This window comes from Mesorhizobium sp. M5C.F.Cr.IN.023.01.1.1 (assembly GCF_003997585.1).
GTDB lineage: Bacteria > Pseudomonadota > Alphaproteobacteria > Rhizobiales > Rhizobiaceae > Mesorhizobium > Mesorhizobium wenxiniae.
In genome coordinates, this window is record NZ_RZSU01000002.1 from 1 (window position 1) to 55,736 (window position 55,736).

Annotated in this window: 55 protein-coding genes and 3 pseudogenes (1 of these 58 running past the window's edge); 31 read left to right on the top strand and 27 right to left on the bottom strand. The window is 63.4% G+C overall.

Going from position 1 to position 55,736, the window contains the following annotated elements; all coding sequences use genetic code 11:
• From EOA78_RS01065 to rsmA, 3 genes and pseudogenes are all read left to right on the top strand, one after another.
• A pseudogene (locus EOA78_RS01065) lies at positions 1-374 on the top strand (peptidylprolyl isomerase); the annotation flags it as partial.
• The gene (pdxA, locus tag EOA78_RS01070; protein WP_164783598.1) at positions 371-1,405 is read left to right on the top strand and encodes a 4-hydroxythreonine-4-phosphate dehydrogenase PdxA; all 1,035 of its coding nucleotides are present in this window, start codon (positions 371-373) and stop codon (positions 1,403-1,405) included. The pseudogene EOA78_RS01065 and the gene pdxA, both read left to right, overlap by 4 nt.
• 22 nt (positions 1,406-1,427) lie before the next feature.
• The gene (rsmA, locus tag EOA78_RS01075) at positions 1,428-2,267 is read left to right on the top strand and encodes a 16S rRNA (adenine(1518)-N(6)/adenine(1519)-N(6))-dimethyltransferase RsmA (RefSeq protein ID WP_127313492.1); all 840 of its coding nucleotides are present in this window, start codon (positions 1,428-1,430) and stop codon (positions 2,265-2,267) included.
• 16 nt (positions 2,268-2,283) lie between these two features.
• Here the strand turns inward: rsmA and gmk are convergent, their stop codons facing one another.
• From gmk to fabD, 7 genes are all read right to left on the bottom strand, one after another.
• Positions 2,284-2,958, bottom strand: a complete 675-nt coding sequence (gene gmk, locus EOA78_RS01080) for a guanylate kinase (RefSeq protein WP_027152668.1) — start codon at positions 2,956-2,958, stop codon at positions 2,284-2,286.
• 5 nt (positions 2,959-2,963) lie between these two features.
• Positions 2,964-3,854, bottom strand: a complete 891-nt coding sequence (locus tag EOA78_RS01085) for a YicC/YloC family endoribonuclease (protein WP_127313493.1) — start codon at positions 3,852-3,854, stop codon at positions 2,964-2,966.
• A 176-nt stretch (positions 3,855-4,030) separates the two neighbouring features.
• Positions 4,031-5,269 carry an endolytic transglycosylase MltG gene (gene mltG, locus EOA78_RS01090; RefSeq protein ID WP_127313494.1) on the bottom strand — a complete coding sequence of 413 codons (1,239 nt, stop codon included), beginning with the start codon at positions 5,267-5,269 and terminating at the stop codon, positions 4,031-4,033.
• A gap of 102 nt (positions 5,270-5,371) precedes the next feature.
• On the bottom strand, positions 5,372-6,634 hold the full coding sequence (gene fabF, locus EOA78_RS01095; RefSeq protein WP_127313495.1) for a beta-ketoacyl-ACP synthase II: 1,263 nt from the start codon (positions 6,632-6,634) through the stop codon (positions 5,372-5,374).
• 34 nt (positions 6,635-6,668) lie between these two features.
• On the bottom strand, positions 6,669-6,905 hold the full coding sequence (locus EOA78_RS01100) for an acyl carrier protein (protein WP_006203723.1): 237 nt from the start codon (positions 6,903-6,905) through the stop codon (positions 6,669-6,671).
• Between the two features lie 189 nt (positions 6,906-7,094).
• Positions 7,095-7,832 carry a 3-oxoacyl-[acyl-carrier-protein] reductase gene (fabG, locus tag EOA78_RS01105; RefSeq protein ID WP_029354396.1) on the bottom strand — a complete coding sequence of 246 codons (738 nt, stop codon included), beginning with the start codon at positions 7,830-7,832 and terminating at the stop codon, positions 7,095-7,097.
• Between the two features lie 58 nt (positions 7,833-7,890).
• A complete protein-coding gene (gene fabD / locus EOA78_RS01110) occupies positions 7,891-8,832 on the bottom strand; it encodes an ACP S-malonyltransferase (protein WP_127313496.1) in 942 nt (313 codons plus the stop codon).
• Between the two features lie 247 nt (positions 8,833-9,079).
• Between fabD and EOA78_RS01115 the strand changes: the two genes are divergently transcribed.
• From EOA78_RS01115 to EOA78_RS01185, 15 genes and pseudogenes are all read left to right on the top strand, one after another.
• Complete coding sequence (locus EOA78_RS01115; RefSeq protein WP_127313632.1) at positions 9,080-11,023, top strand: LTA synthase family protein; 1,944 nt, start codon at positions 9,080-9,082, stop codon at positions 11,021-11,023.
• A 301-nt stretch (positions 11,024-11,324) separates the two neighbouring features.
• On the top strand, positions 11,325-11,819 hold the full coding sequence (gene rpsF / locus EOA78_RS01120) for a 30S ribosomal protein S6 (protein WP_127313497.1): 495 nt from the start codon (positions 11,325-11,327) through the stop codon (positions 11,817-11,819).
• Positions 11,819-12,067, top strand: coding sequence for a 30S ribosomal protein S18 (gene rpsR, locus EOA78_RS01125; protein ID WP_006203718.1), 249 nt, complete (start codon positions 11,819-11,821; stop codon positions 12,065-12,067). The genes rpsF and rpsR overlap by 1 nt, the downstream gene beginning before the upstream one ends.
• Before the next feature lie 265 nt (positions 12,068-12,332).
• Complete coding sequence (gene rplI, locus EOA78_RS01130) at positions 12,333-12,917, top strand: 50S ribosomal protein L9 (protein WP_127313498.1); 585 nt, start codon at positions 12,333-12,335, stop codon at positions 12,915-12,917.
• A 278-nt stretch (positions 12,918-13,195) separates the two neighbouring features.
• Positions 13,196-14,485: a cyclopropane-fatty-acyl-phospholipid synthase family protein gene (locus EOA78_RS01135; protein WP_127313499.1), complete on the top strand. Its 1,290-nt coding sequence runs from the start codon at positions 13,196-13,198 to the stop codon at positions 14,483-14,485.
• Between the two features lie 84 nt (positions 14,486-14,569).
• A complete protein-coding gene (locus tag EOA78_RS01140) occupies positions 14,570-14,893 on the top strand; it encodes a YnfA family protein (RefSeq protein WP_127313500.1) in 324 nt (107 codons plus the stop codon).
• 3 nt (positions 14,894-14,896) lie between these two features.
• Positions 14,897-15,860 (top strand): annotated as a pseudogene (locus EOA78_RS01145) (small ribosomal subunit Rsm22 family protein).
• Between the two features lie 242 nt (positions 15,861-16,102).
• On the top strand, positions 16,103-17,593 hold the full coding sequence (locus EOA78_RS01150) for a replicative DNA helicase (RefSeq protein ID WP_065009846.1): 1,491 nt from the start codon (positions 16,103-16,105) through the stop codon (positions 17,591-17,593).
• Between the two features lie 22 nt (positions 17,594-17,615).
• Positions 17,616-18,221 carry a hypothetical protein gene (locus EOA78_RS01155; protein ID WP_127313501.1) on the top strand — a complete coding sequence of 202 codons (606 nt, stop codon included), beginning with the start codon at positions 17,616-17,618 and terminating at the stop codon, positions 18,219-18,221.
• Complete coding sequence (gene radA, locus EOA78_RS01160) at positions 18,221-19,624, top strand: DNA repair protein RadA (RefSeq protein ID WP_127313502.1); 1,404 nt, start codon at positions 18,221-18,223, stop codon at positions 19,622-19,624. Before EOA78_RS01155 ends, radA begins: the two co-directional genes overlap by 1 nt.
• An 85-nt stretch (positions 19,625-19,709) precedes the next feature.
• Positions 19,710-20,363 carry a CvpA family protein gene (locus EOA78_RS01165; RefSeq protein WP_127313503.1) on the top strand — a complete coding sequence of 218 codons (654 nt, stop codon included), beginning with the start codon at positions 19,710-19,712 and terminating at the stop codon, positions 20,361-20,363.
• A 78-nt stretch (positions 20,364-20,441) separates the two neighbouring features.
• On the top strand, positions 20,442-21,911 hold the full coding sequence (gene purF, locus EOA78_RS01170; RefSeq protein ID WP_127313504.1) for an amidophosphoribosyltransferase: 1,470 nt from the start codon (positions 20,442-20,444) through the stop codon (positions 21,909-21,911).
• A gap of 111 nt (positions 21,912-22,022) precedes the next feature.
• Entirely contained in the window at positions 22,023-22,769 is a 747-nt protein-coding gene (locus tag EOA78_RS01175; protein WP_127313505.1) for an SDR family NAD(P)-dependent oxidoreductase, read from the top strand.
• An 81-nt stretch (positions 22,770-22,850) separates the two neighbouring features.
• Positions 22,851-23,480: a hypothetical protein gene (locus tag EOA78_RS01180; RefSeq protein WP_127313506.1), complete on the top strand. Its 630-nt coding sequence runs from the start codon at positions 22,851-22,853 to the stop codon at positions 23,478-23,480.
• Between the two features lie 129 nt (positions 23,481-23,609).
• Positions 23,610-23,816 carry a hypothetical protein gene (locus EOA78_RS01185; RefSeq protein ID WP_065009862.1) on the top strand — a complete coding sequence of 69 codons (207 nt, stop codon included), beginning with the start codon at positions 23,610-23,612 and terminating at the stop codon, positions 23,814-23,816.
• Positions 23,817-23,830: 14 nt separating this feature from the next.
• On the opposite strand, the gene EOA78_RS01190 is transcribed toward EOA78_RS01185, so the two are convergent.
• Entirely contained in the window at positions 23,831-24,337 is a 507-nt protein-coding gene (locus EOA78_RS01190; RefSeq protein ID WP_127313507.1) for an OsmC family protein, read from the bottom strand.
• A 747-nt stretch (positions 24,338-25,084) separates the two neighbouring features.
• Here EOA78_RS01190 and EOA78_RS01200 point away from each other — a divergent pair.
• Positions 25,085-25,987 carry a DMT family transporter gene (locus EOA78_RS01200; RefSeq protein ID WP_127313508.1) on the top strand — a complete coding sequence of 301 codons (903 nt, stop codon included), beginning with the start codon at positions 25,085-25,087 and terminating at the stop codon, positions 25,985-25,987.
• Positions 25,988-26,040: 53 nt separating this feature from the next.
• On the opposite strand, the pseudogene EOA78_RS01205 reads toward EOA78_RS01200, so the two are convergent.
• Positions 26,041-26,975, bottom strand: a pseudogene (locus tag EOA78_RS01205) (LysR substrate-binding domain-containing protein).
• A 113-nt stretch (positions 26,976-27,088) separates the two neighbouring features.
• Between EOA78_RS01205 and EOA78_RS01210 the strand changes: the two are divergent.
• A complete protein-coding gene (locus tag EOA78_RS01210; RefSeq protein ID WP_127313509.1) occupies positions 27,089-27,496 on the top strand; it encodes a 4-oxalocrotonate tautomerase family protein in 408 nt (135 codons plus the stop codon).
• A 180-nt stretch (positions 27,497-27,676) separates the two neighbouring features.
• The gene (locus EOA78_RS01215) at positions 27,677-29,899 is read left to right on the top strand and encodes an AMP-binding protein (protein WP_127313510.1); all 2,223 of its coding nucleotides are present in this window, start codon (positions 27,677-27,679) and stop codon (positions 29,897-29,899) included.
• Between the two features lie 99 nt (positions 29,900-29,998).
• On the opposite strand, the gene EOA78_RS01220 is transcribed toward EOA78_RS01215, so the two are convergent.
• The 3 genes from EOA78_RS01220 to EOA78_RS01230 all read right to left on the bottom strand — a co-directional run bounded on the left by EOA78_RS01220 (position 29,999) and on the right by EOA78_RS01230 (position 31,942).
• Complete coding sequence (locus EOA78_RS01220; protein WP_127313511.1) at positions 29,999-30,262, bottom strand: hypothetical protein; 264 nt, start codon at positions 30,260-30,262, stop codon at positions 29,999-30,001.
• Between the two features lie 162 nt (positions 30,263-30,424).
• A complete protein-coding gene (gene pssA, locus EOA78_RS01225; protein WP_127313512.1) occupies positions 30,425-31,240 on the bottom strand; it encodes a CDP-diacylglycerol--serine O-phosphatidyltransferase in 816 nt (271 codons plus the stop codon).
• A gap of 3 nt (positions 31,241-31,243) precedes the next feature.
• Positions 31,244-31,942: a phosphatidylserine decarboxylase gene (locus EOA78_RS01230; RefSeq protein ID WP_127313513.1), complete on the bottom strand. Its 699-nt coding sequence runs from the start codon at positions 31,940-31,942 to the stop codon at positions 31,244-31,246.
• A gap of 203 nt (positions 31,943-32,145) precedes the next feature.
• Here EOA78_RS01230 and EOA78_RS01235 point away from each other — a divergent pair, with 203 nt between their 5' ends.
• On the top strand, positions 32,146-33,060 hold the full coding sequence (locus EOA78_RS01235; RefSeq protein ID WP_164783591.1) for an SMP-30/gluconolactonase/LRE family protein: 915 nt from the start codon (positions 32,146-32,148) through the stop codon (positions 33,058-33,060).
• A gap of 2 nt (positions 33,061-33,062) precedes the next feature.
• Here EOA78_RS01235 and EOA78_RS01240 read toward each other — a convergent pair whose 3' ends face one another.
• The 3 genes from EOA78_RS01240 to EOA78_RS01250 all read right to left on the bottom strand — a co-directional run bounded on the left by EOA78_RS01240 (position 33,063) and on the right by EOA78_RS01250 (position 36,842).
• Positions 33,063-34,949 (bottom strand): ABC transporter ATP-binding protein/permease, encoded by a 1,887-nt coding sequence (locus EOA78_RS01240; protein WP_127313514.1) that lies wholly within the window; start codon positions 34,947-34,949, stop codon positions 33,063-33,065.
• A gap of 93 nt (positions 34,950-35,042) precedes the next feature.
• Positions 35,043-35,369 (bottom strand): metalloregulator ArsR/SmtB family transcription factor, encoded by a 327-nt coding sequence (locus tag EOA78_RS01245; RefSeq protein WP_127313515.1) that lies wholly within the window; start codon positions 35,367-35,369, stop codon positions 35,043-35,045.
• Between the two features lie 63 nt (positions 35,370-35,432).
• Positions 35,433-36,842: a LysM peptidoglycan-binding domain-containing protein gene (locus EOA78_RS01250; protein WP_127313516.1), complete on the bottom strand. Its 1,410-nt coding sequence runs from the start codon at positions 36,840-36,842 to the stop codon at positions 35,433-35,435.
• A 147-nt stretch (positions 36,843-36,989) separates the two neighbouring features.
• On the opposite strand from EOA78_RS01250, the gene EOA78_RS01255 reads away from it, so the two are divergent.
• Complete coding sequence (locus tag EOA78_RS01255; protein ID WP_029354434.1) at positions 36,990-37,601, top strand: TIGR00730 family Rossman fold protein; 612 nt, start codon at positions 36,990-36,992, stop codon at positions 37,599-37,601.
• Positions 37,602-37,664: 63 nt separating this feature from the next.
• Here the strand turns inward: EOA78_RS01255 and EOA78_RS01260 are convergent, their stop codons facing one another.
• A complete protein-coding gene (locus EOA78_RS01260; protein WP_127313517.1) occupies positions 37,665-39,017 on the bottom strand; it encodes a sorbosone dehydrogenase family protein in 1,353 nt (450 codons plus the stop codon).
• Positions 39,018-39,226: 209 nt separating this feature from the next.
• On the opposite strand from EOA78_RS01260, the gene EOA78_RS01265 reads away from it, so the two are divergent.
• Positions 39,227-40,228: a transporter gene (locus tag EOA78_RS01265; protein WP_127313518.1), complete on the top strand. Its 1,002-nt coding sequence runs from the start codon at positions 39,227-39,229 to the stop codon at positions 40,226-40,228.
• On the opposite strand, the gene rarD is transcribed toward EOA78_RS01265, so the two are convergent.
• From rarD to EOA78_RS36785, 9 genes are all read right to left on the bottom strand, one after another.
• Positions 40,203-41,138, bottom strand: coding sequence for an EamA family transporter RarD (gene rarD / locus EOA78_RS01270; protein ID WP_127313519.1), 936 nt, complete (start codon positions 41,136-41,138; stop codon positions 40,203-40,205). The genes EOA78_RS01265 and rarD overlap by 26 nt on opposite strands.
• Positions 41,139-41,274: 136 nt before the next feature.
• Complete coding sequence (locus EOA78_RS01275) at positions 41,275-41,643, bottom strand: hypothetical protein (protein ID WP_127313520.1); 369 nt, start codon at positions 41,641-41,643, stop codon at positions 41,275-41,277.
• A 173-nt stretch (positions 41,644-41,816) separates the two neighbouring features.
• Positions 41,817-43,433, bottom strand: coding sequence for a citramalate synthase (cimA, locus tag EOA78_RS01280; RefSeq protein WP_127313521.1), 1,617 nt, complete (start codon positions 43,431-43,433; stop codon positions 41,817-41,819).
• A 2-nt stretch (positions 43,434-43,435) separates the two neighbouring features.
• Positions 43,436-44,392 (bottom strand): prolyl aminopeptidase, encoded by a 957-nt coding sequence (gene pip / locus EOA78_RS01285; RefSeq protein WP_127313522.1) that lies wholly within the window; start codon positions 44,390-44,392, stop codon positions 43,436-43,438.
• A complete protein-coding gene (locus EOA78_RS01290) occupies positions 44,389-44,865 on the bottom strand; it encodes a GFA family protein (protein ID WP_127313523.1) in 477 nt (158 codons plus the stop codon). The genes pip and EOA78_RS01290 overlap by 4 nt, the downstream gene beginning before the upstream one ends.
• On the bottom strand, positions 44,862-45,353 hold the full coding sequence (locus EOA78_RS01295; RefSeq protein ID WP_127313524.1) for a GFA family protein: 492 nt from the start codon (positions 45,351-45,353) through the stop codon (positions 44,862-44,864). Before EOA78_RS01295 ends, EOA78_RS01290 begins: the two co-directional genes overlap by 4 nt.
• 4 nt (positions 45,354-45,357) lie before the next feature.
• Complete coding sequence (locus EOA78_RS01300; protein ID WP_127313525.1) at positions 45,358-45,744, bottom strand: VOC family protein; 387 nt, start codon at positions 45,742-45,744, stop codon at positions 45,358-45,360.
• The gene (cysS, locus tag EOA78_RS01305; protein WP_127313526.1) at positions 45,741-47,213 is read right to left on the bottom strand and encodes a cysteine--tRNA ligase; all 1,473 of its coding nucleotides are present in this window, start codon (positions 47,211-47,213) and stop codon (positions 45,741-45,743) included. Before cysS ends, EOA78_RS01300 begins: the two co-directional genes overlap by 4 nt.
• Positions 47,214-47,529: 316 nt before the next feature.
• Positions 47,530-48,180, bottom strand: a complete 651-nt coding sequence (locus tag EOA78_RS36785; protein ID WP_245477084.1) for an SOS response-associated peptidase — start codon at positions 48,178-48,180, stop codon at positions 47,530-47,532.
• Between the two features lie 122 nt (positions 48,181-48,302).
• On the opposite strand from EOA78_RS36785, the gene EOA78_RS01320 reads away from it, so the two are divergent.
• The 4 genes from EOA78_RS01320 to EOA78_RS01335 all read left to right on the top strand — a co-directional run bounded on the left by EOA78_RS01320 (position 48,303) and on the right by EOA78_RS01335 (position 50,626).
• A complete protein-coding gene (locus EOA78_RS01320; protein ID WP_127313527.1) occupies positions 48,303-48,722 on the top strand; it encodes an NUDIX hydrolase in 420 nt (139 codons plus the stop codon).
• 48 nt (positions 48,723-48,770) lie between these two features.
• Positions 48,771-49,148: a TIGR02301 family protein gene (locus EOA78_RS01325; protein ID WP_127313528.1), complete on the top strand. Its 378-nt coding sequence runs from the start codon at positions 48,771-48,773 to the stop codon at positions 49,146-49,148.
• A 314-nt stretch (positions 49,149-49,462) separates the two neighbouring features.
• Positions 49,463-49,720, top strand: coding sequence for a hypothetical protein (locus EOA78_RS01330; protein ID WP_077381793.1), 258 nt, complete (start codon positions 49,463-49,465; stop codon positions 49,718-49,720).
• Between the two features lie 102 nt (positions 49,721-49,822).
• The gene (locus EOA78_RS01335) at positions 49,823-50,626 is read left to right on the top strand and encodes a hypothetical protein (protein ID WP_164783593.1); all 804 of its coding nucleotides are present in this window, start codon (positions 49,823-49,825) and stop codon (positions 50,624-50,626) included.
• A 124-nt stretch (positions 50,627-50,750) separates the two neighbouring features.
• Here the strand turns inward: EOA78_RS01335 and EOA78_RS01340 are convergent, their stop codons facing one another.
• Positions 50,751-52,082: a dihydroorotase gene (locus tag EOA78_RS01340; RefSeq protein WP_127313530.1), complete on the bottom strand. Its 1,332-nt coding sequence runs from the start codon at positions 52,080-52,082 to the stop codon at positions 50,751-50,753.
• Positions 52,083-52,165: 83 nt separating this feature from the next.
• Between EOA78_RS01340 and EOA78_RS01345 the strand changes: the two genes are divergently transcribed.
• Complete coding sequence (locus tag EOA78_RS01345) at positions 52,166-53,044, top strand: folate-binding protein YgfZ (RefSeq protein ID WP_127313531.1); 879 nt, start codon at positions 52,166-52,168, stop codon at positions 53,042-53,044.
• Positions 53,044-53,682 carry an HD family hydrolase gene (locus tag EOA78_RS01350; RefSeq protein WP_127313532.1) on the top strand — a complete coding sequence of 213 codons (639 nt, stop codon included), beginning with the start codon at positions 53,044-53,046 and terminating at the stop codon, positions 53,680-53,682. The genes EOA78_RS01345 and EOA78_RS01350 overlap by 1 nt, the downstream gene beginning before the upstream one ends.
• Positions 53,683-53,811: 129 nt before the next feature.
• On the opposite strand, the gene EOA78_RS01355 is transcribed toward EOA78_RS01350, so the two are convergent.
• Positions 53,812-54,702 (bottom strand): fatty acid desaturase family protein, encoded by an 891-nt coding sequence (locus EOA78_RS01355; protein ID WP_127313533.1) that lies wholly within the window; start codon positions 54,700-54,702, stop codon positions 53,812-53,814.
• Between the two features lie 111 nt (positions 54,703-54,813).
• Here EOA78_RS01355 and EOA78_RS01360 point away from each other — a divergent pair, with 111 nt between their 5' ends.
• Positions 54,814-55,736: the 5' portion of a LysR substrate-binding domain-containing protein gene (locus EOA78_RS01360; protein ID WP_127313534.1), read on the top strand. Its footprint extends 7 nt past the window's final position; the window shows 923 of its 930 coding nt (coding positions 1-923); its start codon is at positions 54,814-54,816; its stop codon lies off the right edge, out of view.

A 55,736-nucleotide genomic window follows, 5' to 3' on the forward strand; every position in this document is an offset into this window, starting at 1 on the left:
GCGCTACGCTGTCCAAGCGCAAGCGCGAAGCCGATGCCATGCGCGCCCGCTTCAACAGCTGCAACACCTCGCGCGAATTTGCCAAGGGCCTGATCGACGTCACCGTTCGCGATCTCGGCCGGATACTGGCGCCGCAATTGCCGCCGGACTGGGCCGACCAGATCAAGGCCACCAAGGTCGGCGGCGCCACCCCCACGCGCGAGACAGACCGCGGCGTCGAGTTCATCGGCATCTGCTCGTCGCGCGAAGTGTCCGACGACAAGGCCGCCCAGATGGTGTTCCAGAGCGAAGGCTCGAGCGGCAAGGACGCCGACGAGCTCTCCAACAAGTATGTCGAGGAGTTGCGGAAGAAAGCCCGCATCGTCGAGCGCTGAAGTCGCCAGAGGTAGAGCTTCCGCTGGCGCTGAGCGTCGGCGATCCATCCGGCGTCGGGCCGGAAATCGCCATTGCCGCCTGGCGAGCGCGCGACAGCGCCGGTGTGCCGCCCTTCTATCTTATCGCCGATCCGGCGTTGATTGCCGCACGGGCGCGCTTGCTCGGCGCCGATGTGCCAATCACGGAGACGATACCAGCCAAAGCGGCGCGCGTCTTTGCACGCGCCCTGCCCGTCGTGCCCCTAGTCGCCCGCTTCGTCGACAGCACTGGCCGGCCGGACCCAGCCAACGCCGCCGGCATCATCGAGGCCATCGACCGCGCTGTTGACGACTGCCTTGGCGGCCGCGCGGCGGCAGTCGTCACCTGCCCGATCGCCAAGAAGCCGCTCTACGATGCCGGCTTCCGTTTCCCCGGCCATACCGAATATCTGGCGCATCAGGCGACACTCCACACCGGCGCAGAAGCGATGCCGGTGATGATGCTTGCCGGCCCCGAGTTGCGCACGGTTCCGGTCACCATCCACATTGCGCTGCGCGAGGTGCCGAAAGCGCTGACCACGGAGTTGGTCGTCGCGACCGCCCGCACCACCGCCGCCGACCTCGAACATCGCTTCGGCATTGCCAAGCCGCGGCTTGCCGTTGCCGGCCTCAATCCGCATGCCGGCGAAGGCGGCGCGATGGGCGCCGAGGACGAGCGCATCATCCGCCCGGCGATCGACAGGCTGAGGGCGGAGGGCATCGACGCTTTCGGGCCGCTGCCGGCCGACACGCTGTTCCATGCCCGCGCCCGAGCCGGCTACGATGTGGCGCTGTGCATGTATCACGACCAGGCGCTGATCCCGGCCAAGGCGCTGGCGTTCGACGAGGCGGTCAACGTTACGCTCGGCCTACCCTTCATCCGCACCTCACCGGATCACGGCACCGCTTTCGATATCGCCGGCAAGGGCATAGCCCGTGCCGACAGTCTGATCGCGGCGCTCAGACTCGCCCGCAGGCTTGCCGACATCGGGACGAAGGCTGCCGCCGCATGAGGCTTTGCATGAGAGCGGTCGCATGAGCATCGACGGGCTGCCGCCGTTGCGCGCGGTGATCGAACGCCATGGGTTGCAGGCGAAAAAGGCGCTCGGTCAGAATTTTCTGCTCGACCTCAATCTGACCGGCAAGATCGCGCGCGCCGCCGGCGACCTGACGGGCGCCACGGTGATCGAGGTCGGTCCGGGTCCCGGTGGCCTGACCCGGGCGCTGCTGTCCCACGGCGCGGCTCGGGTCATCGCCATCGAGCGCGACGAGCGTTGCCTGGCAGCGCTTGCGGAGGTGTCGGACCACTATCCGGGCCGGCTCGAGATCATTGCCGGCGATGCGCTGAAGACGGACTTTGCGGCGCTTGCCAAAGGCGCACATGGGGACAATGGATCTGTGAGGATCGTCGCCAACCTGCCCTACAATATCGGCACCGAACTTTTGATACGCTGGCTGACCGTCGCCGAGTGGCCACCCTTCTACGCATCGATGACGCTGATGTTCCAGCGCGAGGTGGCCGAGCGCATCGTCGCCCACCCCGGCAGCGATGCCTATGGCCGGCTGGGTGTGCTGGCAGGTTGGCGGACGGAGGCAAAAATCGCTTTCGACGTGCCGCCGCAAGCGTTCACGCCGCCGCCCAAGGTGGTGTCGTCGGTGGTGCATCTGGTGCCGCGGGCAAGTCCCCTGCCCACCGAGGTCAAGAGGCTCGGCCGCGTCACCGAAGCGGCCTTCGGCCAGCGCCGCAAAATGCTGCGGCAGAGCGTCAAGAGCCTCGGCGGCGAAGCCCTGCTCACTCGCGCCGGCATCGATCCGACCCGGCGCGCCGAAACGCTTGACGTCGAGGAGTTCGTGCGACTGGCCAACGCAGTGTAACTGCGCGGACGCGCCGCTAATCCGTCTTCTCGTCGAGCAGCCCCGAGACGAAATCGAATAGACCGGGCCGGCGGTCGCGTCTGAGCCGTTCGGCGATGACGATGCCACGAACTTCGGCGAAGGCGCGGTCGAGATCGTCGTTGATGATGACGAAATCATATTCCTTCCAGTGCTCGATCTCGTTGCGAGCGTTTTTCAGACGCGTCTCGATCACCGATTCCTGGTCCTCGGCGCGGCGCTTCAGCCGCGCCTTCAATTCTTTCATCGACGGCGGCAGGATGAAGATCGAGACGATGTCGGCGCGCATCTTCTCCTTGAGCTGCTGGGCGCCCTGCCAGTCGATGTCGAACAGCATGTCGCGGCCCTGTGCCAGCGCCAGTTCGGCCGGTTCACGCGGCGTCGCATAGCAATTGCCATGCACTTCGGCCCATTCGAGCAGTTCGTCTGAATCGCGCAGCCGCTCGAACTCGCGCATGGTGCGGAAATGATAGTGGACGCCTTCGATCTCGCTGCCGCGGCGCGGCCGCGTGGTGACGGAGACCGACAGTTCGAGACTGGAATCACTTTCCAGAAGATTGCGCGCGATCGTCGACTTGCCGGCCCCGGACGGCGACGACAGCACGAGCATCAGACCCCGGCGGCGAATGCGGGAACCCAAATCCCTGGCAACCATAGGCTCCTTGGCGACCATCAGGGTTACTCCAGATTCTGGACCTGTTCGCGAAACTGGTCGACGACCGCCTTCAGCTCCAGCCCTATGGCAGTGACCGCAGCGGCGTTCGACTTCGAACACAGCGTATTCGATTCGCGGTTGAATTCCTGCGCCAGAAAATCGAGCTTGCGGCCGATGGCGCCGCCGCCTGCCAGCAGCACCCGACCGGACGCCACATGCGTCTTCAGCCGGTCGATCTCCTCGCGGATGTCGGCCTTGGCGGCTAGGAACGCCGCCTCCATATGCAACCGGCTGGCGTCGAGATTGGCGGAGGCATCCATCAGCAGCCGAACCTGCTCGGCAATCCGTTCCCGAATCACCGTCGGCTCGCGCGACGGATCGGCCTCGGCGCGCACCGTCAGCGCCTCGATAGCGTCGATATGGCCGGACAGCAGCGAGAGTAGGGCGGCGCCCTCGCCCTGGCGTGCCTGCTCCAGGCCGCCCAGCGCCACTTCGAGCGCCGAGAGAATCGCGCTGTCGAGCGCCGCCCGCGCCTCTTCGGTTTCGGTGGTTTCGGGGATGTCGAGCACGCCGCGTAGCGAAAGCAGCCCGTCGGCTGTCGCAGGCGCTACGCCGAACTGCTCCTGCAGCCGCTTCGCCAGCCCCGCCAGATCCCTCAGGAAGGCCTCGTTGACCACGGGCTGCGCCTGCTGGCCGGCGGCACGGCTGATTGTCAGCGTTGCCTGGAAATTGCCGCGCGCAAAGCGCTTTTGCACCGTCTGCCTGACGGCCGGCTCGAGCCGCTCGAGGCCCTGCGGCAGCCGCAGCCTTACCTCGACGCTCTTGCCGTTGACCGACTTGACCTCCCAGGCGACCGACGTGCCGTCATGTTCGGCGACGGCCCGTGCAAAACCGGTCATGCTCTGCAAATTCATGATGCCCTTGCTTCCCCCTGGCGCATGATCCCGGAAGCGGTTCCGGCCAGACATGCGCGGCTTCAAAATGCCGGAGCGCCTTCGCGCCGAATCGGACGCAAGGCGCTCCTGATCACAAAATCAGCACGTCCCTGCCGTCAAACGAATCAGAGGGACCACCCCAGAACCGTCCGGCGCTACTGCGCCGCTCCCGCGTCGCCATCATCGCCGCCGTCCACCGGCGCATCGGTCTGACCTTCCACCTTGGCGGCGTCGGCCTTGGCAGGTCCGGCATTGGCAGCGTCATCGGCCAGCTTCTTCTGCAGCGCCCGGTAGCGGGCGACGTTCTCATTGTGCTCGGCGAGCGTCGCGGCAAAGACGTGACCGCCGGTGCCGTCGGCGACGAAATAGAGGTCGTCGGTCTTCGACGGGTTGGCTACCGCTTCCAGCGCCGCGCGGCCAGGATTGGCGATCGGCGTCGGCGGCAGGCCATTGATCAGATAAGTGTTGTAGGGCGTCGGCTTCTTGATGTCAGACTGGTAGATTGGGCGGTCCGCGGGTTTGCCCTTGCCGCCGAACAGGCCGTAGATAATGGTCGGATCGGACTGCAGCCGCATACCCTTGGCCAGCCGGTTGAGAAAGACGGCGGCGACCCGTGAGCGTTCGTCGCCCTTGCCCGTCTCCTTCTCGACGATCGAAGCCAGGATGACGAAGTCGTCGACATTGGCCAGAGGCAAATCGGGGGCGCGCCGCTGCCAGACGTCCTCAACCAGCTTCTTCTGATCCGCCAAAAGCTTGTCGACCATCTGCTGGCGTGTCGCGCCGCGGGTGAAACGCAGCGTGTCGGTAGCAAGGCTGCCCTCGGGTGGAATGGTCGCCGGCATATCGCCGTCGAGCGCTGCCTGCTCGGCGATGCGCTGCAGCGCCTGCTCGACCGTCAGTCCCTCGGGGACAGTCAGCGAATACATCACCGACTTGCCGCTCTTCAGCAACTCCATGATGTCGCGCATGGAGGCCTGCGGCTTGATCTCGTATTCGCCGGCCTTCAGGGCAGAATCATTGCCAAAGGCACGCACGCCAAGGCGGAAGATGCGCGCGTCGCTGATCAGTCCGCGCCGCTCGAGTTGCTCTGCAATTTCCTGGACGCCGGTGTTCGGCTTGACCAGAAAGGTGTCTGCATTGGCAGACGGGCCGGGCTCGTTGAATTCCTGCTTGCCGAAATACAATGCAAAACCGGCCGCCAGAATCAACAGCATCACCAAGGAGATGATGAAGTTCATGAACACAACGAACTGGCTGCGCGAGGCGCGCGAGCGCTTGGGCGGCGGCGTGCCGGCTTCGGGCCGCAATGCCTCGCTGGCCGTCTTCGGCACGATCGGACTCGACGGTGTGGACCGTTGCCCGAATTCCCCGTTGTCCGCCGCATTCGTGTTCATGGCGCCCTACCGTTTGGTCTTGCAACGAATCCCCTTGGGCAGAGTAGGGGCGAATATGGCAAAATTGACGGCACGCATACGCCGTGCCGGCCGGCTGACCGGTCAGCCATTGTAGCGCTGGAAGATCAGCGAGGCGTTGGTGCCGCCGAAGCCGAAGGAATTGGACAGCGCCACGTCGATCTGGCGGGAGCGCGGCTTGTGCGGCACCAGGTCGATCGCCGTCTCTCGCTCCGGGTTGTCGAGATTGATGGTGGCCGGCGCGATGTTGTCGCGAATGGCGAGGATCGAAAAGATCGCCTCGGCGGCGCCCGCCGCACCTAGAAGATGGCCAATCGACGACTTGGTCGACGACATCGATATTTTCGACGCGGCGTTGCCGACCAGCCGCTCGACGGCGCCGAGCTCGATCGTGTCGGCCATGGTGGAGGTGCCGTGCGCATTGATGTAGTCGACGTCTGCGGGCGTCAGCTTGGCCCGGTTCAGCGCCGCAACCATGCAGCGGAAGGCGCCGTCGCCATCTTCGGCCGGCGCGGTGATGTGATAGGCATCGCCGGTCAAGCCGTAACCGGTGACCTCGGCATAGATCTTGGCGCCGCGCGCCTTGGCGTGTTCCAGCTCCTCCAGAATGACGACGCCGGCACCCTCGCCCATGACGAAGCCGTCGCGGTCACGGTCATAGGGACGCGAGGCCGTTTCCGGAGCTTCGTTGCGGTCGGTCGACAGCGCCCGGCAAGCGGCGAAACCGGCGATCGACAGCCGGGTCACCGGCGCTTCCGCGCCGCCTGCGACCATCACGTCGGCATCGCCCCACATGATCAGCCGAGCTGCATCGCCGATAGCATGCGCGCCGGTGGAGCAAGCGGTGACGACGGCGTGGTTGGGGCCTTTCAGCCCATGCCTGATCGAAACCTGGCCGGAGACGAGATTGATGATCTGGCCGGGGATAAAGAACGGGCTGATGCGGCGCGGACCGCGCTCCTTCAGGATCATCGCGTTCTCGGCGATGCCTTCGATGCCGCCGATGCCGGAGCCGATCAGCACGCCGGTGGCGCACTGCTCCTCATGGGACTTCGGCGCCCACCCCGAATCCTTCAGCGCCTCGTCGGCGGCCGCGATCCCGTAGAGGATGAAGTCGCCGATCTTGCGCAGTTCCTTCGGCTCGAGAACGGCCTCGGGATTGAAGGTGGCGTTCTCACCATTGCCGCGGGGAACGACGTGGGCGACCTTGCAGGCAAGATCCTCCACCTCGAACTCGGTGATGCGCTTGGCTGCGCTGCGGCCGGTCAGAAGCTCCTTCCAGCCATGCTCGAAACCCACGCCGAACGGCGAAAGCAGCCCAAGGCCCGTGACGACGACACGCCTCATCGCAGGTCCTCCTCGATGGTGACTGCAAATAGCGTCAGGCCGAAGCCTTATCGATGTACTTCACCGCATCGCCAACAGTCAGGATGGTTTCGGCCGCATCGTCCGGGATCTCGACGCCGAATTCTTCTTCGAACGCCATGACGAGTTCGACCGTGTCGAGACTGTCCGCGCCCAGATCATCGATGAAGCTCGCCTGCTCCGTCACCTTGTCGGCATCGACGCCAAGGTGCTCGATAACGATCTTCTTGACGCGCTCTGCGGTGTCACTCATTTGGGCATCCTCGTCTTTTGTTTGTCTGTCTTCGTTAGCGGGCGGAATGCCGCTAATCAAGCTGAAAGATGGTCCTGTCGGAAACGCAACGGCACCGGACCGGTTTTTGCCCGAACCGCCGGGTTGCGGGCCGCATTACACGAAAATCGGGCTAGGTCCAAGGCGAAAAGGGGTGTTTTCCCGCAACTGTCAAATCATCGCCATGCCGCCATTCACGTGAATGGTCTGGCCGGTGACATAGGCAGCTTCGTTGGAAGCGAGATAGGCGACGGCCGAAGCGACTTCGGCGCTGGTGCCCATGCGCCGTGTCGGGATCGCCGCCATGATCGCCTCTTTCTGCTTGTCGTTGAGCTTGTCGGTCATCGCCGATTCGATGAAGCCGGGGGCGACGCAGTTGACCGTGATATTGCGGGTGGCAATCTCCTGCGCCAGCGACTTGGAAAAGCCGATCATGCCGGCCTTGGAGGCGCAGTAATTGGTCTGGCCGGGATTGCCGGTGACGCCAACCACGGAGGTGATGTTGATGATGCGGCCATGCCGGCGCCGCATCATCGGATGGGTGAGTTCGCGGGTCAGCCGGAACACGGCGGTCAGATTGACCTCGAGCACCGTATCCCAGTCGGCGTCCGCCATGCGTACGAACAGACCGTCCTTGGTGATGCCGGCATTGTTGACGAGAATGTCGACGCCTTCGAGATCGGCCTCGACCTTCTGGCCGAGCGCCTTGACCTCGTCGCGATTGGAAAGGTTCGCCGGGAACAGCTTGACCCGGTCGCCGAGTTCGGCCGCCAGCGTCTCCAGCTTTTCGACGCGGGTGCCGTGCAGGCCGACGACGGCGCCCTGCGCATGCAGCACCCTGGCGATCGCCTCGCCGATGCCTCCCGATGCGCCTGTGACGAGGGCCTTGCGGCCGGTCAATTCGAACATGTCTTGATCTCCTGATCGAAGAGAGAACACCCTACGGGCGGGGTCAAATCTCGGTTGGTTATGCGAGCGCCGCCAGCGCCGCGTCGACATCCGCCGGCGTGCCGACGGCGCCGGTGGCCATATCGCGGTTGATGCGCCGCACCAGTCCCGACAGCACCTTGCCGGCGCCCACCTCGTAAAGCGTCGCAATGCCATTCGCGTCGAACCATTCCACCGTTTCGCGCCAGCGCACGCGGCCGGTCACCTGTTCGACTAGGCGGCGGGCGATTGCGTCCGGATCGCTGGACGGAGTGACCGACACGTTGGAGACCACGGGCACGAACGGCGCGCTCTTCGTGACTTCGGCCAATGCCTCGCGCATGACCTCGGCCGCCGGTGCCATCAGCGCCGAATGGAAGGGCGCCGAGACCTGCAGCATCAGCGCCCGCTTGGCGCCCTTTTCCATGCACAGTCTCGCCGCCAGTTCGACCGCCGCGCCGGCGCCGGAGATCACCAGTTGGCCACCGCCATTGTCGTTGGCGATCTGGCAAACTGAATCTTTGGCCGCTTCAGCGCAGGCGTCTTCGACATCGGCCTGTTCCAGCCCGATGATCGCCGCCATGGCGCCTTCACCGGCCGGCACAGCCGCTTGCATGGCATTGCCGCGGATACGCAAGAGCCGGGCCGCATCGGCCACCGAAACGAAACCGGCGGCAGCAAGTGCCGAATATTCGCCGAGCGAGTGGCCGGCGACATAGGCGACCTTGTCCCTCAGCGAGAGGCCGCGCGATTCCAGCGCCCGGATCGCGGCGAGCGATACAGCCATCAGCGCCGGCTGGGCATTGGCGGTCAGCGTCAGCCTCTCTTCCGGCCCTTCCCAGATCAGCTTCGACAGGTTTTCGCCAAGCGCGTCATCGACCTCTTCGAAGATATGTCGCGATTCCGGAAAGGCGTCCGCGAGGTCCTTGCCCATGCCGACAGCCTGGCTGCCCTGTCCCGGAAAGGTGAATGCAACGGCCATGTGTGGCTCCCAAGCGGCTGATTTTTCCTGCCTGTGACGCAAGGCGGGCAGGCAAGTCAAGTCCGCTGGCAGCCCGACCCGGGTCGCTCCGGCTCGGTATCGCTGGCCGAGTACCTGTTCCAACAGGCTTTTTTTCGATCACTCATGATGAAAATCGCTCACGATTCGTTTGCTGGCTCTTCATATTTCAGCCACAGGCGCTAGCTTTTCGTGACATATCGATGACAGCTCAATGACACTTTTGTGTATGGTCGGGGGAACTAAGGTGGCAAGGACTAGGAAGGGCGTTGGCAAAGCCGCGCCACAGTTTCTGGAAGGCGATCCGGCCACTGGCTATCTGCCGGGCCGGAAATGGCCTGTTATTCGTTATGGCCTCGTCAGCCTGCTCGCCGCCACCATCCTGGTTTTTGCGATCGAACTGATCGTGCGCGGCGACTTTGCCGGTACCGTGGCTTTCTTCCTGCAGCCCTTCAAGCCGGGCTGGACCACCATCATCATCTTCGCGCTGATCCTGGTCGGCCTCGACGCCGTGCTCGGCCGCAGCCACCAGAGCCTGATGATCGTCGCGCCGCTGACGCTGGCGCTGGCCTTTGTCGGCCATCAGAAATCGCTCTATCTCGGCGATCCGCTCTATCCGACCGATTTCCTCTATTCACGCCAGATCGTGGCGCTGATGCCGCTGCTGGTGCGCGAACGTCCGGGAACCGCCATCGCTCTGGCGATCGGCATCGTTGGCAGCCTGTCGCTGCTCGTTTATGGCTGGCGGCTCTGGCGTCGCCGGGTACCGGTGCTCAGCCGCAAGGGGCGCCTGGCCCGGCTGACGCTGACCGTGCCGCTGCTCGCCTTCTTCGTCTCGATCATGGACTATGCAACCTTCTCGTGGACGCGTGACCGGCTGCAGATCATCCCGATCATGTGGGACCAGAAGGAAAACTACGCCTCCAACGGTTTCGCGCTCGCCTTCGCGCTCAATGTGCCGATGGCCCATGTCTCGGCGCCTGCCGGTTATTCCGGCAAGTCGATCGCAGCGATCGACAGGCCTGATGTGACGGCCTCGGTACCGGCCGAGAAGCCCGACATCATCATCGTCATGAGCGAATCCTTCTGGGATCCGACTGAGCTGCCCGGCGTCACCATCACGCCCGATCCGATTCCCAATGTGCGGGCGCTGCGCTCGGGCTACATGTTCTCACCCGAATTCGGCGGCATGACCGCCAATGTCGAATTCGAGGCGCTGACCGGCTTTTCCAACGCCTTCCTGCCGGCCGGCAGCATCCCCTACCAGCAATATGTCCGCGCGCCGGTGCCGTCGATGGCGACGTTCCTGAAGAGCCAGGGCTATGAGACGCGCGCAATCCATCCGGGGACGAGCTGGTTCTGGAACCGCACGCCGGTCTATGCGGATTTCGGCTTCGACGACTTCAAGTCGGAACAAAATATGCCATATCTCGAAAAGCGCGGTCCTCTGGCCTCGGACGCGGCGATGACCGACGAGATCATCCGCGAGGCCGATGCCACCGACGATCCGCTCTTCTTCTTCGCCGTCAGCCTGCAGAATCACGGACCCTACGAGCCGAATCGCTACTACAATCCGACCCACAAGGTGCAGGCGCCGACCAGCCAGTGGGCAAAGGATTCACTGCTGAGCTTCACCGAAGGTGCATCCGACGCCGATAAGGGCCTCGAGCGCCTTGTCGAATGGGCGAAGAACCGCCAACGGCCGACAGTCATCGCCTTCTTCGGCGACCATCTGCCGCCGCTCGGCCCGGTCTATGTCGAGACTGGCTTCCTCAAGGATAATGTCGCGCCGCGCAAAGAGCCGCCTGACCAGATGCTGCTGCATCACCAGACGCCGCTGGTCGTATGGTCGAACCGCACCGGGCCGGCCGCGGACATGGGCGCGGTAAGTCCGGCTTTCCTGCCCTACCATATCCTGACCACGGCCGGGATCAGCCATCCCTATTACACCGGCTTCCTCGGCCAGATGCGCGAGCGCTACAGCGTCGTCGATCGTAATTTGTTGATGACGCCGACGGGCGAGGACACGCCCGACTGGGCGCGACAGAAGAAGATCGATCCGGCCATTCGCGATTTCCGTCTGCTGCAATACGACATGATGTTCGGCAAGCGCCATGCGGCGCCCGATTTCTTCCCGGAAACGGTGAACAAGCGCGTCCCGCATACAAGCTGAAGATGCCGCGACGTATCGTCCTTGGAGCGGCGGGTTTTCTGCTCGCCCTTGCCTTGCGGTCAAATTCCTGTATAGACGCCCGCAATCTGCCGGTCCTTGCTGGGGGCTGAACGGAGGGCCGGAGGTTTTTCGAAACCTTCGTGTGGAGCCAGAAGCGCTTCCGCCTCCCGTGTCTCCGCTCTCGACCGTCTCGTCATGCTCCTTTCTTCCCCGCCCCCTTCTAGGGATCGGCGGGTCAGAGAAGTTGCAGAGGCTTTTGCCGCGGGAACCGGGAGAGAAACGAAGAAAGGCAAAGAACAATATGGCTCTTTACGAACATGTGTTTCTTGCCCGGCAGGACCTTTCGCAGCAGCAGGTCGATGCGCTTGTCGAACAGTACAAGGGCGTCATCTCCGCGAATGGCGGATCCGTCGGCCGGGTCGAGAACTGGGGACTGAAGTCCCTCACCTACCGGGTCAACAAGAACCGGAAGGCATACTATACGCTGATGGACATCACCTGCCCGCCGGCCGCGCTCAACGAGATGGAGCGCCAGATGGGCCTGTCCGAGGATGTGCTGCGTTTCCTCACCATCAAGGTCGATGCACATGAGGAAGGCCCGTCGGCGATGATGCAGAAGCGCGAAGAGCGCTCGGAACGCGGCGGCTTCGGCGACCGTGATCGCGGCGCACGCTCGTTCGGCGACCGCGATCGCGGCGACCGTGGCGATCGCCCGCCGCGCAGCTTCGGTGGCGATGCCGGTGCAGATCGTGGTCCGCGCCGTCCGCGCGAAGGTGTTGAAGGGGGTGCAGAATAATGGTCGACATCAACCAGATCCCGACCCGGCGCCCGTTCCATCGCCGCCGCAAGACCTGCCCGTTCTCCGGAGCCAACGCGCCTAAGATCGACTACAAGGACGTACGTCTTCTGCAGCGCTACATTTCTGAGCGCGGCAAGATCGTGCCGTCGCGCATCACCGCCGTCAGCCAGAAGAAGCAGCGCGAGCTCGCCAAGGCGATCAAGCGCGCCCGCTTCCTCGGACTGCTGCCCTACGTGGTTCGCTAACACTCTTTCAGCGGGCGGTTCGCCGCCCGCTCTACCAACGGCGACGGGCGCCGCAGGGTTGAACTTGATTGATGCATGTCGTTGTCCCAAAACCGGGACCACTTTTGGGCGACATGCATTGAAAATCCCGGGTTGAGGTGAAGACCTCTAACTGCCGCGACAGGCAGGACAGCGACATAGGCGGCAACGCCCTCAGCTTCCTGACCTGTTCCAGACAATTCGGCGTCGATGCCAGTGATTGGCGCCCAAACGAAGGAACAAAACTATGGACGTCATTCTTCTCGAGCGCGTTTCCCGCCTCGGTCAGATGGGCGATACCGTCAAGGTCAAGGATGGTTTCGCCCGCAACTTCCTGCTGCCGCAGGGCAAGGCGCTGCGCGCCAACGAAGCGAACAAGAAGAAATTCGAAGGCCAGCGCGCCCAGCTCGAAGCCCGCAACCTCGAGCGCAAGTCCGAGGCCATGCAGATTTCGGAAAAGCTCGACGGCAAGAGCTTCATCGCCGTGCGTTCGGCCGGCGAAACCGGCCAACTCTACGGCTCGGTGTCGACCCGCGACATCGCAGAGCTTTTGACGGCGGAAGGCTTTTCGGTCAACCGCAACCAGATCCTGCTCAACCAGCCGATCAAGACCATCGGCCTTACCAATGTGGCGATCGCGCTGCATCCGGAAGTCGAGGTCACCATTACGCTCAACATCGCCCGCACCGCCGACGAAGCCGAGCGCCAGGCTAAGGGCGAGACGCTGACCACAGCCGAAGCTATCTATGGAGACGATATCAACGACAATGCGCGCCCGGACAACTTCTTCGATCCCAATGCCGAGTTCGAAGGCGGCGAAGACAACGGCTGATTGCACGTCACAAGCCGTCAGAGCGGCGCTTTAAAACGTTTCGTCGGCTTCCAGTCACTTTTGGACCAATGCCCAGGCCCCTCGCCTGGGCATTTTTGTGCCAAAAGGAACTTTTCGAACCCCTATATGTTGAGGCAGACTACAGCGCCGCGCGTCCTTTTGACGCGCAAAGGAAGCTGTAGAACTTTGGTTTGGCGCATGATCCTTTCCGAAAATCGAATCCGATTTTCGGGGTCATGCGCCGAGCCAGCGTGTCTGGCCGAGAGGGGATATTGGTCATGAATATTCTGCTGAGACGCATTCTCGACCGCCTGGTGCGCACCGGCAACCTCAAAGTCACCGGACCGAAAGGCCGCTCGGTGATTTTCGGCGACGGCACTGGCGATCCGGTGCACATGCACATCAAGACCGCGCATGCTGAGCGCGCCATCGCCTTCGATCCGATGCTGGCGGTGCCGGAGGCCTACATGGACGGCGAACTCGACATACTCGAGGGCGGCGTGCTGGGGGTGATGCGTATCGCTTTCCAGAACATGGGTAGCGGCGGCATCGATGCCACCTGGTCGAAGGCAATCGAGGGCCTGCGCCACGCCTTCCGCCGCCTGCAGCAGATCAACACGGCGGCGCGCGCGCGCCGCAACGTGCAGCGCCACTACGATCTATCGGGCGAACTCTACCGGCTCTTCCTGGACGAGGACATGCAGTATTCCTGCGCCTATTTCGAGCGGCCGGACATGACGCTCGACGAAGCGCAGGCCGCCAAGAAGCGCCACATCGCCGCCAAGCTCAGGCTGAAGGCCGGTCAGACGGTGCTCGACATCGGCTCCGGCTGGGGCGGGCTCGGCCTCTATCTCGCCAAGTCCTTCGACGTAGACGTGCAAGGTGTGACGTTGTCGACCGAGCAGCATGGCGTCGCCACCGACCGCGCCCATGCGCAAGGCCTGGAAAACCGCGTGCATTTCGAATTGAGGGATTATCGCGAGCTCAACGAGCGCTTCGACCGCATCGTCTCGGTCGGCATGTTCGAGCATGTCGGCGTCAACCACTACCGCACCTTCTTCGACAAATCGGCGACGCTCTTGAAGCCGGACGGCGTCATGCTGCTGCACACGATCGGCCGCTCCGGCGTGCCGTGGGCAACCAGCGCCTTCGTCCGCAAATACATCTTCCCGGGCGGCTATATCCCCTCGCTCTCGGAAGTGATGCCGGCGATCGAAAAGTCGGGCCTCATCGTCACCGACATCGAAATCCTGCGGCTGCATTATGCCGACACGCTGAAGCACTGGGGCGAGCGCTTCGCCGCAAACCGCGACAAGGCCAAGGCGATTTACGACGAGCGTTTCTGCCGTATGTGGGAGTTCTACCTAGCAGCCTCGGAAGCCGCCTTCCGCTGGCAGGATCTGGTGATCTTCCAAATCCAGATCGCCAAGAAGAACGACACGCTGCCGATGTCTCGCGACTATATGGCCAAATGCGAGAAGGCGCTGGAGATGCGCGACATGGGACATCGCCCAAAAGCCCCTACCGCCAAGCCCGCGCGGCGGCGCAAGGTGGCGGATACGGAATAGACTGCCGGCGATCGCCCCATTGCGGCTTGCCTTTGCCGGCCCGCACGCTGAAAAAGGTCTCGTCGTCGCCGCGAGACCTTTTTCATGACCTATCTCATCTTCATCGTTGCTGCCCTCGCCGAGATCGCCGGCTGCTTTTCGATCTGGGCGTGGTGGCGGCTGGAAAAGTCGCTGCTGTGGCTGGCGCCAGGCCTGGCCTCGCTCGCATTGTTCGGCTTCCTGCTGGCGCTGGTAGACGTCAGCGCGGCGGGCCGTGCCTATGCAGCCTATGGCGGCATTTACATCGCCGCCTCGCTCGGATGGCTGTGGCTGGTGGAAGGCGTGCGTCCCGACCGTTGGGATCTTGCCGGGTCCGCGCTCTGCATCGTCGGCACCTCGGTCATCCTGCTCGCACCTCGGGGTGCCTGAGCTATGGAACTGCCTATCCCGCTTCGACAGGGCGTCGAGCGCCTCCTCGAAAAAGTGCCGCTGCCGACGCTGAAGCAAGCGGCAAAAACGCTGTCGGACCGTTACCGCGCCGAACTGCGCGACGGCCGCCTGCACATGGCCGAGGAGATGGCGGTCAAGGCCTATCTGGCGACGCGGCTGCCGGCGACCTATGCCGCCGTCCGTGCCAGCCTCGATGTGCTCAGCGAGGCAAGACCCGATTATGCTCCGAAAACCCTGCTCGATATAGGCGCCGGCCCTGGTACGGTGCTCTGGGCCGCGCTCGATGTCTGGCCCGACCTCGAGCAGGCGGTGCTCATCGAGGCGAGCGCCGCGGTGCGCCGGGTCGGCGAGGCGCTTGCCACTGAGGCGATGACGGCCATGGTCGCCTGGCAGGCCGGCGATGTCACCCTCGATCTCGCCGATCTCAAGCCGGCCGAGCTGGTCACCTGCGCCTATGTGCTGGACGAGATCGGACCAGCGTCGCTGCCAAAACTCATCGACCGGCTCTGGCACCTGACCGACAACACGCTGCTGGTCGTCGAGCCGGGCACGCCGGCCGGATGGCAGCGCATCCTTGCCGTGCGCCGGCAGCTGGTCGAGGCGGGCGCGCATGTGCTTGCGCCTTGCCCGCATGAGGCTCCCTGCCCGCTCGTGCCGCCCGACTGGTGCCATTTTTCGCGCCGTGTCGCGCGTTCGCGCCTGCACCGGCTGGCCAAAGACGCCGACGTGCCATGGGAGGACGAGAAATTCATCTACATCGCCGCCTCCCGCCAAGCTGTTGCCCCACCGCAGGCACGTGTGATCGCACCGCCGAAATCGGGCTCCGGCAAGGTCCTGCTGAAACTTTGCGAAAAGGACGGCAGTGCCGACGAGAAACTGTTCACCAAGCGCCACGGTGAACTGGTTCAAGGCGGCGCGGCGGCTGGACTGGGGTGATTCCGTCTAGCGGCTTCGGCCCGCGTCCACTACACACTTGATTTTGTTCTTCGTTTGTTCTAGCTATCGCGCAGAATCACGACCTTACCGAGTCAACCGGAATCGGAGCACGGGAATTCCGTGCTGTGGACGGTTTATCATTCCTGTGAACAGTGGGCATCAAAGCCGGTTGGACACGTACTGTTGCAGATAAGTCAGCACTGATTTTTCCCATTCTGATATCGAGGAGCCGGGATCGAAATCGGGGACATCATGGCAGAGGCAGCACGAAAATTCGGCGTGGCGGAAACACCGCTCTATCGCGAGGCACCGAACAACATTGAAGCTGAGCAGGCGCTGCTCGGCGCCATCCTCGTCAACAACGATGCTTTCTACCGCGTCTCGGATTTCCTGAAATCCGGCCATTTTTACGAGCCGCTGCATAGAAAAATCTTCGAAGTCGCCGCCGAACTCATCCGTATGGGCAAGATTGCGACACCGATCACGCTGAAGACCTTCCTGCCTGCCGACGAGAAGGTCGGCGACATGACGGTTGCTCAATATGTCGTACGGCTGGCCGTCGAAGCGGTGACCGTCGTCAACGCCGCCGACTACGGCCGTGCCATCTATGATCTCGCCACGCGACGCGCACTGATCACCGTCGGCGAAGACATGGTCAACATCGCCTACGACGCGCCAGTCGACATGTCGCCGTCCGAGCAGATCGAGGATGCCGAGCGGCGCCTATTCGAACTGGCCGAGACCGGCCGCTACGATGGCGGCTTCGAGAGCTTCACCGACGCGGTCAAAACCGCCGTCGACATGGCCAACGCCGCCTATATGCGCGACGGGCACCTGTCGGGCGTCGCCACGGGCCTGCGCGATCTCGACCGCCGCATGGGCGGCCTGCAGCCATCCGATCTGATCATCATCGCCGGCCGCCCCGGCATGGGCAAGACCTCGCTTGCCACCAACATGGCCTTCAACATCGCCGAAGCCTATGTGCCGGCACAACAGGCCGACGGCTCGTTCAAGGCGGCCAATGGCGGCGTCGTCGGCTTCTTCTCGCTCGAAATGTCGTCGGAACAGCTCGCTACCCGCATCATTTCCGAGCAGACCGAAATCCCGTCGTCGAAAATTCGCCGCGGCGAGATCAGCGAGATGGACTTCGAAAAGCTGGTCGCCTGTTCGCAGACCATGCAGAAGATCCCGCTGTTCATCGACCAGACCGGCGGCATCTCGATCGCCCAGCTATCAGCGCGCGCGCGGCGGCTGAAGCGCCAGCGCGGCCTCGACGTCATCGTCATCGACTATATCCAGTTGATGCAGGGGTCGAGCGCCAAATCCTCGCAGAACCGTGTGCAGGAGATCACCGAGATCACCACCGGCCTGAAGGCGCTGGCCAAGGAGCTTGCCGTGCCGATCATCGCGCTGTCGCAGTTGTCGCGTCAGGTCGAAAGCCGTGACGACAAGCGCCCGCAGCTCTCAGATCTGCGCGAATCCGGTTCGATCGAGCAGGACGCCGACGTGGTGATGTTCGTCTACCGCGAGGAATACTATCTGAAGAACCGCGAGCCGAAGCCCGGCACCGACGAATACATCAAATGGGAAAACGAGATGAACGAGATGCGCGGCAAGGCCGAGGTCATCGTCGCCAAGCAGCGCCACGGCCCGACCGGCTCCGTCAGCCTCGCCTTCCAGGGCGAATTCACCCGCTTCTCCGACCTCGCTGAGGAGCATCATATTGCGGAGAGGTTTGAGTAGCCCTTGATTTCGGAGCAGCCGGTTGGATTTTAGCGATATCTATCAGAAGATGAAATTTGAAGGGTACGAAATCTCTGCGGACGAACGCATCCAACTTACCGACTATTTGAAATCGAGGGGTTCAGTTTCTCTCCCGGAATCACACGCCGCGATACTAGTGTTTTGTTACTCTAGCGATTCGACGCCCGAGAACGTTAGATTGGTGAGGAAATTCCTTACCGAACATGCTGATGACTACGCCCGCAGTGCCGCAGTGAGCGGCCTCTATCGCATTTGGCGCTTGGGAACAGCTTCCGATATCAACGATCTGCTGAGTTTTTTGGCTCTCTGGTTGGTGGAATCTCGGCATGACACCTCCGTGGCTGCGATCGGGTGCGCTTTCCATTTGATGCATCAGCGCCACGATCGCCGCCTTTCGACAGGACTTATGAGCTTGCTAGAGACGCTGCACGAAGAAGTCAGGCGAGAGAATGAATTTGCGGTCAGTTTATTCATTTATGCGTGTTGGTCGGCACAGGACAGTTGGGCTCAGAGCAACGGACAACGTCGCGTCCATTTCGATGCGATCGAAGAGGCTTTGCCGGTTTATTGGGATCGCTCCAAATACCTCTTGGAATCAATAAACTGATGGCCAAATCGCGCATCCAGTTCATCTGCCAGAATTGCGGTTCGGTGCATCAGCGCTGGGCCGGCAAATGCGATGCCTGCGGCGAGTGGAACACGCTGGTCGAGGAAGGCACCGCCGGCGGCATCGGCTCGGGTCCGGCCAACTCTCGCAATGCCCGCAAGGGCCGCGCCGTGGTGCTGACGACTTTATCCGGCGATATCGAGGATACGCCGCGTATCGTCTCCGGCATCGGCGAACTCGACCGCGCCACCGGCGGCGGCTTCGTGCGCGGCTCGGCCTTACTGGTCGGCGGCGATCCCGGTATCGGCAAGTCGACGCTGCTCACTCAGGCTGCCGCAGCCCTGGCGTCCAGGGGCCACCGCATCGTCTATGTCTCGGGCGAAGAGGCGGTTGCCCAGATCAGGCTGCGTGCGCAGCGGCTCGGCGTCGCCTCGACCCCGGTGGAGCTTGCCGCCGAAACCAATGTCGAGGACATCCTCGCCACCATCGCCGACGGCAGGCGGCCGGACTTGGTGATCCTCGATTCGATCCAGACCTTGTGGACCGACCTGGCCGATTCGGCGCCCGGCACGGTCACCCAGGTGCGCGCCGCCGCCCAGGCGATGATCCGCTATGCGAAATCCACAGGAGCGGCGATCGTGCTGGTCGGCCACGTCACCAAGGAAGGCCAGATCGCCGGGCCGCGCGTTGTCGAGCACATGGTCGACGCGGTGCTTTATTTCGAGGGCGAAGGCGGCCACCACTACCGCATCCTGCGCACGGTCAAGAACCGCTTCGGACCGACTGACGAGATCGGCGTCTTCGAAATGTCTGATATGGGCCTGCGCGAGGTCGCCAATCCGTCCGAGCTTTTTCTCGGCGAACGCCACGCGAAAGCGCCGGGCGCCGCGGTTTTCGCCGGGATGGAAGGCACAAGGCCGGTGCTGGTCGAGATCCAGGCGCTGGTGGCGCCATCGTCGCTGGGCATGCCGCGCCGCGCCGTCGTCGGTTGGGACGGGGCCCGGCTGTCGATGATCCTCGCCGTTCTCGAAGCCCATTGCGGCGCCCGCTTTGGCACCCATGACGTCTATCTCAACGTCGCCGGCGGGTACCGTATCTCGGAGCCGGCTGCCGATCTGGCGGTAGCGGCCGCACTGGTTTCCTCGCTCACCGGCCTTGCCCTTCCCGCCGATTGCGTCTATTTCGGCGAAATCAGCCTTTCGGGCGCCGTGAGGCCGGTTGCGCATGCGCAGCAGCGCCTGAAGGAAGCCGAAAAGCTGGGTTTTGGAAGCGCGGTTCTGCCCTTGGGCAGCGAGGAACTTGCCGGCGGGATAGGGGCCGGCGCTTTCCAGCCCACCGAGCTTGCCGATCTCGTGGCGCGCATAGCCGGCTCACGGCGCAGCCGCGCCGACGAGCAAGACTAGAGCATCGGACCCAAAAGTGGGAACCGGTTTTGGGATAATCCGATGCTCCACGCTATAGTGCGGCTCATGGAGTGGGGCAAAAGACATGCCGATTACGCTGCTTGACGGAATTCTCGTCGGCTTCACCTTGGTCTCGGCGATGCTCGCCATGGTTCGCGGCTTTTCGCGCGAGATCCTCTCCGTCGTCTCCTGGATAGCGGCGGCGGCTGCGGCGTTCTTCTTCTACCAACCGGTCCTGCCTTACGTTCAGCCCTATGTCGACAATGAGAAGATTGCCATGGTGGTGGCCGCCGGCATCGTCTTCATCGTCGCGCTGATTGTCGTCTCCGTCATCACCATGAAACTCGCCGACTGGATCATCGATTCCAGGGTCGGCGCGCTCGACCGCACGCTCGGTTTCCTCTATGGCGCGGCGCGCGGCATACTGGTCGTCGCGGTGGCCCTGCTGTTCTTCAACTGGCTGGCCGGCCCCAAGGCTCCGGGCTGGGTCGCCAACGCCAAGTCGCGGCCGCTGCTCGAATCGATCGGCGCCAAGCTCGAAAGCCTTCTGCCCGAGGATCCGGAGAACGCGATCCTCAACAGGCTCAATCCGAATCAGCCGGCGCCCGAGACCGGAGCCGAGACGCCTCCGGCGGCCGACGCGCCGGCAGCCGGCGACGATGCTCCGGCGCTCGACGGGAGCGCGACCGACGCGCCACCGGCCGACAATACACCGGCCAATCCGGCGCCGGCAAACTGACGATCATGTGAAAGCCGCAAACTCTACGTTGCTCTCGGGCAGTCATCACACTATATAGCGACTTTAGCGGAGCTGAAGATGGCAGACGCAGACGACGTGCTTTCCGCCGAAGCTGACGATCATTTCCATGACGAATGCGGTGTGTTCGGTATTTTTGGCCGGCAGGACGCCGCGGCTATCGTCACGCTCGGCCTGCATGCGTTGCAGCATCGCGGCCAGGAAGCGGCCGGTATCGTTTCCTATGACGGCACCCAGTTCCATGTCGAACATCATGTCGGCCTGATCGGCGACACCTTCACCAAGCAGCGCGTCATCGACAGCTTGCAAGGCAACCGCGCGATCGGCCACACGCGCTACGCCACCACAGGCGGCGCCGGCCAGCGCAACATCCAGCCGTTTTTCGCCGAGCTCGCCGATGGCGGGTTCGCCGTCGCCCACAACGGCAACCTCACCAACGCCATGACTGTGCAGCGCGCGCTGCAGAAACAAGGCGCGATCTTCTCGTCGACCTCCGACACCGAGACGCTGCTGCATCTGGTCGCCACCAGCAGGGAACGCGATCTCAACTCGCGCTTCATCGATGCGGTGCGCCAGGTCGAAGGCGCCTTCTCGCTGGTGGCGATGACTTCCAAGAAGATGATCGGTTGCCGTGATCCGCTCGGCATTCGCCCGCTGGTGCTCGGCGATCTCGACGGCGCCTGGATCCTGGCTTCCGAAACCTGCGCGCTCGACATCACCGGCGCCCGTTTCGTGCGCGACCTGAAGCCCGGCGAGATGGTCGTCGTCACCACAAAGGGCATCGAGAGCCTGTTTCCGTTCGAGCCGCAGAAGACCCGCTTCTGCATCTTCGAATATGTTTATTTCGCACGCCCGGATTCATCGGTCGAAGGCCGCAATGTCTACGAGGTGCGCAAGCGCATCGGCGCGGAGCTGGCGCTGGAAAGCCCAGTCGATGCCGACATCGTCGTGCCGGTGCCGGACAGCGGCACCCCGGCCGCGATCGGCTTTTCGCAGGCCGCGGGCATCCCGTTCGAGCTCGGCATTATCCGCAATCACTACGTTGGCCGCACCTTCATCCAGCCTGGCGATTCGATCCGCCACATGGGTGTCAAGCTCAAGCACAACGCCAACCGCCGCATGATCGAAGGCAAGCGCGTGGTGCTGGTCGACGATTCGATCGTGCGCGGCACCACCAGCCAGAAGATCGTGCAGATGGTGCGCGATGCCGGCGCCAAGGAAGTGCACATGCGCATCGCCTCGCCGCCGACGCGCGCCTCCTGCTTCTACGGCGTCGACACGCCGGAAAAGTCGAAGCTGCTGGCGTCGCGCATGTCGGTGGAAGAGATGGCCGAGTTTATCCGCGTAGATTCGCTTGGATTCCTGTCGATCGACGGGCTTTACCGCGCCGTCGGCGAGGCCGGTCGCGACAATGAGCAGCCGCAATTCTGCGACGCCTGCTTCACCGGGCAATATCCGACCCGGCTCGCCGACTTCGAAGGTTCGGACAATGTGCGCACGCTGTCGCTGCTGGCGGCGGGCGGGGCGTAGGTCTTGCTGGAACCCGCGAATTTCGCCGGTTTGCAAATTTCGTCGCGATTGCTGTGTCGCGCCCCTCTGTCCTGCCGGACATCATAGAGCGCTAACCTTCGGAGCTGCCCGGTGACCCCTGCCCTCGACCTTTCCGGCCGCGTCGCGGTCGTCACCGGTGCCTCGCGCGGCATCGGCTACTTCATCGCCCTGGAACTTGCCGCCGCCGGAGCGCATGTCATCGCGGTTGCCCGCACCGTCGGCGGACTGGAGGAACTCGACGACCAGATCAAGGCAACGGGCGGACAAGCCACGCTTGTGCCGCTCGACCTCGCCGACATGGCCGGCATCGACCGGCTGGGCGGCGCCATCCACGAGCGCTGGGGCAAGCTCGACGTCCTGGTCGCCAATGCGGCAGTGCTCGGCGTCATCTCGCCGATCGGTCATGTCGAGGCCAAGACCTTCGAAAAGGTGATGACCATCAACGTCACCTCGACATGGCGACTGATCCGCTCGGTCGATCCGTTGCTCAGGCTCTCCGATGCCGGCCGCGCCATCGTGCTTTCCTCCAACGCCGCCCATTCGGCGCGAGCCTTCTGGGCGCCCTATGCGGCGTCGAAGGCGGCGGTCGAGACCATGATGCGTTCCTGGGCGCATGAGACGGAGAACTTGGCCCTCAGGGTCAACGCCGCCGATCCTGGCGCCACCCGCACCGCGATGCGGGCGCAGGCGGTGCCCGGCGAGGATCCGGAAACGCTGCCGCATCCCCAGGAGATCGCCAAACGCATCCTGCCGCTGGCCAGCCCTGCGCTTAGGGAAACCGGCCTGATCTTCCAGGCCAAGCACAACCGCTTTGTTGCCTACCGGCAGCCGGAGTAGACGCATCGCGCGATTTGGCGGAAGAATTGCACCGCCACCGACCTTGTTGGAATGCCTGATGTTCGCAAACGGAGGACCACCATGCGCAGACTGCTTCTCGTCACCGCCGCTGCATCGCTGGCAGCCATCGGCGTCGCATCCTCGCAGGATGCGACAATGAGCTTCTTCGTCACCAGCGTCGGCTCCGGCAAGGGCGCCGATCTCGGCGGCCTTGCGGGTGCCGATGCGCATTGCGGGTCGCTGGCTGAAGCCGCCGGCATCAGCGGCAAGACATGGCGCGCCTACCTCTCGACCAGCGACACCGATGCGCGCGACCGGATCGGCAAGGGACCGTGGTTCAACGCCAAGGGCGTCAAGATCGCCGACGATGTCGCTTCGCTGCATAGCGATGCCAACGCCATCACCAAGCAGACGGCGCTCGACGAAAAGGGCGAAATGGTCAACGGCCGCGGCGACAAGCCCAACCGGCACGACGTGCTGACCGGCTCCAAGCCCGACGGCACGAAAATCGCCGACCAAACCTGCGGCGACTGGACGCTCAGCGGAGCAGAAGGTGCGGCAATGACGGGCCATCACGACCGCACTGGCCTGGACGATTCGGCCGCCGCCAAATCGTGGAATTCCTCGCACGCTTCACGCGGCGGGTGCAGTCAGGACGCGCTGAGGAGCACCGGCGGCGACGGCCTGTTCTATTGCTTTGCCGTGAACTGAGCTGTTCCAACAAATACAGGATATCGCACGGCTGTGATGCCGTGGCGAACCACCGCGTCTGGCCGCGCTTTCGTCGATCGCCCGGAGTTGATAGGATCGCACGACTCCCACAACAAGCGAGGAAATCCCATGGCGGCTTCGAGCGTAGCGTTGGTCTGGTATCTGGTTATCGCGGGTCCGCAAGGCGGCATGGTGGTGCTGCCCAGCACGTTCGACACCCGCGAACAGTGCACCTCCGCCATCACCGAATATCAGAAGCAGCCGACGCCGGCCGGCTGGTCGGTGCAGTGTGTGCCGAGCGCCTCGCCGTTCGCCGACGAGGGCGAAAGTGAGTAGCCGGTGGCGCACGTTCAGCGCTGAGCGCTGACCGTCAGTTCCGGCCTCGTATTGATGGTCTGAAACACCACGCAGTACCGTTCGGTCAGCTTGAGCAACGCGTCGACGCGCTCTTGTGGCTCGTCGGTGTCGAGGCCGAAATTCAGCCGGATGGCGCGGAAGCCGACCGGCGCATCTCTTGCCACACCCAAGGTGCCGCGAAAATCGAGATCGCCTTCGGCCTCCACCGTGGCGGCGCCGAGCTTGAACTCCAGCGCCGTCGCCACTGCCTTCAGCGTCACGCCGGCGCAAGCGACCAGGGCCTCTAGCAGCATGTCGCCCGAGCACAATTCGAGCCCCGAACCGCCAGTAGCCGGATGGAGGCCGGCAACGGCGAGCGCCCTGCCCGTCTCGACCTTGCAGGCGATCGACTGGTCGTCGATCGAGCCCTTGGCCCGAAGCGTGATCAGCGCGCGCGATGCGTCGTCGCGATAGGCCTCCTTGAGCGGCGCCTGCATGGCTTTCAGTCCGGTGGCGTCCATCTCGAATCCTTTCGACCGTCATTTTCATCGCTCGTCCCGATACTCGAATGGAACCGGTACGGCCTAAACCTCGATTTCACGACATTTGGATCGGAGTGACAAGCTGTCCAGACATTGCTGCGTCGTCAGACCTGATGACTTTCATGCAACCTGGGGGCGCCACGCGATGACGCCAGGCACGTGGCGACGGCCTCGTAGCCGGGAGTGCCGGGGTCCAGGGCAACGTACGTTGGCGGGCTGTGATTGGCAGGCAGAGGATGACACGCGCCTGCGCGATAATGGCCGAAACACCGACCCGGCCGGCGGCTTCGGAAGCGTTCAGGAACTGGGTGGAAGAGCTCATGAATCACCTTGTTGCTGTTGGCCTACTTTCTATCGGGGCTGACCTAGGGGCCGGGTCAACAGGGATGTTCACGGCGTGCTCCGCAGGGAGCCGTGTGATGGTCACTTCGTATCGAACTGACGCATCGGGTTGATGAGATGAATCGAGTTGCGCAACTGAGTCCTGTTCGGCAGGACGGAATATCCCAGCCGCCAGGCCTGCCCTAACGCAAGCTCACCGCTGGCGTAGCGCCGCGCAGGGTTTCGCCCGTGTAGCGTACGCCGCCGCCCTGATTGTCGCAGCCGGCCTGCTGATCATCGGCAACGAACATTTCCGCAAGCGGCTGTAGGATCCGGCAACCCCTGCTGACGGTACAGTGTCAGGACAAGGCAGCATAGTCTGGCGATATGACGGGATCCCTAAGCATGCCAGGTACCACCGACACCGCCGAGCGCACCCTTGGCATCATCCTGGTTTCGGCGTCGGCGGCGGTGTTCGGCCTCACCGGCGTGTTGACCAAGTCGATCCATGCCGACCCGCTGACCATCACCTGCTGGCGCGGCTTCGTCGGCTCGATCCTGATCAGCCTCTATGTGCTTTGGCGGCGTCGCCGCTCCGGTGGGCGTGAAAGCCTGCGCCTCGGCTGGCGCGGCTGGCTGTTGGCGGTCGAGGGCGCGCTCGCCAGCATCGCCTTCATCTCGGCGTTTAAATTCACCTTCGTCGCCAATGTCGCGATCATCTACGCCACCGCACCCTTTGTCACCGCGCTGCTTGCCTTCGTGCTGGTTCGTGAGCGCTTCCGCCTGCAGACGCTTGCCGCCGCCGCCGTGTCGCTCAGCGGCGTGGCCATCATGGTCTGGTCCGGCTTCGGTACCGGCCATCTGTTCGGCGACGGGCTGGCGCTGCTGATGACAATCGGCAGCGCCCTCTACATGATCATGGTGCGCGCTTTCCGCGACACGCCTGTGGTGTGGGCCGGAGCGGTGTCGGCGTTTGTTTTGTTCGTGCTCGGCTGGTTCGTCACCGATCCATTGGCGGTCTCGGCCAGAGACGCAGCGCTGCTCGTCGCCTTCGGCATGTCGTTCGCGCTGGCCTCAATTCTGTGGACGGAGGGCGCGAGGCTCATCCCGGCCGCCGAATCCGGCCTGCTGGGCTCGGCTGAGGTACCGTTCGCGATCCTGTTCGCCTTCGTGTTCCTGGCCGAGGTCCCGCCTGCCGCCAGCATGATCGGCGGTGCAATCGTGCTCTGCGCGGTGTTCGCCCATGCCGGGCGCGACTGGCAAGCGGCGAGGCAACGCTCTACCTGTGAAAATCTGCCCCTGAAATAATTTATAAAGTCATGGAACCATCATCGGGTTCAGGCATTGTTGAGGCCGACGGGTCATCCCAAGTCCCCCAAACCCCTCGGCCCGTCTAACCTATAGCCGACCGCAAGGTCGGCTTTTTCTTTTCCGAAATCAGCCTGCGCCAAGGCAAGGTTGCCGCTGAACAGCGCAGCCAGCTCCTGTGCCGGCGGCTCGGCATCCTGGCGCAGCCGGATGGCGAACTCGGCGATGGGAACCTGCGGCAGCCCAAAGTCGCGCGGTGCCTCGACGATGCCGGAATGGGCAAAGCGCGCCGTCCGCAGCGTCAGAGCAATGCCGGCATTCACCGCCGTGCGCAGCCCGGCCAGGCTGGCACTGCCGGCGGCGACGCGGTAGCGGCGGCCGGCCGTGTCGAGTGCTGCGATCGCCGCGTCGCGAAAGCTGCAATGCGGATCGAGCAGTGCCAGCGGTACCTCGTCCTGGCGGGCGGCCAATCCCTTTTGGGAACAGAGCCAGAGCATCGGCTCCCTGAACAAGCCGACCTCGTCCGGCGCCGGTGCCTGTCGCATGGCGATCATCAGATCGAGGATGCCGGTTCGCAGTGCCTCGGCCAATTCGGCGGAGCGGGCCGACGCGCAGTTCGATCCTGACGCGCGGATAGCTCGCGGCAAAGGCCCTGAGCAGCTCCGGGAGGCCGCTGTCGGCGAAATCTTGTGTCGTGCCTATGGCCACGCGCCCATCGACTCGCACGCCCTTGAGGGGCCAGCCACGCTTCGCGATGCACAGCAAGGATGCGCCGGGCATGGCCGACCAGATCCTCCCCGGCCGGCGTCAGGCCGCGGCCCCGCCCCTGCGGCACCAGAAGCGGTTCGCCGACAATATCCTCAAGCCGCTGCATCTGCGTGGTCACCGCCGACGCTGAGCGGCCGACAATTGACGCCGCCTGCGCCAGCGAGCCGCCATCGACGAAGGCGAGAAAGGTTTTGAGGAGGTCAGGGTCGAGTATCGGCATAATTCGATATTATCAAAGTGTCCTATGTAAACAATTCGATTTTCATAATGGAAGAGCGAGGGCAAAGATTTCTCACGGCGAAGAGATGCCGCGTAACCCGAGGAAAGAAATTTATGCCGATCATCAATGTCAGCGTCACAGGCAAGCCCGATGCGGCTTTGTCCGCCGCTATCGCCAAGCAGGTGACCGAACTGACCGCTACGCATCTGCGCAAGGATGCGACCATCACCGCGGTCGCCATATCCTATCATGACGCCGAGCACTGGTTCGCCGGCGGCAAGTCGCTGGCCGAGCATGGCGCCAACAGTTTCTGGCTCGACATCAAGGTGGTCGACGGCACCAACACCAAGCTTGAGCTGGAAGCCTATCTCAAGGCGATCTTCGCCGCATTTGGCCGCTTGCTGGGTGAGATGCACGAAGAAAGCTACGCCTTCGTGCACGAAGTGCCGGCCGCCGCCTATGGCTACGGCGGCAAGACACAGGAATTCCGTTTCATCAGCGGGAGGTTGAAAGCGGCGTGAGCAGCGCCGTTCAGTTCCACGCTCATCCGCAAGTAATTTTGGCGACGGTGAAGCGTGACAGGCCGGCAGCTTGCAGCCGGCCTGTCCGAGCAGCATTGACGTTGACCCCACTTCGTCTAGGTTCTCATCGAAGCGGTCAGGAAGAGCCGCGACGTGAAAATCTGTTGGGAGAGACGCGGCATGATCCTGACACTGGCGCTGCTTGCGGGGCTCGTCGCGGCCTGGCTGCTGATCGGCGTGGTGGAAAAATTCCGCCTCGGCCTGCGCTTCACGCAGGCGCTGCTTTATGTACCGTTCAAGCTCGCCTATCGGATTGCCGACGGCCGCATCAACATCGCCCGCAACGCAGCCGCCCCGGTCATCTACGTCATTTCGCACCAGTCGCGCCTCGAACCGGCGCTGATGCTGTCACTGCTGCCGGAAGATACGCTGCACATTCTCGACCAGGCCTCCGCCAAGTCACCCTGGCTCGAACCATGGCGCGAGCTTGGCCGCACCATCGCCTTCAACGCCGAGCATATCTTCGTCAGCCGCCGGCTGGTGCGGGTGCTCAAGGGCAAGGGCCGCCTTGCCGTCTATTTGCCGGACGCGGTCGAGCCGGATATCAAGACATTTCGCCTGTTTCGCGCCGTTACCCGCATTGCCATGCAGGCCGATGCCCGCATCGTGCCGATCTTTGTCGCCGGCGCGCGCACTCTGCCGGTGTCGCTGACGCCGGCGGACAAGGCGCCGCGGCGCTGGTTTCCGCGCCTGTCGATCAGCGTGCTGGAGCCGATGACCATCGCCGAGCTGGTGGCGCGAAACCCTGATCAGTCCTCGAACACCAATGCGCTGTTCGACCGTTTCGCGGAAGCCCGGCTTTTCGGCAGCGATCTTAATCGCGGCCTGTTCCTCGCCATGCGCGACGCCGCCGACCGCGTCGGCGCCTCGCATTCTATCGTCGAAGACGTGGTCAGCGGCACGTTGAACTACAGAAAGCTGTTCATCGGCGCGCGGGTGCTGGGCCGCCGCTTCGAGGCGGTGACGGCGCCGGGCGAAGCGGTTGGAGTGCTGCTGCCCAACGCCAACGGTGTCGTGCTGTCGCTCATTGGCCTGTTGTCGGCGAGCCGGGTGGCGGCGATGATCAACTACACCGCAGGCCGGGCCAGCGTCACCGCCGCCGTGCGTACGGCGGAAGTCCGCACCGTGGTCTCGTCGCGAGCCTTTATCGACAAGGCCAACCTCGCTGACATCGTCGCGGCGGTGGAAGGAGGCGGCGCCAAACTGTTGTGGCTGGAGGACGTGCGGGCCAGCGTAACCGTGCTGGACAAGCTCGCTGCCGCCTTGCTGTGGCGATGGCCGCTGCAGCCGCAGAATGCGGCCAAGCCAGCAGTGATCCTATTCACCTCAGGCTCGGAAGGCACGCCGAAGGCGGTGGTGCTGTCGCACAGAAATCTTCTCGCCAACGCCATGCAGGCCGAGGCCCGCATCACCATTTCGCCGGCCGACATCCTGCTCAACGTGCTGCCGGTGTTCCACTCGTTCGGGCTCACCGGCGGCACCATCCTGCCGCTGGTCACCGGCGTAAAACTGTTCCTCTACCCCTCCCCGCTGCACTACAAGCTGATCCCCGAGGTCGCACGCAAAGCGAGGCCGACGGTCATGTTCGGAACTGACACGTTCCTCGCCAATTATGCGCGCACCGCCAAGGACGGCGATTTCTCCAGCCTGCGCTTCATCGTCGCCGGCGCCGAGGCGGTGAAACCGGAGACGCGCCGCATCTACCGGGAGCGCTTCCAGGCCGAGATCATCGAGGGTTTCGGGCTGACCGAAGCAGCGCCCGTCGTTGCCGTCAACACCGCCATCCACGGCCGCGACGGCACGGTCGGGCGGCTGTTGCCGGCCATGCGCATGAAGCTTGAGCCGGTCGAGGGCATTAGCGGCGCGGGACGGTTGTGGCTCGACGGGCCGAATTTGATGATGGGCTACATGACATCAGATCGGCCCGGCGAATTGCAACCGCTCGACGGCTGGCACGATACCGGCGACATCGTTTCGGTCGACCGCGAAGGCTTCATCACCATTCGCGGCCGGGCCAAGCGCTTCGCCAAGATCGCCGGCGAGATGGTGTCGCTGGGCGCAGTCGAGATGCTGGTACAGTCGCTATGGCCGGAAGAGCACCACGCCGTGGTGGCGGTGCCGGACAGACGCCGCGGCGAGCGCATCGTGCTGGTCACCACCGCTGATGAGGCCGACCCCGATGAATTGCGCAAATTCGGCAGACAAGCCGGTGCCGCCGATCTGATGGTGCCGAATGACATCGTCAAGGTCGAGGAAATCCCGGTTCTGGGTTCAGGCAAGACCGACTATGTCGCGACCCGTAAACTGGCGATTGACCGACTGGGGCTCAGCGCGGCAGCTTGACGCTTAGAGCGCTTTTTGGTGGAACCAAAACCGCGCTCTAACTCTTTGTTTTAACGCATTTTGCTGGACGCCAAGCGAAGACGTTTGGCTGCAAATGCTCTAGAGGACCACCACCGACAACAGCAGGATGAACCCGACCGCTATCATCAGCAGGCCCGGCCAGTTCTGCGACAGGCCGAGGAAACCAAGCCCGCGTCGTCGCGGCTCAAGTGTCGGGCCTGGCGTTGCGAGATTTGGCGTCGAGCGATCCGGCGCCGCGCGAACAGGCGCCGGATCGCTGAGCCGCCCGCGCCTTAGGGCTGCGCCAGCCATGTACACAACGCCAGCGACAATGAGCAACGCACCGATGAGGACAACAGCCATTTCTCCTCACTTCTTCTTAAGCTCCTGCGCCTGGCAGCAGCGTGAGAAACCGGTGGCGAGGCGTTTGCGAGGTCGCATGCCTCGCCCGCTGAGACAGAACGGTCAAGATGCCGGCAGGTTCCCGCGCCAGGTGATCGTCCGAGCGAGTTGGCGACAGGTCTGTCAGCCGATGTCTGAAGGTGGCACCTTCTCGCCTTCGCGCTTGGCGCGCCTGGAATAGGCGCGCACGCTGAACGGCAGGAAGAGGAGATAGCCGGCAACAGATGCCGTCAGCGTGTACCAGGGGTAGGTCATCAACAGCAGGATGTAGAGAACGACGCCGAGGATGATCAGCAGCACCTTGTCGCCCGGGACTTTCAGGCTCTTGCCGGAATAGACCGGCAGCCGGCTGACCAGCAGGAAGGCGACCAGAACGGTGAAACCGGCGGCGATGAAGGCGGCAGGGCGGGACGGCTCCACGCCAAGCCGCAGGAAGTACAGATAAAGCGGCAGCATCACCAGCACGGCACCCGCCGGCGCCGGCACGCCGACGAAATACTCGGTCTGCCACTGCGGGCGATCTGTTTCTTCGTCGAGCACGTTGAAGCGAGCGAGCCTCAGTCCGCAGGCGATGGTGAACAGGAGCGCGGCAATCCAGCCCGGCGATCCGGCCTGGTCGAGCAGGAAGGCATAGAGCACCAGCGCGGGTGCGACGCCGAAATTGACGATGTCGGCCAGCGAATCCATCTGCGCGCCGAATTTGGACGTCGCCTTCAGCATCCGCGCCAGGCGGCCATCAATGCCGTCGAGGAAGGCGGCGAGCAACACCATCACCACCGCCGGCTCGAAGCGGCCTTCGAAGCCGAAGCGGATGCCGGACAGGCCGGCGCAGATGGCGAGCACGGTGACAAGGTTGGGCAGCACCATTCGCATCGGGATTTCATGGATGCGCGGACCGCCGCCGCCATGCGCCTCGAATTTCTTGAACGGCGCGCCCACGGCTCAAGACACCCGCACGAGCGGCGTTGCGGCAATGCCGCCGAATTCGGCCAGTATGGTTTCACCGCCGACCGCGGTCTGACCAACGGCGACACGCGGCATCGCAGTCGAGGGCAGGAATACGTCGACGCGCGAGCCGAAGCGGATCAGCCCGAAGCGCTCGCCGATGCCGATCGTGCCGCCGGTCTCGGCCCAGCAGACGATGCGCCGCGCGACCAGGCCTGCGATCTGCACCGCGGCCACCGTGCCGTTGGGGCTTTCGATGACCAGTCCGTTGCGCTCGTTGTCGGCACTCGCCTTATCAAGTGCGGCGTTGAGGAATTCGCCCGGCCGATGCTCGATCCTTGTGATGCGGCCGCGCACCGGAGCCCGGTTCACGTGGCAGGAAAAGACGTCCATGAACACCGAGATGCGGGTCATCTCGCCGCCGCCGAGGCCAAGTTCGCGCGGCGGCACTGCCGGACCGACCGCCGTGATGATGCCGTCGGCCGGGCTCACCACCAGCCGGTCGTCGACGGGCGTGACGCGCTCCGGGTCGCGGAAGAAGTAGACGCACCAGGCCGTCAGGATGAGGCAGACCCAGAACAGGATCGAAGAGAAATAGCCGAGGAAAAGCGTCACCGCTGCGAAGGCGGCGATAAACGGATAGCCTTCGCGATGGATCGGAACGAACGTTTTCTTGATCGTGTCGACGAGGTCCATGGGATGGGAACAGCCCTAGTTTCAGGTCCGGCCTCAATAGCGGAAACACCCTGTGGCCGCAACGCAACAATGGGGAAAGGCCGGCTCGGCTCGTTCTCGTCAACATTAATCGGTTGCGGGCATTGGAGGGGCCCAATGAGCCTGTCCGAAATAAAAGTGACCGTTGTCGGGGCGACCCGTCCTGGCTCGTCCTTGGAGATACGATGCCTATCAAAGCGCTTGCCGAACGAAAGCTGGAGACAACAAATGCCGTCACTGAAATCAGCAGCCAAGGAAGCGCGAGTCGTGATGAACGGTCGGCGTTCGGCGAGTCGCCGCGCTGGCATGACGGCAGGCTGTGGTTCTGCAACTGGGGAACCGGCCAGATCATCGCCGTCGATGCCGACGGCAACAGTCAAGTCATGCTCACCGTGCCGGCCACCCTGCCCTATTCGATCGACTGGCTGCCGGACGGTCGCTTGCTTGTCGCCTGCGGGCGTGAAGGGCTGGTGCTGCGGCAAGAAGCAGACGGTACGCTGGTCACCCACGCCGATCTGCGACACCTCTCAGGGAACCCTTGGAATGAGATTGTTGTCGATGGGCGCGGCAACATCTACGTCAATGGCGGTGGGCCGGCCCCGGCTCCTGGCCAGCATTTCGGCCCCGGCGCCATCGTGCTGATTGCGCCGGACGGATCGGTGCGGCAGGTGGCGGACAAGATCGCCTTCGCCAATGGGATGGCGGTGACGCCTGACAACAAAACATTGATCGTCGCTGAATCGCACGCCAACAGGCTGACCGCGTTCGACCTCGCCGCGGATGGCAGCCTTGCCAACCGGCGGCGATGGGCCGACCTCGGCAACGGCTTTCCCGACGGCATCTGTCTCGATTCCGAGGGCGCCATCTGGTATGCCGACGTCCCCAACCGGCACTGCGTGCGGGTACGCGAAGGCGGCGTAATGCTCGAGAGCGTCGATGCGGATCGCGGCTGTTTTGCCTGCATGCTCGGCGGCGCCGACGGCAAGACGCTGTTCATCGTCGCCGCCGAATGGCGCGGCTTCGAACACATGATCAGCGATGTCCGCACCGGCCAGGTGCTCAGCATCGAGGTTTCCGCACCGGGCGCCGGCTGGCCGTAAGGCTACGACACCTCCGAGGGGCGGCGGCGGACAACGACGCCGAACTCGTCGCGCTCGCGAGCGATGCGCAGCCGCTCCTCGGCCTCGGTTGCCTCGCGCTGACGGTCCCACATCGACGCGTACAGACCAGCCTTGCGCATCAAGGCGGCATGCGTGCCGCGCTCGGCGATCTGGCCGTCCTGCAGCACGATGATCTCGTCGGCCGAAATCACCGTCGACAGCCGATGGGCGATGACGATGGTCGTGCGGCCCTTACTGACAAGGTCGAGCGCCGCCTGGATCTCCTGTTCGGTATGGCTGTCCAGCGCCGAGGTCGCCTCGTCGAGCATCAGGATCGGCGGCGCCTTCAAAATGGTGCGGGCGATCGCCACGCGCTGCTTCTCGCCGCCGGACAGTTTCAGCCCGCGCTCGCCGACCATCGAACCGTAGCCGTCGGGAAGCCGCTCGATGAACGGCCCGATCTGAGCGAGTTCGGCTGCCTTGCGGACGTCCTCCTCGCTGGCATCGACGCGGCCGTAGCGGATGTTGTAAGCGATGGTATCGTTGAACAGCACGGTGTCCTGCGGCACCATGCCGATCGCCGCGCGCAGGCTCTCCTGCGTCACGTCGCGAATCTCCTGGCCATCGATCAGGATCTTGCCACCCTGGATGTCATAAAAGCGGAACAGGAGCCGCGAAATGGTCGACTTGCCGGCGCCCGATGGCCCGACAATGGCAACCGTCTTGCCGGCCGGTACCTCGAAGCTGATGCCTTTCAGGATCTTGCGGTTGAGATCGTAGGAAAACTGCACGTCGCGGAACTCGACCTTACCGGCGCCGACTATCAGCGGCTTGGCACCCGGCTTGTCAACGATCTCCTGCGGCACATCGAGCAGATCGAACATCTGCTCGATGTCGGTCAGGCCTTGGCGGATTTCGCGATAGATGAAGCCGATGAAGTTGAGTGGCACCGAAAGCTGGATCAGCATGGCGTTGATGAAGACGAAGTCGCCAACCGTCTGCGTACCAGCCTGCACCTCCAGCGCCGAAAGGCACATGACGATAACCGTGCCGAGACCGAAGATGACGCCCTGGCCGAAGTTCAGCCAGCCGAGCGAGGTCCAGATCCTCGTGGCGGCGGTCTCGTAGCGCGCCATCGAACGGTCGAAGCGCTCGGCTTCCATGCTCTCGTTGTTGAAATATTTGACCGTTTCGAAATTGAGCAGCGAGTCGATCGCCTTGGTGCTGGCGTCGGTGTCGCTGTCGTTCATGTCGCGGCGAATGACGATGCGCCAGTCGCTCGCCCTGATGGTGAACCAGATGTAGAGCCAGACCGTCACCGCCACCACAGCCACGTATTTCCAGCCATAGGTGACGGCGAAGATGCCGGCGGTCAGCGCGAATTCGAGGATGGTCGGCAAGGTGTTGAGCACGGTGAAGCGGACGATCGTCTCGATGCCCTTGGTGCCGCGCTCGATGATGCGCGACAGGCCCCCGGTGCGGCGCTCGAGATGGAAGCGCAGAGACAGTTGATGCATATGGATGAAAGTGCGGTAGGCGAGCTGGCGCACCGCATATTGTCCGACGCGGGCAAACAGCGCGTCGCGCAGCTGGTTGAAACCGAGTTGCACCAGCCGCACGACATTGTAGGCGATGACCAGCATGACTGGCGCCAGCAGGAACACCGGCAACGGCGGCACCGACTTGGCATCCCCGGCCAGCGCATCGGTCGCCCATTTGAAGAAATAGGGGCCGGCAACCAGTGTCAGCTTGGCAACGACCAGAAGCACGGTCGCCCACACCACCCGCGCCCGGAGGTCGGCACGGTCGGCCGGCCACATATAGGGCCAAAGGTTGCGCAAAGTCTTGAAGGTCGAGCCAGAATCGGCGGAGACGGTTTTTTCGGCCATTTTTATCGCCTTTTCTTATATCTTACTGTTGACCGTCATCTTTTCCGAAAACCGGCTTTTCGCTGACGCGGTCCTTCGATTCGGGATCATGATCTAGCGGCCGGAGCAGCACGAATTGACGAGCGCGGTTAGCGATGCGGAAACATCGGCGAGCGCATCGCTGTCGACTTCATAGCGCGAGCGTTGCCGGTCCGGCTCGTAGCGGACGAGCCCGGCATCGACCAATATCCTCAGATGCTGCGAAACCGTGGACTGCGCCAGGTCGAGATGGGCGACAACCTCCCGGCAGCAGCAGGAGCGGCTGGCCGAAAGGTGCCTGAGGATCTCGATCCGGGCCGGATGCGAAAGCGCGGCGAGCTTCGCGGCGACGGATTGGCTGTCGGCGAAGCCGCAAGTCTTCTCGGTCAAGGGAGCATTCATCGTTTATCGGCGATAGACGATGAACGAACTTTCCGCAAGAGGGCGGAAAGAAGAAAAGGATTTCTAATCGGCCTTTGTCGGGGCCGTCGTCATCTGATCGCCCATCGCCTTGAGATTGGCGGCTTCGCCTTCCTGCGATTTTTCCGGGACCTTGAACACCTGCCCCGGCCAGATGCGGTCGGGATTCCTGATCTGATCCTGATTGGCGAGGTAGATCGTCGAATAGCGCATGCCTTGGCCATAGACGCGCCGCGAGATCTGCCACAGCGTATCGTGGCGGCGGATAATAACGGCGCTGTCGGCGTGTTCGAGCTTCGGCGCCGCGGTCTCGGGAATTTCAGCCGATGTGGCGGCAACTGCGGGCGCTTCGGCTACGGGTGCAGCAGGCGCGCCAGCGGCGGGGGATGGCGTGGTAGGCTTCTGCTCGGCGGGCGCCACGGCGGCGACCGACTCGCCCGGCTCGCGCTCGAACGGCACGGCGGCGCGGGCCACCACCTTGACCCCGTCGGCATCGAGCGCATCGACACGGATAGTGTAGGTGCCGACCGGAATGTTGCGCGTCGCCTCGACCAGGAAATGGCTGTCGGGTGAAGTCTTCGCGTCGCCGAGCAAGATATCGTTGGCATAGGCGCGCACCTTGCGGCCGGGATCGGCGAGCCCGGCGACGAAGATCTTGTTGCCGTCGATCTCGATGGCTTCGACGACGATCTTTGGCCCTGCAACTGGTGTCGCCGGTGCGACAGGCATGTCCGGAGTCGGCGCGGGGGCGACTTCGGCAGTGGCCGGCGCCGTGGCAGCCGGTGCGCCTGGGGCCGGTGCTGCGGCAGCGGGGTCCCCGGCAGCGGAGTCCTCGGCAGCCGGGGCGGCCGCCTTGTCGCCAACAGGCGCTTCAGGCTTCTTCTCGGGTGTAGGAACGGTGAGCAGTTCTGACGGCTTGCCCGGCTCCTCGATCATCGCCAGCACCTGGCCAGCAGGACTCTGGGGAATCGAGACGACGGCTGTCTGCGCCGAAGGGGTCACGACATTGCCGGTCATTGAGCGCAGCGCGATCGTGTAATCGCCGGGTTTCAGCGGATCGTCGAGAACGATGGCAAACGCACCATCGGCGCCGGCGACCGTCGAGCCGAGAACCGTCGAACCATTGAGAATATCGACCTTGGCGTTGGGTGCGGCATTGCCGGCGACGACGATAGAGCCCTTGATCTCGACCCGAACAATATCGAAGGTCGGCGCGATCGCATCGGCCGTGGCCGGCGCTGCCGGTGCCATCGCATCTGTGGCCGGCGCGGGCGAAACCGATCCATCGGTCCCCGGGTTGGCCGGCTTCTCCGCCGGCGGCGTCAGCGATGCCACTTCCGCCGGTGGCGCGCGATTGAGATACGGGTCGAGCGCGCCCGATACATAGGCGGTTCCCGCCGCGGCGACGGAGCCGCCGACGGCGAACAAAAGCGCCTTTACTGGATTAATTGTCATATTTCCCTGCCCTTAGCCACCTAATGCCGGTCTAGCCTGTTTTGCCCAAACCGACAAGAAAAAGGGGGCCGACAAGAAAAAGGAGGCCAGCAAGAAAAAGCCCGCCCGGGCTTGACCGCGAATAAAGACCCAATCACCAATCATCTCATGAACACGATTCGATCCATCTGCGTCTATTGCGGCTCGTCTCCAGGCCGCGATGAAACCTATGCCAAGGCCGGACACCTCCTTGGGCGTTCGATCGCCAAGTCCGGCCTGCGTCTGATCTATGGCGGCGGCACCAGGGGCATCATGGGAGCCGTTGCCGAAGGGGCGTTGCGGGCCGGCGGCAAGGTGACGGGCATCATTCCGCGCTTCCTGATCAACAGGGAGGCCACCGAAACCGCGCTTAACCGGCTCGACGAGCTCGTGATCACCGACAACATGCACGAGCGTAAGCATACGATGTTCGAGAAATCCGACGCGTTTGTGGCGCTGCCGGGCGGCATCGGCACGGTCGAGGAAATCATCGAGATCATGACCTGGGGCCAGCTCGGCCATCATCGCAAACCGATCGTCTTCGGCAACGTCGGGGGATTCTGGGATCCGATGCTGGCGCTGCTCGACCATATGATGGCCGAAGGCTTCATCCACACCGCGCAGCGGGTCAAGCCGCTGGTGGTCGACGATCCGGAAGCCATCGTCGCCGCCATCATAGTCGCCGGATCATCGGTCGACGCACCGACCGAAGGTGTGCAGTCGGTAATCGACAAGCTTTAGGGGAGTAAGGCAATAGGGCAGTAGGGCAGTAGGTAGTGAAAGCCGCGCTCATGAAGCGCGATCCTATTCCCCTACTCCCCCCGCAAGTCGGCGACTTGCCCGGCGGACCCGCCAGATGACATTGCCGACATCGTCGGCGACGAGCAGTGCGCCGGTCCGATCGATCACAACGCCGACCGGACGGCCCATCGCCTTGCTATCACGCCCGATGAAGCCAGCGAGCACATCTTTTGGGGGACCGCTCGGTTTACCATCGCGGAACGGCACGAAGATCACCTTGTAACCGCTGAACACGCTTCTGTTCCACGAGCCGTGCTGGCCGACGAAGGCGCCGTTGCCGTAGGCCGGGCCCAGCGACGTGCCTTTGGAGAAGGTCAGTCCCAGCGAGGCGGTATGGGAACCCAGCGCATAATCGGGCTTGACCGCCCTCGCCACGAGATCGGGGCGCTGCGGCTTGACGCGTTCGTCGATGTTCTGCCCGAAATAGCTGTAGGGCCAGCCGTAAAAAGCGCCGTCACGAACCGAGGTCATGTAATCCGGGACGAGATCGTCGCCGATCTCGTCCCGCTCGTTCACGGCGACCCAAAGCTCGCCAGTTTCAGGGTTCCACGACAGCCCGTTCGGGTTGCGCAGCCCTGACGCGAAGACCCGGGTGCGGCGGGTCGACCGGTCCACTTCAAGGACGGCGGCGCGGTTCCTCTCCGCGGCCATGCCGTTTTCTCCAACGTTGCTGTTGGAGCCGACAGTGACATAGAGCTTGCGTCCATCCGGACTTGCGATCACGTCCTTGGTCCAATGATGGTTGAGATCTCCGGCCGGCAAGTCAACGATCTTTTCCGGCGGCGTTGTGACTCGGGTCTGGCCATTGGAGTAGGGGAAAGCGACGAGCGCGTCGGTATTCGCGACATAGAGCTTGCCTTTGGACAGCGTCATACCGAAGGGTGAATTGAGGCCTTCCGCGAACGTCCTGCGCACATCCGCAATGCCGTCGCCATTGGTGTCGCGCAGGAGCGTGATGCGGTTGGCGCTTTTGGTCGCGGCGCCGGCGCGCTTCATAGCCAGGTCCATGAAGACCTTTCTAAGGCTGAAACCTTCGTCATGCTTGGCAGGGGCGTTGGTTTCGGCAACCAGCACGTCGCCGTTCGGAAGCACGTGCAGCCAGCGCGGATGGTCGAGGCCGGTGGCGAAGGCGTTCACCGTCAGCCCGGCCGCCGGGGTTGGCATGCCACCTTTCTGCCAGCCTTTCGCCTCGGCGATGTTGACGGTCGGGATCAGCGTCGGTCTTGGTTTCGGTAAAGTGGGGTTGGGGCCATAGCCGGTTATTGCCCCCGTTTTCTGCGCCGAAAGGCCAGCGCAGCTCGCCATGACGGCTCCCAATACCGCTATGACTACGCTTCGTGCGAAGCCGGCACGCATCGGACGTCCTCCACATGGATTTACGTGGTGCTCTTTGCGTAAACGCAAGTCAACGGCGTATTATTCCAGATTGCCTCCCAAACAGCGGCGTTGTAGGCGCGCCTCGGATAACAATCGAAACCGTCACGCGAAACCGGTTCGCCCGTGCTAGTGATCACAGTCTGGTCGCCGCCGCGCGGCGGCGTATTCGAGACACTGGCGACGCGACCATGAACATCACTCTCAACCCGGAAGGCACCGACCTATCGCCTTATCTGCCCGACGAGCACGGGCTGTTCTTCATCTATCACTTCACCGCCGAAGGTGCGCGAACCAAAGACCCGGGCGCAACACACTGGACCTGGCGCAGCTACCAGCTTTCCGACATGCGCGCCCGCCACGAGATCGCCACCGAGCCGGCTTTGCCGCCACCGGTGCGCGATGCCTTCCTGACGGCCGGCCATGGCTGCCACATCGACTTCGATGGCGACTGGCTCTACGGCGACCTGCCGGACCTGCGCCACGACTATTCGGCGGAGGCGCGCGGGCTCGGCCATTTCCGCTTCGCCCTTAACAACACGATGCTGATCGGCGGCCGCAAGCAACCGCTGCAATCTGTCGACAATATCCGCAAGGCGATCGACAACGGATCGCGCAAGTTCCGCTCTCCGGCCGAGCTGATCGAGGCTGTCATGGGCCAGTCGCTCGACGGCATGACGACGGAACTCGGTGGCCTTAGCGACACGCTCGACGGCATCGAGGACCGCATCGTCTGCGACGCATGGCACAATGAGCGGCAGGCGCTGGTCGATGCGCGCCGGCAACTGGTGGTGATCCACCGGCAGATGGCGACGCTAACCAGCCTGTTCCGCCATCTCGACCATTCGCACCGCGCCGATTTGCCTGATACAATCAACGACATGGCGGCACGGCTTTCGCACCGCGCCCATACATTGCATCATGACGGCGAGCAATTGCAGGCACGTGCCCGGCTCCTGCAGGACGAGCTGATGGCCAAGCTAACGACGCAGTCGAACCAGTTACTCTACATGCTGTCGGTGATGACCGCGGTGCTGTTGCCGATGACGATCATCTCCGGCCTGTTCGGCATGAATGTCGGGGGGCTGCCGCTGGTCGACACGCCGATGGGCTTTTGGGTGGCGTCGGCGATATCGCTGGTCGTCGCGGCGGTCGTCTATCTGTTCGTCAGGCGGCTGGGGCGCGGGGTGTAGGACCGGGCTTGCGCGCCGAAGAAAACATCGACCAGGAGTAGATCGCCAGCGCCGTCCAGATCAGGCCGAAGGCGATGGCCTGGGTGCTGCCGAAGGGTTCGCCGAAAATCAGCACGGCGATCAGGAACACAATGGTCGGCGCGATATACTGCATGATGCCGATGGTGGAGAGACGCAACAGCCTGGCGCCGAAGGCAAATAGCAGCAGCGGTATGGCGGTGACCGGGCCGCAGCCGATCAGCAATGCGGTATCGTTCAGGGAACTGGAGACGAAATGGTCCTGCCCGGTGACGATGAGGAAGATGATGTAGCCGAGCGCCGGCACCGACAGCAACAGCACCTCGAGCAAAAAGCCCTGGCTGGGACCGATTGGCAGCGTCTTGCGGAAAAAGGCATAGGCGGCAAAGGAAAACGCCAGCACCAGCGACACCCAGGGCAGCTTGCCGGCGTCGATCGTCAGCACCGCGACCGCGATGGCCGCCAGCACCACCGCCGCGATTTGCAGCCTGTCGAGCCGCTCGCCAAGCAGCAGCGCACCGACAACGACGCTGACAAGCGGGTTGATGTAATAACCAAGCGCGGTCTCGATGGTGCGGTCGACCGCGATCGCCCAGACATAGATGCCCCAGTTAACCGAAATCAGCGCCGCCGTCAGCGCCGCCATCGAAATGATGCGCGGCGAACGGATTGCGGCCTTGAAGTCCGCGGTGCGGCCGGCCCAGACCAAAACGGCGGCGGCAATCGGCACCGACCAGACGATGCGGTGCGCGATGACTTCGGCCAGCGGCAGATGCGCGACAGCCTTCATGTAAAAGGGCAGCAGCCCCCACAGGAGATAGGCGCCCAGGGCCAACAGAAAGCCACGCCGGGCATTTGAGTCTGCTTCGAGCTGGATTGCTTGCGTGGGCATGGCCCAACGCTATGCGCCAGCCGCCGGGCCAAGACCATCGCAAAGTTCTGATGGATCAATGGACTTTCGCTGATGGTTCAAGAGGCCAACCCGGCGTTTTCCACCATATTCGTTTGAAAGACGCGAAGCTCGCGTGTCACTTGGCTTCGGGTGCAGGCACCAGCTCCATGAATTCCGCTTCGGCGGTGTTGTGACGAAAGCCTGTCACGCATTCTGCCACCTGGAGCGGAATGTCTGCGATAAAGTCTATCGCGGCGGCACCTGCGTCCTCGCGATCCTGGTCGGCGAAGCGCGCGCGGCGGATCTCTTCGTAACAGGATGGAAGGTTTCCCGTCGCTTCAAGATTGCGTGCGCCGTCGGCGCTGGTATGTCGTATGCTCCAGACTTCGTGCCCATCGCGCCACTGCTCGGCCCATTGCAGCATGACCGTATCGATATTGTGAACGACGACCACATCCCTGCCAGTCGAAAGGCTAGCCATGCGCCTCTCGTCCACCAGGTCCATGTTCACGTCGTTAAAAATGACGACTGACCAATTTTGGCCGACCACGACACCACTACAGTCAAAATCAAAAACCTCGTCCGACTGTCCCGGTCTGGGCCAAGCCAAAAGCCAATGCCGCCTTTGCGAGCGGGAGACCGTGGAATGCAATCCAACTTATCGAGAAGCCCATTTCGTCACTCCGCCGCCGCCAGCCCGGCCATATCACGGTTCTTCATCAGCTTATAGACGATGGAATCCATCAGCGCCTGGAACGAGGCGTCGATGATGTTTTCGGAGACGCCGACCGTCCACCAGCGGGCGCCGGTTGCGTCATGCGATTCGATCAGCACGCGGGTGATCGCCTCGGTGCCGCCATTGAGGATGCGCACCTTGAAGTCGGCGAGTTCGAGATCGGCGATCTCGTTCTGGAATTTTCCGAGATCCTTGCGCAGCGCGATGTCAAGCGCATTGACCGGGCCGTGTCCTTCGGCCACCGACATCTTCTCCTCACCGTCGACCAGCACCTTGACGATCGCCTCCGAGACCGTCTTCAGCTGGCCGTTGGCGTCGAAGCGGCGCTCGACCATGCAGCGGAACGAGGTGACGCTGAAGAATTCCGGCAGGCCGTGCAGCATCTTGCGCGCCAGCAGCTCGAAGCTGGCATCGGCGCCTTCATAGGCATAGCCCTCGGCCTCGCGCTCCTTGACCACTGATATCAGCGCGTCGAGCCGGTGATCGTCCCGCGGCATGTCGATGCCGCGCCGTTTCAGCTCGGCGAGGAAATTTGCCTTGCCGCCCTGGTCCGAGACCATGACGCGGCGGCGGTTTCCAACCGCTTCCGGCGGCACATGCTCGTAGGTGGCCGGCTCCTTGGCCAGCGCCGAGGCATGGATGCCGGCCTTGGTGGCGAAGGCGGAAGCGCCGACATAGGGCGCCTGCGCTTCCGGCGCGCGGTTCAGCAATTCGTCAAAGGCCCGGGAAAGGCGCGATATTCCGGCCAACGCTTCGGCCGAAATGCCTGTCTCGAAGCGGTTGGAAAAGGCCGGCTTCAGCGCCAGCGTCGGCACGATCGAGATCAGATTGGCGTTGCCGCAGCGCTCGCCGATGCCGTTCAGCGTGCCCTGGATCTGGCGCACGCCGGCCTCGACGGCGGCCAGCGAATTCGCCACCGCCTGGCCGGTGTCGTCATGGGCATGGATGCCGAGATGGTCTCCGGGAATGCCTGAGGCGATGACCTTCTCGACGATGGCGCGCATTTCCGACGGCTGCGTGCCGCCATTGGTGTCGCACAGCACCACCCAGCGCGCGCCGGCCTCGTAAGCGGTCCTGGCGCAGGCCAGCGCATAATCGGGATTGGCCTTGAAACCGTCGAAGAAGTGTTCGCAGTCGACCATCGCCTCTTTGCCGGCAGTGACGGCCGCCTCGACCGAGGCCTTGATCGCTTCGAGGTTTTCCTCGTTCGTGCAGCCCAGCGCGATGCGGACATGGTAGTCCCAGCTCTTGGCGACAAAGCAAATGGCGTCCGACTTCGACTGGACCAATGCGGCAAGGCCTGGATCGTTCGAAGCCGACACCCCTGCCCGCTTGGTCATGCCGAAGGCGACGAATTTAGCGCTCGCCGTGCGGTGCTCGGCGAAGAAGGCGGTGTCGGTCGGGTTGGCGCCGGGATAGCCGCCCTCGACATAGTCCATGCCGAACTCGTCGAGCAGCCCGGCGATGGCGATCTTGTCCTCGACTGAAAAGTCGATACCCGGCGTCTGCTGGCCATCACGCAGTGTCGTGTCGAAGAGATAGAGGCGCTCGCGGCCCATGATCATTTCCCCGCAAACCGATCCGTCGCCCGGATCAGCCGGTCGAGGATGCCCGGCTCCGAATAGGCATGGCCGGCGCCCTCGATCAGGTGGAAATCCGCTTTCGGCCACGCCTTGTGCAGCGCCCAGGCATAGCGCGCCGGGCACGGCATGTCGTAGCGGCCATGAATGATGGTGCCGGGGATGTCCTTCAACTTGAAGGCATCACGCAGCAGCTGCCCTTCCTCCAGCCAGCCGGCATGGACGAAATAATGGTTCTCGATGCGGGCGAAGGCGACGGCGTAGTCGTCTTCCCCAAACGGGCTGCTGGTCTCCGGATCGGGCAACAGCGTGATCGTCTCGCCCTCCCACAGGCTCCAGGCGCGGGCGGCCTCGATCTGTGCCTTGCGGTCGCCGCCGACCAGCCGCTTGCGATAGGCGGCCATCATGTCGCCGCGCTCGGCCTCGGGGATCGGCGCCAGGAAGCGCTCCCATTTGTCGGGGAACATTTCCGAGACGCCGAACTGGTAATACCATTCGAGCTCCGCGCGCGTCAGCGTGTAAATGCCGCGCACGACCAGTTCGCTAACGCGTTCGGGGTGCGTCTCGGCGTAGGCCAACGCCAGTGTCGAGCCCCACGAGCCGCCGAACACCAGCCATTTGTCGAAGCCGCACATGTCGCGCAGGCGCTCGATGTCGGCGATCAGGTGCCAGGTGGTGTTGGCCTCGAGCGAGGCATTGGGCGTCGATTGTCCGCAGCCTCGCTGGTCGAACAGGATGACATCGTAGAGCTTCGGATCGAACAGCCGCCGGTGCTTCGGGGAAATGGTGCCGCCCGGTCCGCCATGCAGGAACACGGCCGGCTTGGCACCCTTGGTGCCGGAACGCTCCCAGTAGACCTGATGGCCATCGCCGACATCGAGCATGCCGGACTCGAAGGCTTCGATCTCCGGATAGAGGGTGCGCAGTTCACTGCTCATAATTTCAGGCCCTGCTGCGGCCAATTGGCCGTCTCGTGATCCGGATGCTGGAAGGAGATGATCGATTCCTGCCGGGTGTAGTAGTCGGGATCGTCATGGACCGGCGCGTCGAAGATCTTCTCCACCCAGGGCAGCCGGGCGGCGTAGTTGACCTGGATCTGCGGCGCGAGGTCGGAGCGGTCGTCAAAAGCGCCGATGGCGATCTCAAGTCCGCCGGGCTGCCTGTAGGTCAGCGGCGTGCCGCATCGGGCGCAGAACCCGCGATCGATATTGACCGATGACTGAAAGTAGCTCGGCTCCTCACGGACCCATTCGACGCCGTCCTTGGGCACCGTCACCAGCGCGCCGAAGAAGGAACCAAACTGCTTCTGGCACATACGGCAATGGCAGATGGACGGGCGCCCAAGCGCCCCACGGATGCGGAAACGCACGGCGCCGCACTGGCAGCCGCCGGTTCGAACGGTTTCGGTCATGATCTTTCCTCCGGCGGCCATTGTTCGGTGTCGTGGTCGGGATGCTGGTAGGAGACGAGATCGGCGAGATAGGAGGCTGACGAGATATCAGCCATCGTGTCCTCGCCGGGCAATTCGTGGATGCGGTCGACATAGGGGAGCTTTGCTTCGGTACCCCACTGGATGGTCGGCGCGATCTCCTGCGGAGCGTCGAAGGCGGCGATGGCGAGCGCGATACCGTCGGGCGCCTCGAAAGTCAGCGGCGTGCCGCAATCGGCGCAGAAACCGCGCAACGCGGCGTTGGACGAGCGGAAGCGTTTGGGCTCGCCGCGTGTCCAATCGAGTCTTGCGCCACGCACCGACACCAGCGGCAGGTAGAAATTGCCGCTTGCCTTCTGGCACATGCGGCAATGACAGACGGAGGCGTCACCCAGCGCGCCTTCGACACGGAAGCGCACGGCGCCGCACTGGCAACCGCCTGTGTAGACTGGTCTGTTGTCCAGGCTCATTGCTTCACTCCGCGGCATGGCAGACGGCTTCGATATTGTTGCCGTCGGGGTCGAAGACAAAGGCGCCATAGTAGTTCGCATGATAGTGCGGACGCAGGCCTGGGCCGCCATTGTCCTTACCGCCGGCGGCGATGGCGGCTGCGTAGAAGGCATCGACCTCGGCGCGGCTGCGCGCAGTGAAGGCGACGTGCTGACGGTCCTTCGGCTTGTCCTTGCCTTGATGCAACCAGAACACCGGCCGGTCCCGGCCATAGCCGCCGACCTTGGCGCCGCCGGTGTATTCCTGCGGCACCATGTAGAGGAGCGCGGCACCGAGGGGCGCCATCGCCTTGCCATAGAACGCCTTGGAAGCGTCGAAATCGGAAACGGTGATGCCAAGATGATCGATCATCTTTTTACCTCCCAGGTGGTGATGCGGGCGCTGGTGACGGGGTCCTTGCCGTCCTTCAACTGGATACCTTGCGCCAGCAATTCGGCACGGATGCGGTCGGCCTCGGCCCAATTTCCAGCAGCGATGAGGGTCAGGCGTTTGGCGATCGACTTGGCGATGGCGTCTTCCTCGACCTTGGCCGGCGCGACGTCAAAGCCGAGGAACAACAGTGCCGCCTTCAGCGAAGCGGCAGCATCGTTGCCCGCTGCGGCAGCGTTGCCGCCAGCAGCAGCACTGAAATCTACAGCCTCACCGGCCAACTGCGTCAGCACCTGGAACGCGGAATAGGTTGCGAGATCGTCCGACAGGGGTTCCACCACTTCCACCGGCAATTGCTTTGCCGCCGCCGGTGCCAGATCCGCCGCCCGCTTCCATTTGCGCAGCGTATTTTCCGCCTCTTCCAGCTTGCGCACGGAAAAGTCGATCGGCTCGCGATAATGCGTCATCAGCATCGCCAGCCTGAGCACCTCGCCCGGCCATTTGCGGCCGCCAAAGGTATCCGTCTCCAGCAACTCGTTGATCGAGTAGAAGTTGCCCAGGCTCTTGGACATCTTCTGCCCCTCGACCTGCAGGAAGCCGTTGTGCATCCACACTTTGGCCATCACATCGGTGCCGTGGGCGCAGCGCGACTGGGCGATCTCGTTCTCGTGGTGCGGGAAGATCAGGTCGAGCCCGCCGCCATGGATGTCGAAGACCTCGCCGAGATAGGCGGCCGACATCGCCGAGCACTCGATATGCCAGCCCGGCCGGCCCCTGCCCCACGGGCTGTCCCAGCCCGGCTCTTCCGGCGAGGACAGCTTCCACAGCACGAAATCGCCAGGGTTCTTCTTGTGGGGATCGACGGCGACGCGAGCGCCCGCCTGCTGTTCGTCGAGATTGCGCTTCGACAATTCGCCGTAGTCTGGCATCGAGGCCGTGTCGAACAGAACTTCGCCTGCCGCAACATAAGCATGGCGGCGGTCGATCAACCGTTGAATCAAGGAGATCATGTCGACTTTGCCATCGGCGCGCGGCTCGACGAATTCAGTGGCGCGCGGCTCGACCGTCGGCTCCAGGCAGCCGAGCGTCGCCACATCCTTGTGGAACTGGTCGGCGGTTTTTTCGGTGACCCGCCGGATCGCCTCGTTCAGCGACAGCTTTCCCGCGGCAATTTCGCCGCCGAAATCGCGCAGTGCGCGGTCATTGATCTTGTCGTCGACATCCGTGATGTTGCGCACATAGGTGACGTGCGCTTGCCCGTAGAGATGGCGCAGCAGACGGAACAGCACGTCGAAGACGATCACCGGCCGCGCGTTGCCGATATGGGCAAAGTCGTAGACCGTCGGGCCGCAGACATACATGCGCACATTGCGCGGATCGATCGGGAAGAAATCCTCCTTGGTCCGCGTCAGCGTGTTGTAGAGGCGCAGGCCCTTCGATGCGTCAGACATTCGTGCCTTCCCGGTGCGTTACCTTTTGGTTGGGGCCACTTGCGCTGAGACGCAAATCAGGCACCAGCCTGCTGGCCGGGGCGTTTGTCCACTCTAGAAGGAAGATAGGCGAAAACGTCCGGACCAGCGCGAAGCTAGCCAATAATGCAGATGCCACAAATGGCGAAAGACGTTCTCATGAGCGGCTTTATCGCCTCACCCAGTGTTGCCGTCAAGTCGCAACTTTCGGCAAAAGAGTCGCCGGATCACAGGTAATGACGCAGTGAAACATTTTATTAAACATCTCGGCACAGTCATGAAACATTCGCCGGCTAGATCACCAGTTGTCACGATTTGGTCGGATTCGACCAGCAAACGCGGACACGAAGACGTTACCAGGGAAGAGAAAAATGCTCCGAACCAAGCAGGACTCCAGCAGCGCGAAGCAACCGGCGCTCGCCAGCCAATACCGGGCGATCGGCCCGGCCGCGATCGTCGCCGCCCTTCTCCATACCGCGAAGAAGAAAAAGCCGGCGCAAAAGATCACATCGCCGCGCGCTGCCTGATGTGACGTCAGCCCGGCGAAGGCGACAAGCCCGCCATGCCTCGGCCGCACCCAATAGGGCTGCCCCCTCTTGCCGCCTGATTGACGCCATTCGTAGAAGCCGGAAGCCGGCACCAAAGCGCGGCGATGGCGCATGGCGGTGCGAAACGAGGCCTTTTCCGTTGCTCCCTCCGAGCGCGCATTGAACAGCAGCGGAAACTCACGCGTGTCCTTCACCCAGGCCGGGATCAGCCCCCAACGCACCAGCATCGACTGCCGGTCGGACAGATTTGAGCCCGGCGCCTGCGGCAAGCCTGCAATCGCCATCAGGACCGGCTGCGTCGGCGCGATGTTGTATCGGGCCGGAAAATCCTCCAGCTCCGCCAGACCGAGAAAAGCGGCAGTCTGGCCCGGCGTGGCGGTCAAGGCAAAGCGTCCGCACATAAGCTAAACTCGTTGAAACGGTCGGAGCGAAGGTGGCGATGGAACCGGCGTTGCGCAACCGATAATGCTTCTTCACGCCGACCGCTCCACAACCGGCTGCAGCGAATGACGATCGGAGATCCATGGACGAGATGCGCAAGATACTCCCGGCTGTCTCGGTCGCCATTGTCCGCGGCGACACGGTGCTGCTGGTCAAGCGGGCGCGGCAGCCTTCGCAAGGATTTTACGCGTTTCCAGGCGGCAAGGTCGAGGCCGGCGAAACGCTGGAACAAGCCGCGCAACGCGAATTGCTGGAGGAAACCGGGTTGCATGCGCACAACTACCGCGCACTTCGGGAAATCCACATCGACGGCCACAGCGACGGGCACCCGGTCGACTATCTGCTGACGGTGTTCGGCGCCACCTATGCCGGCGGCGAGCCCGTGGCCAGCGACGACGCCGAGAACGCCGCCTTCTATACGCTCAGCGAAATGACGGCTCTGCCGCTTGCCGCTTCGGTGTTTGCCGTTGCCGAAGAATTGCTCAGAAATGCAGGGGCGTAACCTCCAAAATCGCCTTGCAGGCGACAGATTGTTTGGCCACATAGACTTATGATCCGCGCATCGCTTTTCCTTGCAGCTTGCCTCGCCGCCAGTACGGCAATCGGGGCGCGGCCGGCTCTGGCCGCCGAGTCGCCGTTCGAGCCGGGGCTGATGCGGCTGGCGGAGGTGCTTGGATCGCTGCATTTCCTGCGTAATCTGTGCGGCGAGAAGGGCGACCAGTGGCGGGTCGAGATGGAGAAGCTGATTGCTTCGGAAAATCCGGACCCGGAGCGGCGCGCCCGCTTCATCGCCAGCTTCAACCGCGGCTACCGCTCCTTCGGCGGCACCTACACGCAGTGTACCGCCTCGGCGACCGAAGCCATCAGCCGCTATATGAAGGAAGGCGAAACGCTCTCGCGCGACATCGCCTCGCGCTACGGCAACTGACCTGACACCTCGCCGCTTGTATCCGGGGGCGTCTTAGTGCAATCCTTGTGTTGCACTTTTGCAACGGTATTAACGAAACGTTACGGCGCGGATGCGGAATTAACTCAAACTGAAGGTTTTCATCCCGCTCGCCGGCCTAATCGGCTAAGTTTGAATCGGATCGAACGCAGGTTTGCAAAACGTGACGAGCCCTTGTCGAAACGACCCTAGAAATGTCGTATTTACAAGTACTTACTTAACCTGCGTGTAAAAAGGGACAGCCCAAGCCTGATCCGTATCTGCCGGATCGCCGCTTGAAAAGGGTGGACATCGCAATGGAACATGGCGTCAACGACATCGACGCGCTGGTCAGGGAAGAAAAGCGCCTGACCGCCGTGGAAAGCCACAGCGAGGCCTGGGCGGAAGGGCTTTCGGCTGGAATCGAGCCGGAAATCATCGCCGAGGCGGCCCTTGAAACGGCGTTCGGTGAAATGCTGCGCGCCAATGGCGAGACCTCGGCCCTTGCCCTGCTCGACCGCATGCGTGAAAAGGTGATAGCCGGGGCCTTCGAACCAGGACGGCTGCGGCACTGAACCGGCATCAGGCTCTTTGACGACGGCGTGCCGCTAGGGCGGTCATGCCCCGGGCACCTGGGCGGGCCTAGGCATCTGGACGGAATCATGGAGAGGCAGGCGGTGAATTTTTCGACGTCAGGCCAGCCGCTTGGCTTGGCCCTCAGCATCCGGCTCGTCGCTTTTTGCGCCGCGGTCCCTCTGGCTTTTTGCCTCGCAAACAGCCCTGCCTATGCGCTGAGTGAAATCAAGCGCGAGGACCTGCCCTCGCCAGTCACGCCGCCCGCCGATGACGACATGTCGCCGCCCGGAACCGCGGTGCCGATGCCCGATCCGCTCGGCACGACACCGCCTGCGACCGACCAGCCGAGGCCCCCCGACGAGCGGGAACAGGTCGAACCGGAGGGGCCAAAAGACGATGGTGGCATGGCCAATCCGCAAGCCGATCCGGATGAACCCTTGCCCGAGGTTGTCTACGATCTCGGCAAGCTGCCGGAGCCGGTCAGGCGCATGCACGATTTGATCCTCGAGGCCTGCAAGAGCGGCGACATCGAAAAGCTCCGGCCGTTGATCGGCCAGGGCGATACGATGACCCAATTGTCGCTGAGCGAGATCGAAGGCGACCCGATCACCTTCCTGAAAGGTCTTTCGGGCGACACGGAAGGCCAGGAGATCCTCGCCATCCTGGAAGAGGTGCTCAGTGCCGGCTATGTCCATGTCGATGCCGGCACGCCGCAGGAGCTCTATGTCTGGCCATATTTCTTCGCGCTGCCGCTGGACAAACTCGACGCCAGGCAGCGGGTCGAGCTGTTCAAGATCGTCACCGCCGGCGACTATGACAGCATGAAGCAGTTCGGCGCCTACATCTTCTACCGCGTCGGCATCACGCCGGACGGACAGTGGACGTTCTTCGTCGCCGGGGATTGAGCGGCATTGCCCTTTCCTACCCTCAAGCCCGCTTAGAGCATCGGAGTGGGTCCCCGCTTTGGGAAAGCCGATGCTCAAAGAAATAGATAGACCGGCGGTCCAATCGATTTGAAGGTCCGCCGCTCTAGACCGGCAGCGCCTCGGAAAACTCCACAGCCTTGCCCTGCCCTGGCGTGACGATCTCGCCCTCCCACATCACGCGGCGGCCGCGCACGACTGTTCCGACCGGCCACCCGGTTACTTCTCTGCCGTCATAGGGCGTCCAGCCGGCCTTGGAGCCGGCCTGCGCATTGGTGATGGTTTCGCGGCGCTTCAGATCGACGATGGTGAAATCGGCGTCGTAGCCGGCGGCGATGCGGCCTTTCCTGGCCATGCCGAAGATACGCTGCGGGCCGTGGCTGGACAGGTCGACGAAACGTTGCAACGTCAGCCGGCCGGCATTGACGTGATCCAGCATGATCGGCACCAGTGTCTGCACGCCGGTCATGCCGGACGGCGAGGCCGGATAGAGTTTTGCCTTCTCCGCCAGCGTGTGCGGGGCGTGGTCGGAACCCAGCACATCGACAATGCCTTGTGCAATGCCGTGCCAGATGCCGTCGTGGTGGCGCGATGCGCGCACCGGCGGGTTCATCTGGATCAGCGTGCCAAGCCGCGCATAATCATCCGCGCTCAGCGTCAGATGATGCGGCGTCACCTCACAGGTCGCGACATCCTTATGCTGTTCGAGGAAGGCAATTTCCTCGGCAGTCGAGATGTGCAGCACGTGGATGCGGGCGCGAACCTGGCGCGCTATCCGCACCAGGCGCTCGGTGCAGCGCAGTGCCGCGATCTCGTCGCGCCAAACCGGATGCGAGGACGGGTCGCCCTCGATGCGTTCCCCGAGCCGCTCGCGCAGCCGGAATTCGTCCTCGGAATGGAAGGCGGCACGGCGGCGCGTATTCCTCAGAATTGAGGCGACGCCCTCATCGTCCTCGACCAAAAGGTGGCCGGTGGACGAGCCCATGAAAACTTTTATGCCGGCAGCACCGGGTAGCCGCTCCAGTTCGCCGGCATCCCCGGCATTGTCGCGGGTGCCGCCGACCCAGAAAGCAAAGTCGCAATGCATGCGGCCGGTGGCGCGCCGAACCTTGTCGGCAAGGGCTGCTTCGCTGGTGGTCAGCGGGTTGGTATTGGGCATCTCGAAGACAGCGGTGACGCCGCCCAGCACAGCTGCCCGCGAGCCCGTCTGCAGATCTTCCTTGTGCTCCAGCCCTGGCTCGCGGAAATGCACCTGGCTGTCGACGACGCCCGGCAGGATGTGCAGGCCGCGACAGTCGACCGTCTCGCCGGCTGATGCCTGGCCGAGATCACCGATAGCGGCGATGCGCCCGCCATTGATGCCGATGTCGCGTCGGCCCTCGCCATCGTGGTTGACCACCGTGCCGCCTGTCAGGATGAGGTCGTAGGTCGTGGCCATGCTAATCCGGTCTCTTGCGGGGGGAGTGTCAGCGGCTTACGTAATGGCCGACTGTTTTGCAAGATCAGGTTCTTTTTTCGCCCATGCCCTTTGCCCAGTTGAAAGACCGCGCCCTCATTTCCGTGTCAGGCCCGGATGCCGAGATTTTTTTGCAGAACATTCTGACCACCGACCTCGACGCACTGGCTGCGGGCGAAGCAAAACCGGGCGCCTTGCTGACGCCGCAAGGCAAGATCCTGTTCGACTTCCTGATCTCCCGCGCTGGCGAGAATTCCTTCCGCCTCGAATGCCGAGCCGATATATCAGACGATTTCATGCGCCGGCTGATGCTCTACAAATTGCGCGCCAAGGTCGAGATCGCCAAGGTAGATCAGGGGCTTGTCACCGTCGCGTGGGGAAGTGATTCAACCACTTCGCAATCCGGCTCAACGCCGGTTGCCGATGCACGGTTCCGAGACGCGTCCGTGACGCGCTGTTATGGCGGCACGGCGCAGGGCGGCGACCCGGCCGCATGGCAGGCTCTGCGCATCGCCCACGGCATTGCCGAAAGCGGCAGCGACTATCAGCTTGGTGAGGCCTTCCCCCATGATGTGCTGCTCGACGAGACCGGCGGCGTCGGCTTCAGGAAGGGCTGCTATGTCGGCCAGGAGGTGGTCTCGCGCATGCAGCATCGTGGCACCGCCAGACGGCGGGTGCTGATCGTTTCGGCCGAACGGCCCCTGCCCGCTCCTGGCGCCGAACTGACAGTGGCCGGGCGACCGGTCGGCACGCTTGGCGCTGTCGCCGGCATGGCAGGCCTCGCCATAGCCCGTATCGACCGCGTCAAGGCAGCGCTCGACGCCGGCCAGCCGATCATGGCGGATGACGTCACTGTGTCGCTCACCATCCCTGCCTGGGCGAAGTTCACTTTTCCGCTGGAGACCGTTGGCCCGCAGGAATCCGTCGGCGCGGAGGAGGCCTGATGGCGGCCGACCGTGCCGGCGCGCCGCCGCGCGCCTGGCAGCGCATGCTGTCGGGCCGGCGGCTCGATCTCCTTGACCCTTCGCCGCTCGATATCGAGATTTCGGACATCGCCCATGGTCTTGCCCGCGTCGCCCGCTGGAACGGCCAGACCAGCGGCGATCACGCCTTTTCCGTCGCCCAGCATTCGCTGCTGGTCGAGGCGCTTTTCGGCGAGCTGGTGCCGGACGCCCCGGCCGACGCGCGGCTGGCGGCTTTGTTGCACGACGCGCCGGAATATGTCATCGGCGACATGATCTCACCGTTCAAATCGGTGATGGGCGGCAGCTACAAGGAGTGCGAGCTGAGGCTGCAGCGCGCCATCCATCTGCGCTTTTCGCTGCCGGTCGAACCTAGTGCGGGCCTGCGCAAGGAGATCAAGCGCGCCGACCAGATCGCCGCCTATTTCGAGGCAACGCTGCTTGCCGGCTTTTCGACCGCCGAGGCGACCGAATTCTTCGGCCGGCCGCGCGGCTTCAATGCCGACCGCTTCGATTTCACCCCGCGTTCGGTGACCTGGGCGCAAAACGCGTTCCTCGAACGGTATGCGGCAATCGAAACAAAACGTCAGTCAACGGTTACGGAACACTTGGCGACGTAAAAGGAACACCACCGCCGCTCTGACACGGCGAAGGCGGATATCGCTCGCCTGCTGAAATCGTTTGCGGCGATCGGGCAATCAGGCCGAGCGCGACAGGGCCGAGCCAGTCACCGGCTCGGCCTGTCGTCATCAGCGCAATGTATCGACATATTTCTCGTGGAAGCGCACGTAACCGGCTTCGATCTCCTTGAGGTGACGCTCTATCAACGCGTGAAACGCCGGCAGTTGATGGAACGGCACACCCGGATAGGCATGATGCTCGGCGTGAAAGGGCATGTTCCAGGCGAGGTTGCGGACAAACCAGTTGGTCAGCGTGGTCCGGGTGTTTTCCAGCATGTTGGCAACAAGCGGACAACGGCCATGTTCGGCCAGGAGATAGAGGCGCAGGAACGGCTGTCCCAAAAGCGCCGGCACGATCCAGACATAGAGCAGCGTCGTTGCCCGGAACCAGACGGCCAGCACCAGCACGACGGCATAGAAGGCAATCATGGCGCGGGCCTCGGCGCGCACCTTGGGCCGGCCTTTCGGCGGCACGTAGCTGTCTCGGCAGCCACCGATCGCGTTGGCGTAGAGCGTCCTGAAGTGGCCCCACCACGTCGGAATGCCGGAGACGTGAACGATATACTGCCGCCAGGTTTCGGGTTTCGGGAAGGCGAGTTCCGGGTCGTTGTCCGGATCCTGGGTGAAGCGGTGATGGGCGAAGTGGAAATAGCGGAACCAGTCAGCCGGCAACGCGATCGCCAGACTGCAGACGCGCGCCACGAAATCGTTCAGCCGCTGTGTTTCGAAAGCCGTGCGATGGACCGTCTCGTGAAGAAGCGTGAACAGGAAAACGATCAGGATACCTTGCGGCAGCATGAGCAGTTGCCAGAACGGCACCTTGGCGATGATCAGCGCACCGATGACCACGATCGCGCCCCAATGGACGGCGAGTTGAAGCAGTCCGAGGCGATCCGACTTGGCGGTCAGCCGATCGCGCTGCTGCTGCGTCAGCGATGCGATCACGTCGCGATGGTTCATGGTGTTCCGTCTCTCATGCTTGCCAATCGAAAGTACCCTAATCGAGGAAATAACTTTCGCAAAACGAGGATTCTTGCCAGATAGATAAGTTTAACTTACCTATTGGTGGATATGGTTGCACTCCCATCCTTGCGCGGACTGCAGGCTTTCGAGGCGGCGGCGCGGCTTGGCAGCTTTGCCGGCGCGGCCGAGGAGCTTTCGGTTTCCGCGGCTGCGGTCAGTCAGCTTATCCGCGCCATCGAGGACCAGGTAGGCCGTAAGCTATTCCATCGGGTCAACCGTCGCATAGTGCTGACTGAGGCCGGCGTCGAGATGCTGCCCCGACTGACCATGGCCTTCCAGGAGATCGGCAACGTGTCGCGTGAGCTTGCTGGCGATTCGTTCCGCCCCCGGTTGGTGGTATCTGTGCCGCCATCGATGGCAATGGGCTGGCTTTCACAACGCCTGGCCGGCTTCGTCGCAAGTAGTGGTGCGGTCGACATATCGCTCAGGGGTGACGACGACCCGGTGCCGTTCGACCGCGAGCTGATCGATCTCAGGCTCTCCTACGGTCCGCACTATCGCGATCACCCCACGCAAGACATCGTCAGGGACGCCGTCTATCCCGTTTGCGCGCCCGGGCTTGCCGGTGCGGTCAAGTCAGACGCCCTCAGCGGCCTGCCGCTGATACACACGGACTGGGGCCCGACGGGGGCGTCCTTTCCGTCCTGGCGAAACTGGTTCGAGGCGGCTGGTATCGAACTCGGCCTCGCTACCCAGCGCGGCCTGTCGGCGAACTCGTCGCGGGCAGCGCTCGACCTTGCCATTTCCGGTCTCGGCGTCGCGCTGGCGCAAGGGATCTATTGCGCCGAGGCGCTGGAAGACGGCAGGCTGATCAGGCCGGTCGCGAGGGTGATCACACTGCGCCAGCCCTATTGCCTGACGATCCCGGAGCGCCGTGCAAGGCGCGACGTGGTGGCATCGTTTCGTGACTGGCTGATCGAGGAATGCCGGCGCGCGGTGGCATCGCCGACGCTCGGGACCGGATCACATCC

Bases quoted from the DNA above. Each gene is read 5' to 3' on its own strand.
- EOA78_RS01255 (WP_029354434.1), top strand. From the start codon at position 36,990: ATGAACACGATTCGATCCATCTGCGTCTATTGCGGCTCGTCTCCAGGC.
- pip (WP_127313522.1), bottom strand. From the start codon at position 44,392: ATGAGCAGTGAACTGCGCACCCTCTATCCGGAGATCGAAGCCTTCGAG.
- EOA78_RS01210 (WP_127313509.1), top strand. From the start codon at position 27,089: ATGCCGATCATCAATGTCAGCGTCACAGGCAAGCCCGATGCGGCTTTG.
- EOA78_RS01150 (WP_065009846.1), top strand. From the start codon at position 16,103: ATGGCAGAGGCAGCACGAAAATTCGGCGTGGCGGAAACACCGCTCTAT.
- EOA78_RS01290 (WP_127313523.1), bottom strand. From the start codon at position 44,865: ATGACCGAAACCGTTCGAACCGGCGGCTGCCAGTGCGGCGCCGTGCGT.
- fabD (WP_127313496.1), bottom strand. From the start codon at position 8,832: ATGGCCGTTGCATTCACCTTTCCGGGACAGGGCAGCCAGGCTGTCGGC.
- EOA78_RS01085 (WP_127313493.1), bottom strand. From the start codon at position 3,854: ATGAATTTGCAGAGCATGACCGGTTTTGCACGGGCCGTCGCCGAACAT.
- cimA (WP_127313521.1), bottom strand. From the start codon at position 43,433: ATGGGCCGCGAGCGCCTCTATCTCTTCGACACGACACTGCGTGATGGC.
- EOA78_RS01260 (WP_127313517.1), bottom strand. From the start codon at position 39,017: ATGCGTGCCGGCTTCGCACGAAGCGTAGTCATAGCGGTATTGGGAGCC.
- EOA78_RS01345 (WP_127313531.1), top strand. From the start codon at position 52,166: ATGCCCTTTGCCCAGTTGAAAGACCGCGCCCTCATTTCCGTGTCAGGC.
- rplI (WP_127313498.1), top strand. From the start codon at position 12,333: ATGGACGTCATTCTTCTCGAGCGCGTTTCCCGCCTCGGTCAGATGGGC.
- EOA78_RS01215 (WP_127313510.1), top strand. From the start codon at position 27,677: ATGATCCTGACACTGGCGCTGCTTGCGGGGCTCGTCGCGGCCTGGCTG.
- EOA78_RS01220 (WP_127313511.1), bottom strand. From the start codon at position 30,262: ATGGCTGTTGTCCTCATCGGTGCGTTGCTCATTGTCGCTGGCGTTGTG.
- EOA78_RS01100 (WP_006203723.1), bottom strand. From the start codon at position 6,905: ATGAGTGACACCGCAGAGCGCGTCAAGAAGATCGTTATCGAGCACCTT.
- EOA78_RS01135 (WP_127313499.1), top strand. From the start codon at position 13,196: ATGAATATTCTGCTGAGACGCATTCTCGACCGCCTGGTGCGCACCGGC.
- EOA78_RS01190 (WP_127313507.1), bottom strand. From the start codon at position 24,337: ATGGACGCCACCGGACTGAAAGCCATGCAGGCGCCGCTCAAGGAGGCC.
- fabG (WP_029354396.1), bottom strand. From the start codon at position 7,832: ATGTTCGAATTGACCGGCCGCAAGGCCCTCGTCACAGGCGCATCGGGA.
- radA (WP_127313502.1), top strand. From the start codon at position 18,221: ATGGCCAAATCGCGCATCCAGTTCATCTGCCAGAATTGCGGTTCGGTG.
- purF (WP_127313504.1), top strand. From the start codon at position 20,442: ATGGCAGACGCAGACGACGTGCTTTCCGCCGAAGCTGACGATCATTTC.
- EOA78_RS01140 (WP_127313500.1), top strand. From the start codon at position 14,570: ATGACCTATCTCATCTTCATCGTTGCTGCCCTCGCCGAGATCGCCGGC.
- fabF (WP_127313495.1), bottom strand. From the start codon at position 6,634: ATGAGGCGTGTCGTCGTCACGGGCCTTGGGCTGCTTTCGCCGTTCGGC.
- EOA78_RS01200 (WP_127313508.1), top strand. From the start codon at position 25,085: ATGCCAGGTACCACCGACACCGCCGAGCGCACCCTTGGCATCATCCTG.
- EOA78_RS01240 (WP_127313514.1), bottom strand. From the start codon at position 34,949: ATGGCCGAAAAAACCGTCTCCGCCGATTCTGGCTCGACCTTCAAGACT.
- EOA78_RS01235 (WP_164783591.1), top strand. From the start codon at position 32,146: ATGCCTATCAAAGCGCTTGCCGAACGAAAGCTGGAGACAACAAATGCC.
- EOA78_RS01245 (WP_127313515.1), bottom strand. From the start codon at position 35,369: ATGAATGCTCCCTTGACCGAGAAGACTTGCGGCTTCGCCGACAGCCAA.
- EOA78_RS36785 (WP_245477084.1), bottom strand. From the start codon at position 48,180: ATGTGCGGACGCTTTGCCTTGACCGCCACGCCGGGCCAGACTGCCGCT.
- EOA78_RS01250 (WP_127313516.1), bottom strand. From the start codon at position 36,842: ATGACAATTAATCCAGTAAAGGCGCTTTTGTTCGCCGTCGGCGGCTCC.
- rarD (WP_127313519.1), bottom strand. From the start codon at position 41,138: ATGCCCACGCAAGCAATCCAGCTCGAAGCAGACTCAAATGCCCGGCGT.
- EOA78_RS01295 (WP_127313524.1), bottom strand. From the start codon at position 45,353: ATGAGCCTGGACAACAGACCAGTCTACACAGGCGGTTGCCAGTGCGGC.
- EOA78_RS01115 (WP_127313632.1), top strand. From the start codon at position 9,080: ATGGTCGGGGGAACTAAGGTGGCAAGGACTAGGAAGGGCGTTGGCAAA.
- EOA78_RS01165 (WP_127313503.1), top strand. From the start codon at position 19,710: ATGCCGATTACGCTGCTTGACGGAATTCTCGTCGGCTTCACCTTGGTC.
- rsmA (WP_127313492.1), top strand. From the start codon at position 1,428: ATGAGCATCGACGGGCTGCCGCCGTTGCGCGCGGTGATCGAACGCCAT.
- EOA78_RS01230 (WP_127313513.1), bottom strand. From the start codon at position 31,942: ATGGACCTCGTCGACACGATCAAGAAAACGTTCGTTCCGATCCATCGC.
- EOA78_RS01320 (WP_127313527.1), top strand. From the start codon at position 48,303: ATGGACGAGATGCGCAAGATACTCCCGGCTGTCTCGGTCGCCATTGTC.
- mltG (WP_127313494.1), bottom strand. From the start codon at position 5,269: ATGAACACGAATGCGGCGGACAACGGGGAATTCGGGCAACGGTCCACA.
- rpsR (WP_006203718.1), top strand. From the start codon at position 11,819: ATGGTCGACATCAACCAGATCCCGACCCGGCGCCCGTTCCATCGCCGC.
- EOA78_RS01330 (WP_077381793.1), top strand. From the start codon at position 49,463: ATGGAACATGGCGTCAACGACATCGACGCGCTGGTCAGGGAAGAAAAG.
- EOA78_RS01265 (WP_127313518.1), top strand. From the start codon at position 39,227: ATGAACATCACTCTCAACCCGGAAGGCACCGACCTATCGCCTTATCTG.
- cysS (WP_127313526.1), bottom strand. From the start codon at position 47,213: ATGTCTGACGCATCGAAGGGCCTGCGCCTCTACAACACGCTGACGCGG.
- EOA78_RS01355 (WP_127313533.1), bottom strand. From the start codon at position 54,702: ATGAACCATCGCGACGTGATCGCATCGCTGACGCAGCAGCAGCGCGAT.
- EOA78_RS01350 (WP_127313532.1), top strand. From the start codon at position 53,044: ATGGCGGCCGACCGTGCCGGCGCGCCGCCGCGCGCCTGGCAGCGCATG.
- EOA78_RS01300 (WP_127313525.1), bottom strand. From the start codon at position 45,744: ATGATCGATCATCTTGGCATCACCGTTTCCGATTTCGACGCTTCCAAG.
- EOA78_RS01340 (WP_127313530.1), bottom strand. From the start codon at position 52,082: ATGGCCACGACCTACGACCTCATCCTGACAGGCGGCACGGTGGTCAAC.
- gmk (WP_027152668.1), bottom strand. From the start codon at position 2,958: ATGGTCGCCAAGGAGCCTATGGTTGCCAGGGATTTGGGTTCCCGCATT.
- rpsF (WP_127313497.1), top strand. From the start codon at position 11,325: ATGGCTCTTTACGAACATGTGTTTCTTGCCCGGCAGGACCTTTCGCAG.
- EOA78_RS01180 (WP_127313506.1), top strand. From the start codon at position 22,851: ATGCGCAGACTGCTTCTCGTCACCGCCGCTGCATCGCTGGCAGCCATC.
- EOA78_RS01325 (WP_127313528.1), top strand. From the start codon at position 48,771: ATGATCCGCGCATCGCTTTTCCTTGCAGCTTGCCTCGCCGCCAGTACG.
- EOA78_RS01185 (WP_065009862.1), top strand. From the start codon at position 23,610: ATGGCGGCTTCGAGCGTAGCGTTGGTCTGGTATCTGGTTATCGCGGGT.
- EOA78_RS01275 (WP_127313520.1), bottom strand. From the start codon at position 41,643: ATGGACCTGGTGGACGAGAGGCGCATGGCTAGCCTTTCGACTGGCAGG.